The 47258-nt window shown below is 32.5% G+C and carries 30 protein-coding genes and 1 pseudogene; 8 read left to right on the top strand and 23 right to left on the bottom strand.

Annotation, left to right across the window (positions count from 1 at the left end; all coding sequences use genetic code 11):
* Window positions 1–392: LytR/AlgR family response regulator transcription factor (locus B0A64_RS11995; RefSeq protein WP_133083318.1), on the top strand; the 392-nt coding region annotated here is incomplete at its 5' end.
* A gap of 52 nt (window positions 393–444) precedes the next feature.
* Here B0A64_RS11995 and B0A64_RS11990 read toward each other — a convergent pair.
* From B0A64_RS11990 to B0A64_RS11975, 4 genes are all read right to left on the bottom strand, one after another.
* A complete protein-coding gene (locus tag B0A64_RS11990) occupies window positions 445–2523 on the bottom strand; it encodes a tetratricopeptide repeat protein (protein WP_089479758.1) in 2079 nt (692 codons plus the stop codon).
* 558 nt (window positions 2524–3081) lie between these two features.
* Complete coding sequence (locus B0A64_RS11985; protein ID WP_089479757.1) at window positions 3082–4635, bottom strand: cellulase family glycosylhydrolase; 1554 nt, start codon at window positions 4633–4635, stop codon at window positions 3082–3084.
* Window positions 4622–5851 carry an Ig-like domain-containing protein gene (locus tag B0A64_RS11980; protein ID WP_089479756.1) on the bottom strand — a complete coding sequence of 410 codons (1230 nt, stop codon included), beginning with the start codon at window positions 5849–5851 and terminating at the stop codon, window positions 4622–4624. Before B0A64_RS11980 ends, B0A64_RS11985 begins: the two co-directional genes overlap by 14 nt.
* Window positions 5851–8943 carry a hypothetical protein gene (locus B0A64_RS11975; RefSeq protein ID WP_089479755.1) on the bottom strand — a complete coding sequence of 1031 codons (3093 nt, stop codon included), beginning with the start codon at window positions 8941–8943 and terminating at the stop codon, window positions 5851–5853. The genes B0A64_RS11980 and B0A64_RS11975 overlap by 1 nt, the downstream gene beginning before the upstream one ends.
* A 462-nt stretch (window positions 8944–9405) precedes the next feature.
* On the opposite strand from B0A64_RS11975, the gene B0A64_RS11970 reads away from it, so the two are divergent.
* The 3 genes from B0A64_RS11970 to B0A64_RS11960 are packed head-to-tail and all read left to right on the top strand — an operon-like array spanning window position 9406 to window position 13010.
* Window positions 9406–10644 (top strand): MATE family efflux transporter, encoded by a 1239-nt coding sequence (locus B0A64_RS11970; protein WP_317045002.1) that lies wholly within the window; start codon window positions 9406–9408, stop codon window positions 10642–10644.
* A gap of 10 nt (window positions 10645–10654) precedes the next feature.
* The gene (locus B0A64_RS11965; protein WP_089479754.1) at window positions 10655–11821 is read left to right on the top strand and encodes a glycosyltransferase; all 1167 of its coding nucleotides are present in this window, start codon (window positions 10655–10657) and stop codon (window positions 11819–11821) included.
* Between the two features lie 16 nt (window positions 11822–11837).
* A complete protein-coding gene (locus tag B0A64_RS11960; RefSeq protein WP_089479753.1) occupies window positions 11838–13010 on the top strand; it encodes a response regulator in 1173 nt (390 codons plus the stop codon).
* Between the two features lie 234 nt (window positions 13011–13244).
* Here B0A64_RS11960 and B0A64_RS11955 read toward each other — a convergent pair whose 3' ends face one another.
* The 5 genes from B0A64_RS11955 to B0A64_RS11935 form a co-directional block, all read right to left on the bottom strand.
* Window positions 13245–13562 carry a histidine kinase gene (locus B0A64_RS11955; protein WP_089479752.1) on the bottom strand — a complete coding sequence of 106 codons (318 nt, stop codon included), beginning with the start codon at window positions 13560–13562 and terminating at the stop codon, window positions 13245–13247.
* Entirely contained in the window at window positions 13549–14586 is a 1038-nt protein-coding gene (locus tag B0A64_RS11950; RefSeq protein WP_089479751.1) for a sensor histidine kinase, read from the bottom strand. The genes B0A64_RS11955 and B0A64_RS11950 overlap by 14 nt, the downstream gene beginning before the upstream one ends.
* Window positions 14586–15719, bottom strand: coding sequence for an FIST signal transduction protein (locus B0A64_RS11945; RefSeq protein WP_089479750.1), 1134 nt, complete (start codon window positions 15717–15719; stop codon window positions 14586–14588). The genes B0A64_RS11950 and B0A64_RS11945 overlap by 1 nt, the downstream gene beginning before the upstream one ends.
* Before the next feature lie 5 nt (window positions 15720–15724).
* A complete protein-coding gene (locus tag B0A64_RS11940) occupies window positions 15725–18673 on the bottom strand; it encodes a PAS domain S-box protein (protein WP_089479749.1) in 2949 nt (982 codons plus the stop codon).
* Between the two features lie 293 nt (window positions 18674–18966).
* Window positions 18967–19380, bottom strand: a complete 414-nt coding sequence (locus tag B0A64_RS11935) for a response regulator (protein ID WP_078228836.1) — start codon at window positions 19378–19380, stop codon at window positions 18967–18969.
* A 643-nt stretch (window positions 19381–20023) separates the two neighbouring features.
* Between B0A64_RS11935 and B0A64_RS11930 the strand changes: the two genes are divergently transcribed.
* On the top strand, window positions 20024–20263 hold the full coding sequence (locus B0A64_RS11930; RefSeq protein ID WP_035625440.1) for a hypothetical protein: 240 nt from the start codon (window positions 20024–20026) through the stop codon (window positions 20261–20263).
* 417 nt (window positions 20264–20680) lie between these two features.
* Here the strand turns inward: B0A64_RS11930 and B0A64_RS11925 are convergent, their stop codons facing one another.
* From B0A64_RS11925 to B0A64_RS11885, 9 genes and pseudogenes are all read right to left on the bottom strand, one after another.
* Window positions 20681–21895, bottom strand: coding sequence for a sensor histidine kinase (locus B0A64_RS11925; RefSeq protein ID WP_035625441.1), 1215 nt, complete (start codon window positions 21893–21895; stop codon window positions 20681–20683).
* Between the two features lie 284 nt (window positions 21896–22179).
* A complete protein-coding gene (locus tag B0A64_RS11920; protein ID WP_089479748.1) occupies window positions 22180–23010 on the bottom strand; it encodes an endonuclease/exonuclease/phosphatase family protein in 831 nt (276 codons plus the stop codon).
* Between the two features lie 153 nt (window positions 23011–23163).
* Window positions 23164–24681: a SusD/RagB family nutrient-binding outer membrane lipoprotein gene (locus tag B0A64_RS11915; RefSeq protein WP_089479747.1), complete on the bottom strand. Its 1518-nt coding sequence runs from the start codon at window positions 24679–24681 to the stop codon at window positions 23164–23166.
* Between the two features lie 33 nt (window positions 24682–24714).
* The gene (locus B0A64_RS11910) at window positions 24715–26646 is read right to left on the bottom strand and encodes a SusC/RagA family TonB-linked outer membrane protein (protein WP_089479746.1); all 1932 of its coding nucleotides are present in this window, start codon (window positions 26644–26646) and stop codon (window positions 24715–24717) included.
* A 1-nt stretch (window position 26647) separates the two neighbouring features.
* Window positions 26648–26836, bottom strand: a pseudogene (locus B0A64_RS25805) (IS1 family transposase); the annotation flags it as partial.
* Between the two features lie 252 nt (window positions 26837–27088).
* Window positions 27089–30886 carry a T9SS type B sorting domain-containing protein gene (locus B0A64_RS11900; RefSeq protein ID WP_165769802.1) on the bottom strand — a complete coding sequence of 1266 codons (3798 nt, stop codon included), beginning with the start codon at window positions 30884–30886 and terminating at the stop codon, window positions 27089–27091.
* Window positions 30887–31679: 793 nt separating this feature from the next.
* Window positions 31680–32093 carry a hypothetical protein gene (locus B0A64_RS11895; RefSeq protein ID WP_089479744.1) on the bottom strand — a complete coding sequence of 138 codons (414 nt, stop codon included), beginning with the start codon at window positions 32091–32093 and terminating at the stop codon, window positions 31680–31682.
* 2 nt (window positions 32094–32095) lie between these two features.
* Window positions 32096–38848, bottom strand: coding sequence for an RHS repeat-associated core domain-containing protein (locus tag B0A64_RS11890; RefSeq protein WP_089479743.1), 6753 nt, complete (start codon window positions 38846–38848; stop codon window positions 32096–32098).
* Window positions 38849–38851: 3 nt separating this feature from the next.
* Complete coding sequence (locus B0A64_RS11885; RefSeq protein ID WP_089479742.1) at window positions 38852–39307, bottom strand: T9SS type A sorting domain-containing protein; 456 nt, start codon at window positions 39305–39307, stop codon at window positions 38852–38854.
* A 528-nt stretch (window positions 39308–39835) separates the two neighbouring features.
* On the opposite strand from B0A64_RS11885, the gene B0A64_RS11880 reads away from it, so the two are divergent.
* The 3 genes from B0A64_RS11880 to B0A64_RS11870 are packed head-to-tail and all read left to right on the top strand — an operon-like array spanning window position 39836 to window position 42091.
* Window positions 39836–40336 carry a YWFCY domain-containing protein gene (locus B0A64_RS11880; RefSeq protein WP_165769801.1) on the top strand — a complete coding sequence of 167 codons (501 nt, stop codon included), beginning with the start codon at window positions 39836–39838 and terminating at the stop codon, window positions 40334–40336.
* Window positions 40245–41093 carry a type IV secretory system conjugative DNA transfer family protein gene (locus B0A64_RS11875; RefSeq protein WP_089479740.1) on the top strand — a complete coding sequence of 283 codons (849 nt, stop codon included), beginning with the start codon at window positions 40245–40247 and terminating at the stop codon, window positions 41091–41093. Before B0A64_RS11880 ends, B0A64_RS11875 begins: the two co-directional genes overlap by 92 nt.
* A gap of 20 nt (window positions 41094–41113) precedes the next feature.
* Window positions 41114–42091 (top strand): PDDEXK nuclease domain-containing protein, encoded by a 978-nt coding sequence (locus B0A64_RS11870; protein ID WP_089479739.1) that lies wholly within the window; start codon window positions 41114–41116, stop codon window positions 42089–42091.
* 617 nt (window positions 42092–42708) lie between these two features.
* On the opposite strand, the gene B0A64_RS11865 is transcribed toward B0A64_RS11870, so the two are convergent.
* From B0A64_RS11865 to B0A64_RS11845, 5 genes are all read right to left on the bottom strand, one after another.
* Window positions 42709–43182 carry a helix-turn-helix transcriptional regulator gene (locus B0A64_RS11865; protein WP_089479738.1) on the bottom strand — a complete coding sequence of 158 codons (474 nt, stop codon included), beginning with the start codon at window positions 43180–43182 and terminating at the stop codon, window positions 42709–42711.
* A 40-nt stretch (window positions 43183–43222) separates the two neighbouring features.
* Window positions 43223–43696, bottom strand: coding sequence for a hypothetical protein (locus B0A64_RS11860; protein ID WP_089479737.1), 474 nt, complete (start codon window positions 43694–43696; stop codon window positions 43223–43225).
* Window positions 43697–43997: 301 nt separating this feature from the next.
* Window positions 43998–44441, bottom strand: a complete 444-nt coding sequence (locus tag B0A64_RS11855; protein WP_165769800.1) for an SRPBCC family protein — start codon at window positions 44439–44441, stop codon at window positions 43998–44000.
* Window positions 44442–44572: 131 nt separating this feature from the next.
* Window positions 44573–45442: an SDR family oxidoreductase gene (locus B0A64_RS11850; RefSeq protein WP_089479735.1), complete on the bottom strand. Its 870-nt coding sequence runs from the start codon at window positions 45440–45442 to the stop codon at window positions 44573–44575.
* Between the two features lie 77 nt (window positions 45443–45519).
* Window positions 45520–47079: an efflux RND transporter permease subunit gene (locus B0A64_RS11845; RefSeq protein WP_089479734.1), complete on the bottom strand. Its 1560-nt coding sequence runs from the start codon at window positions 47077–47079 to the stop codon at window positions 45520–45522.
* Window positions 47080–47258 lie beyond the last annotated feature (179 nt).

The raw sequence follows: 47258 nt of genomic DNA, 5'->3' as shown, positions 1-47258 counted from the left end.
TTCAAAAAGCGATTCAAAAAGCAAATGCTATTCCATCATCTGCAACAATAATTGCAAATAAAGGCGCAAACGAAGATAATGCAAACGAATTTTACATCAATATTGATCGCCGTCTGATCAAAATTGAATTTGCTTTCGTCAATATTATAGAAGCTAAAGGAGATTATATTCATATCAAAACGGAAAACAAAAACTATGTGGTCCACTCAACCCTTAAAAAAATAGAACACAAATTACCTAAAGATTTGTTTTTGAAAGTGCATCGTTCCTTTATTATCAATACAAAAAAAATTATTGACATTGAAGACAATAGTGTCTTAATTGGCAAAGACGTCATTCCTGTAAGTCGCGCCAATAGACCAGATTTAATGAAACGACTGAACTTATTGTAGCATTTTTATAAAAGAAAATACTACCTCTTTAATACTAAGTTGAAAAAAGCTGTTATTTCTCGTTTTTCTTCACTTTGAATACTGGTTTAGATGTCAACATCCACCTAAGACGCAAACCTACTTCTGTATATTGAAACCCGGCAGCAGTAGCAGACGCAATATTACTTTTAACACCATAAAAATTCGCCAAAAAACGATCTGAAAATTTATAGCCAAATTTAGCTTGCACTCGATAAGTCGATTGCTTGCTATCATTTTCAATGTATTGAAATCCTGTTGCAGCACTTAGTGTGTAAAAGATAGCATTGTTTTCAGCCGATTTTTCATCTTTCAAAAAATCAACAAAAATCTCATAAGCATTAAATTTACTTGGACTAAAATAAATTGTTGGCACTTGTTTTTGAAAGGCAATAAATTGATAATTAAAGCCTGCTTTCAAAATTGGTTTTGATAAAAAATTATAATATAATGAGGTAAATAATAAGTTTCGCTGGTTACTATCACTTTGCGCGCTGTAATAATATTGTGTAAACCATCCTAATTTGAAGTTTGTGCCAATATTATAATTGAAATAAAAATTATTAGCTGTTATCTCTCTACTTACCAGATCAGCATTGAAGTTCTGAATATCTCGCTTATACCCTAATTCTAAATCCTGCAATTTTAAGGGCTTTATTTTGAAAAATACGTCTACTAATAATTGACTATAATTACTAACGAAAGATCTTGCATTACTTGAACCTACTAAAACATTAAAATTTATTTTGGGATGAAATTGCCATTGTGCGCCGACCTTGAAGTCATTAGAGACTGCCGAATTTTTAGTGACTGTATTTTCAGTTTTTCTGTATTGATACATTCCTAAAAAAGCCCATTTTGTCGATATTGGAAAATTCAAAACTGTATTATTAGCGTAGGCTTCATTTTTTCCATTATCAAATGAATAACTTATTATCTCCTCTACACTTGGTGTGAAATTTTCATTTATTTTTTTTAGAAATCCAATAGCATCTTTTTGGTTTTCAAATATTTTCAAGGTAGTATCAACTGCTTCATAAGCTTTTAAAGGTTCGCCATCTGCAAAGTAAGCATTCGATATTCCTAAGTTTCCATCAAATGATTTTGCATCGTTGACCAATATATTTTGGTAGTCAGCAATACTTTCTTTAAAATCACTACGATACATTCCTAAAGTTGCAGAAAGCGCTAATACCCAATTTTCATTGGGATTACTAATTTGGTATTCCTTTATTTTTGCTGCTGCTTCTTTGTACTTTCTATTCCAAATTAGTGCCTGAACATAGCGTTCTTTTGTTTGACTTTGTAATTTTATGTCCTCAATAAATTGGCTATTTTTTAATGCTTTTTTGGCTATAGATAAAGCTTCGCTATCTCTTTCGGCTATATGCGAAACTAATGACAATCCGTTTAAAGAAAACAAGCTATCCTTTTTGGATACTGCTAATTCTTGATATGCCTTGGTTGCATTTTTTTTATCCTTAGTGATTAAATAAATATTAGCTTTATTCATTAATGTTTCCTTGTCTTTCGGAAAATCCTCAAAATTTTCATCTAATAAAGAAAGTGCAGTTTTATAATCTTGTTGTTGTACCAATTGATTGGCGTATCCCATGCGAATGTATTTCTTAGAAACTAAGGCATTTGGATTTTTAACAGAAACTGCCAAAGCTTTATTTACATATATTAAAGCCTCCGTATATTCTTTTAAATTAGACAAAGTATTTGCATAGCCTAGTAAAGCCGGAAAACTTTCGGGATGCTTTGCTATCAGGCCAAAGTAATAAGGTTTTGCATCAGAATAATTTTTATTCCATAACATGCATTCAGCATAATTCAACTGGATTTCAAAATCATCTGGATACTTTTTTAGTAGTTCAGAAAAAATTACTGTGGCTTTTTCAGGACTTGAATTTAAACCGACAGCTCTACCGTAACATAGCTTTGCCGTTTTATTATCTGGATATGTCTTTAAAATTTTGCTGAAAAAATTTTCGGCTTGAGCAAATTCTCCTTTCTCTAAATTGTTAAAACCCTCTTGCATATCTTGCGCTTGGATTGATAATCCAAGGAGAAAGCAAAAAACTAAGACTATTTCCTTTTTAATGTTCATTTTTTAACATCTAATTTGTAATTAACTGCAAGTTAAGCATAAACATTGATTATCCCTCTACAGTAAACTGCCGATCATCGAAAAAATAAAAAAAAATCTTACAAGCAACTTAGATTTGTATCAGAATTAAGAAACAAAAAAAATAAATATTAATTATAAATAACAGATGAAATTTCCTGAGTATGTAATACTATCAAGAAAAGAAAGAATTTTAAAAGCTGTCTGAAAGATGACAAACTAAAACACTATTTTATTTCACTTTTGTCATTGCCATTATCCTGTTTACACCAATATCATGCCACTATTGCAGTTACTTCCAGAATTACAATTCCGTTTACTGTTGGACTTTTGCCTTTTTAAAAATCAATTTTTAAATTGCCAACAAATTCAAAAAAGACCTGCTAAGTACCAAAAACATGATCGCCTTTTTTGCCCCAAAAGCTGTAAGCTTTTATCCAAATTAAAATCAGTAAAGGCAATGTAATTCTAGTAAAGACTATCGTAAAAGTTAATTCAATGGCAAACAAAAAGACGCTTTTTTTTATTTAAAAATTAAAATCAATAATTTATATACAAAAAAGAAGGTTTTTTTTTGCCTTCTGAGTCGATGAATCCAAACTGTTTTTGTTTGTTTTTTATCCATGGCCATTTTCCGGCAACTTTATCTGGAACTGTTGGAAAATCATATAAAGTCCAGGATACAAATGCAAGTTGTTTCTTTTTGAATATAGATTGCATTTTTTTATGATAATCAGCCTGATCTTCTTTTGAATTGCCAAACCAACTCCAAAGTCCTCGATTGGATGAAAGTCCAAATTCTTGCATTACCAAAGGCTTTTTGGCTGCTTTTTCTAAAACAGTAAGTTTGTCTTCAAAAAGTGAAATATCTTGATAATAATGATACGATACAAAATCTACCTTATCTTTTAGTATCTCTCCCGATGCAATATTAGAATATCCAATAGTGACCAAATGATTAGGATCGAATTTCTTGACTGCTGCAATCATTTGTTCCAGCCACGGCTTTACATTTTGTTCTCCACGGGATTCAAAATCTAAATCAGGTTCGTTTTTAATATCCCACGCAATAATATTTTTGCAGTCCTTAAAAGTCGTTACAATTTTCTCTGCATGTCGATGCGTTAAAGTCCAGCTTTCTGGAGAATAATCTCCATAAAAATCGAATAATGTAACAATTACAGCTAGTTTTTTTTCTTCTGCCAAGTCTAAAACTATTTTTAGCTTGTCTAATTTATCTTGCGGAATCTCTGCTTTACCAAATTCTTCATAAGGAACAAAAATCCTAATCGTATTGAGTTTTACTTTTCTAATAATTTCAAAGTCAGCGGATATCGTATCTCTATTAAATTTATTTCCAAACATATCCCAAGCAGAATTTTTAGGATAATAATTAATGCCTTTTATGATATAGGGAACACCATTTTTTAAAATTTCATTTCCTTTTACAGTGTATGTTTTTTTATTTAATTTAATAGCAACCAAACTACTTTCTTTTTGCATCCGAACATAATGTCGAATACGCCAAAACCCATCCTCTAGCAGCATTAAAACCTTATAGTTTGCGGTATCCCGAACAGAAGTTATAAGCTTGTTATCTTGATAAATATTTTGAAATTCAACTACATTTTTATCGGTAAAAACGACTTGTTGGCCGTCTTCGCTATAAAAATCTAAGGATACATGATGTTCTATTGTCGTACTCTGGATTGAAATTTTTTTGGCCCTATTATAGGCTATAATTTGCTCTAATTGATTTCTAGAGCTTTCTGTAAAATAATCGTCAATTCCATCACTGACATTGTTTTTGAGAGCATTATTTTTTATTACATAAGAAAACAAATAATGTTTCTCAATTTTCTGGATAGTTTGATTTTCCATCGGTCTACCTTTATTTTTTAAGGTTTCCCACGTTACTTTTGGTAAATATGTATTTGAGCTCTCTTTTTCTAAATGCAGCATCGAACTTCTATCTGCTCCCGAATTTAAGTAGCCCAAAATTTCACTCATCCCAAATAATACCAAAATATTAATTGCAATAAATGAAACTATTAAAATTGCCCGATAATTATTTTTATTGTTAATTACTTTCATAATTTTTTTCTTCTACTTTTTGAATACTTCCTAAGGTTGAAATTTCAAATGAATATTTTTTTTCTTTATAATATTCAGATGAAATAGTAAAAACAGCATTGCCTTTTACGCTATCTTCTTGCAAAGTTGCTACAAGTTGATTATGATGATACACTTTTAGAGTCACTTTAATTCCGTCTGGAACTAACTGATTCATAAAACTACGCAACGTACCTACTATTATAGTGCGATTATCTTTTGAAAATTCAAATTCAATTTTCGGATTGATCGGTTTGTAGTTGACTGCTATAGAATTACTTTCTGCTATTCCCGCTACATACGCTTTTACAGTATAAACATCTTGGTGATCAGGATGTAAAATTTGAGCGGTTGCAACTCCGTTTATTGTTGTTCCAAATGATTTTAAAACCATATTATTAGCAGTAGTAATCACAAAGGAAACCATAGTTCCGTCGCTTACAACATTACCAAATTTGTCTTTAATAACAGCCGTTTTTAAGGTCGTAATTTGATTTCCATCAGCAAAATGATGATTTCTGGCAAATGAAATTGTGAAATTTGTAGCGATTCCAGGAAAAATTACAGCATCAAATTCTTTAGTAATTGTAGCATTGCATTGAGCAGAGACTGAAACTATTCCAGATTTTGTAGGGGCATCAATTATTTTCCAAGCAATAAGATCTTTCGTTTTTACCGTTTGAGCTCTAATAGCATTTAAAAACTGACTTCTAAAAATTACGGGAGTATTTTCAGGTTTCGGATTATCAAAGCAATCTGTCGGAATCGTAACGTACATTACAAAGTGACCATCTCCTACTAACGTACTTGGTGGACCTAAATAATTTTCGATATCCGTTTTAGTGTCGTTGTTGGGTAAAATTTCAAAGTTTCCCTGTAGTTTATTGTCTCCGTTTACAATCAAAAACCAATCAATACGACCCGATTTTTTAGCATAACTTTTAGGAAGGATAAAAGTTAATTTATCATTTTTTATAGCACCATCTAAAAGTGTTTTTCCTAAAGAATGAATTAAAAATAACTTCGGTTGATCTGACAAATTTACCTTAAAATCTAAAGCTATATTGGCACCCGCGATAAAGGTCTTCTGTTGCGTCATTAGTACAATAGTGCCCGTTTGTTTTTTAGGCAATAAAGTGACTGATACCAATAATATGGTAAACAAAAAAAAACAAAATATATAGATTTTATTCTTCATTATCTAGGATTTCCAATGTAATTATTGATTTCAATTTTAATAAAGGAATATCCTCTATGTCCTTTAACCCTTTGCATTTGGGCACTTTCTTGTTTGTTATTTCTTACTGGAATTACCGCACGAGCAAGAGCTTCTGATTTTAAACCATTTACGAAACAATTTTCTGTAGAAGATTTTATAATAACAGGCTTCAAATCTCTAGGCAAATTATACGTAAAATATTGCTTACGCTGAATTCGAACGCCCTCTTTTATAAACTGATGATCAACATAAACCAATTCTTTTTTGTCATTGTAATACGAAAATAAAAGCTCTGAAATGGTTACTTCTTGAATTCCGTAATTGAATAAAGTCCCTTTGATCTGGTTATTATCTATCACTAAATCTGAAATAGCAACCGAATTATACAAGTCGGTGGTCGCTACATTTCCTGCACTTTGAATATCAAATGTGCTGGGAATATTTTTCAATTCTTTTGGTGTAAATTCATCGGGGTTAAAAGTTGTCGGCTTTACATCAGTTGGCTTTAACCACGCAATATCTTCAAAATTCACCTTAAAACTCGTGACTTCTTTTGGCATCAACTTATGTTTAATATTATACTTCGCGTTGAATACGGCAATCGATTTATCATTTCTGTCATATAAAGTAGCTTTCAAGACCACATCTGCAGGGACATTATCTATATTTTGAACTTCACCAATCACAATATATTGACTGTCAATTTTTACCAAACTTGCCGATATAATTTCTAAATCTGGTTGGCGCAGTACATCTTCATGATAGGTCTGCTGGGTAGTTATCTTTCGTCTCCCTTGCTTGTAATACGAATTAATATTCTCTGAAATAAATTCGTCCGGAGGAATATCGGTATCTTTTTTATCTGGAATGATAAACCATTTCCCGTTTATTTTCTGAACGTCATGTATGTACTTTTTTTCAATTAATTCTAATGGTGTAACCCACTTGGTCGTTGCAATAACTCTAGCTTTGTCTTTACTTTGCTGAACAATTTTAGTTTCGATAGCATCTAACTTGGCGTAAGAATTAAGAACACCATCCGAAACAGAAATTTCCAGCATAAACTGAGCCACCGAGTATTCTTTATTAGGAACAACATAAGAGTGCGCTTTATCATAAAACTTAAAATCTAGAGCATCATAATATGCTTTTACAACATTTTCAGGACTAATCTGTGCAGCATTTTTGATGTAAATGCGATATGCTCCAAAGCTTATAATTAGTAGTAAAATTCCTGTCCAAATGTGTAGAAATTTTATCATCGCTCTTGGAAAATTAGCATAAATAATTCCATATTTATTAAAAGAAGGTTTCTCTAAAGGCTTTATTTTTAAGGCCTGCAACCAAATCATCTGAACATTAAGTATAAAAGCCATAAGAATGGTTAACATTGGAATAATTCCCCACATTAATTTCAAATAGATCGGCACTTCATCTTTTGGAAGAATTTTAGACAAGGGCTGCACATTTAGTTTTTCCCACACCATTATACCATTTTCTAATTGTGATAATCGATGCCAACCGCAGAAATAGAGAATTGGATCGTAAAATTTATCGTTAGAAAAAACATATTTCAAATTATATTTTTCAGGAACCGTTAGAAATTGTTGCAATGAACCAATACCTTCAAGTCCTCGAAATTTGGAGTTTTCCAGCCGTTCTACTGCACGAGAAGTCAATTCTGGTAATCTTCTTGCCGAATGGTAATTTCCATCAACCGTCATTGCCTTTGTTTGTGTCGATAAGTAGGCCATCTGATCACCAAAACCTAATGGCAAAAACCTCCAGTGATCGTGTTGATCCTGATTTAAGAAATTGACAATTGGTAAAAAGTTAATTTTTTGCGGTTGCAATGGTCTAAAATACCCTAACGTCATGGTGAAAACTGCAAAAAACAAAAAGCAACCAGCAAATAATCCGCCTAGGATCCTCCGATAAACACTACCAAATTTTACTTGCAAAGCCGCTCTTAAGTCACCTTCAACTAATCGGTACACAAATTCACCAAAAATGGGCAAACTCATTATAGAAGCCCAAAGTGTAAAGCGATCTAAGGTTAGGATATTAAAAGCATTTTTTCCTAAAATTGATAAGGGAATTGGAGTTGTGCCCCCAGTCCCTAAAACAGTTAGCAAGGTTAAAGATAATCCGAAAAAAATATACCTTTTGCTGTAATATCTATAAAATATATAAGGCAATATAAAAAGTAATATTCCCCAAGGTATTAAGAAGAACATCAAGCCCGAAGAGGTTACTTCTATAAAATTATCGCGACTCCCATGCGGAATAGGAACCTGAGTAATGGGATTGGCTCTAGAATTAATCCAATAAGGCAATATACAAAATACTAGCAGAAAAACGGCGCTACCACAGAAAAGAATAATCCGTTTTAATAATGATAGAAATGTTTTGTAGAATATTTTGAATGTGATTTCCTTGAATGAATTGACATTTTCGCGAGCGGTATCCATTACTATCATCCCGATTAAAGGCGAAACAAAAAATACCATCCCAAATAAAGGTGTAACATGATGCGAACAAACAGTTACGGCCATCAAAGACAAAGATGTGTAGTAATATTTCTTTTTTCCTGTTTTGATAAAAAGATAAATCTCTGGAAGCGCATGCATTAAAACAGAAATTCCAATAATACTCGGTAGCTGTCCAAAAATATGCAATGTTTCGACAAAAGAAGAAGAAGCAACCGCCAGAATAGCAGAATAGCCTGCAACTGTTCGATTTCCTGTTATTAAAAGTGAAAATCTAAAAGTTCCTGTAATGAATAAAATAATCCCAACGATGGCCACAGTAAACATACCAAATTTCAAACCTCCAATTAAAGAAAGTAACCCAATGGTTTGGTGCACTAATGGAGGATAACTCATCACATTAAAACCCGTATACCAACTATAATTCCAAGGTTCAAACCAACTGTGGGCATAATGATTTCCGAAAAACATGTGAATTAGAGCATCGTAAGTACTTTCTAAAGTAAAAAAAATAGCGCTGCCATGGAAAGTCAATCCAAAAAGTAAGGCTACTATCAAATATTTATTAGAAGTCTCTTTCAATCACTCTTGTTTTAGATTATTGTTTTTGTAAATATAGCGATATCCTTCTATAGACGAAAACAATATAACTGTACAAAATGTCCTTTCATCGAAAGAAACACTACCAAACATCTAAAATATCGAAAAAAGTCATACAAGAGCACTAATTTTACATCATAATAATAATCTAAAAATAATGACTACCACAATGATGAAATGAGACTATTTGTAGTGATGTTATTTTATAAAAAACCATTGTGTGTTTAAATCTTTTGTCGAAGATCTGTTTAAAAGTACTGTTTAATTTCGAAAATTACAATTCATAATAAATATGTTGGTTTAGTTAATTGTTGCCAAAAAGGAATTTATCTGATAGATTCCTTTTTATTTTTGTTAAACTTTTCTTATTTTTATTATATTTGTTTGTAAGAATCAGCTTTTTAAAATTTTATTTTACTATTTATTTAATACCACACACTTGAATTGAATATTAAAAATACTTATAAAAAGATCACTGCGGAGAATTTTTTTATGCTTACAATTTTATTTGTAAATACAGGCAATTATTTGTACAATCTGCTCTTAGGAAGGATACTTGGTCCTTCTGCGTTTGCTGACGCTGCGATCTTAATAACTTTGCTTTTAGTATTGTCTTTTGTTGGAATGACATTTCAGGTTACTGCGGCTAAATATGCCGTTTTGCTAGAAGGAACGCAATTGCATATTTTTTTAAAATTTATTTTTAAGTATGCACTCCTCTTCGGTGTAATACTGGGATTTACAGTAGTAGTATTCAGTCATCAATTGCAAGAAATTTTTAAAACCAAAACGTCACTAATGTTTGTTTGGTTTGGTTTGGGACTTCCAATGTATTTTATAATGAGCATTAATAGAGGTTTATATCAGGGAAAAAATGATCTGAGAAATTTGTCAAAAACCTACTATTTTGAAATGTTATGTCGTTTGATTTTGACACTTTTGTTACTCTACCTTTTACCTCAAATTCAATCTTCTATTATTATCGCACTAGGAATTTTAATTTCATTTGCCTTTGGTTTGATTCCTTTTCAAAAAATAATTAACAGTAAAAACAAACAGACTCTAAGTGACAATTTAGATACAAAATCCATTATAACATTTTTCGCTCTAACAGCCTTCTATGAATTAACGCAAATCATCATTAACAATAGTGATATTATATTGGTTAAACATTATTTTGATAATGAAAGAGCGGGCTTATATGCTTGTTTAGCATTAATAGGTCGGGTAGTATATTTTGTCGCTTGGATGTTTGTAATGCTTCTTTTGCCTAAAGTAATACAGTTAAAAAAACAAGGAGCAGAAACACTTCCGATTCTATTAAAATATGTTTTATATATTGTTTGCTTGTCTACAATAATTGTTTTAAGTGCACTCTTATTTCCTGAAATTGTAGTGCGATTAATGTTTGGCGAGAAATATCTGCCCATTGCTTTCTTGTTGTGGAAATATGCATTGGCAACTTCTATTTTTGCCATTGCAAATATTTTTGCCTACTATTTTCTTTCTATAAATAAGTATGTACCTGTCATAATATCAGCCTTTCTGGGACTTGCACAAATAATACTAATAGTCCTCTATCATAATTCACTCGAACAGGTTGTTGTTATGCAAATCATCGCGATGGTGGTATTATTATTATTTCAATTGTTTTTTTTCTTTTTTAATAACAATAAAAAGTAACATTTTAGATATGAAAGTAGCTGTAGTCACTGCATTTCCCCCAAGTAAAGTTACACTAAATGAATATGGTTATCATTTGGTAAAAAACTTTGTTCAAAACTCAGAAGTAGCCGAATTAATTTTATTATCCGATAAAACATCTGAAGCGAAACAATTAGACTTTGACCAAAAAGAAAAGGTAAAAGTAAAAGAATGTTGGAGATTTAACAGTTACACCACTATTTTTTCTGTTCTTAATGCAGTTCGAGAAGAACAACCAGATGTGATTTTGTTTAATCTTCAGTTTGTAAAATTTGGAGATAAAAAAACACCTTCTGCCTTGGGATTATTGTTACCCATGATTTTGAGATTTTTTGGATACAAAACAGTGGTTTTATTACATAACATTTTAGAGCAAGTTGATCTAGAAAAAGCAGGATTCACAGAGAGTAAATTCATGCAGAAGATCTATAATTTTATTGGAACTAACATTACCAGATGCATTTTGAAAGCCAATAAAGTTGCTGTAACTATTCATAAATATGTGGATGTTTTAAATGCTAAATACCATACCCAAAATGTAATGCTAATTCCACATGGGACATTCGAATCAGTCAAAAATCCTAATTTTGAAATTAAATCTGGCCCTAAACAAATTATGGCTTTTGGGAAATTTGGAACCTACAAAAAAGTCGAAATTTTAATTGATGCAGTCGAAATTGTTAGAAAAACAAATCCAGAAAAATTAGAAGTCGTGATTGCTGGAACAGATAGTCCAAACACACCTGGATATTTAGATGCAGTACAAGAAAAATACAAAAACGTTGAGGGAATAATTTTTACCGGCTATGTTGAAGAAAATAATGTAGAACGAATTTTTACTGATAGTACAATTGTGGTATTCCCTTATACATCTACTACTGGCAGTTCTGGAGTTTTGCATCAAGCAGGAAGCTACGGCAAAGCAGTTATCATGCCTGATTTAGGTGATTTGGCCTTGCTAATTAAAGATGAAGGGTATAAAGGAGAATTTTTTAATCCGGAAAGTGCCGATTCTTTAGCTATAGCGATTGACAAAATTATTTCAAACGATACCTATCGAAAAGAATTAGCAATTGCTAATTTTCAGGCTGCAAGCGCCCTATCAATGGACAAAATTATAATGATGTATATAGAATGTTTTAAATCAATACAATAAACTTAAATGTAATATTATGAAAATACTAATAGTAGATGATCAGCAATTGGTCTTGTTGTCTTTAGAAAAATTGCTAAGTGGTTTAGGATATGAAGTTATAAGTACAGACAATATAATCGATGCCATAGCTAAATATGACAGTGAAAAGCCAAATTTAGTTATTGTTGACATTAATATGTCTAATCTCTCTAATACAGAATCTTTAAATGAGCATCAATCTGGTTTGGAGGTAGTCAAACATATCAAGCAAATCAAAAAAGACAACACTCCTGTAATGGTTTTATCTGGTAATACTGATGAAGAAGTCATTATAAAAGGTTTTGATTTAGGTATTGATGACTACATGAAGAAGCCTTTGAGTTTAAGCGAAATTGGTGCGAGAGTAAAAAGATTAATAGGCTCTACTATTGAAAAAAGTGTTACGGAAAAACCCAATTCGAAAGAGCGATATATCCAAAACAAGTGTATTGGAGTTGTTATTCCGTGTTATAACGAGGAAACTCGTTTGTCTAGTGATGAATTTAAGTCTTTTGTACATAAAAATTTAGGTTACCATTTGTGTTTTGTAAACGATGGAAGTAAAGACAATACACTAGCTGTATTGCATGAATTAACAAAAGGAAAAGAAGAATATATTAGCGTGTATGATTGTGAAAAAAATGGTGGAAAAGCCGAAGCTGTCCGTCTGGGAATGTTACACTTGGCCAAGCAAAATCAATTTGATTACATCGGTTTTTTAGACGCCGATTTATCGACCAATTTCGATGATTTTCAAGATTTGGCAGATACAATTTATAACTCTAAATACAAATTGGTTTTTGGCTCCAGAATTTCAAGAATGGGAGCTGATATTACCAAACAATCCGCAAGAGCTATTATTAGCAAAACTATAAATTATATCATTAGAAAAATTCTTGGAATGGAAATTAACGATACACAATGTGGCGCCAAAATAATGACAAAAGAAATTATAGAAAAAACCTTTAATGAAAAATTCATAACAAAATGGGTTTTTGATGTAGAGATTTTTATGCGGATGAAAAAAATATATGGCTCTACGAAGACTCAAGAGTTAATTTTAGAAAAACCCTTAAACAGATGGATTCACATGGATGGTTCGAAATTGTCATTTAAAGATTCCATAAAAATTATTGGCCAAATTGGCCAAATCGCAATTCATTACAGGTAAAAAACTACCACCAGTAAAGTATAGAGCAAGTTAAAACCATAACTTGCTTTTCGCTTTTTTATTAAATAAGTACTTTTATGACAAACGGTTAAAGATTATTTTGACTCTATTTGTTTTTTAATATCTCTGACATATAATAGGAGAATGTAAAGTATGATAATATATGTTTTAACTACCAACCAATAATAATAATAATAATAATAATAATAATACCATTCGTAAACTAAGCTTTTTTTACAAATCGTTTACAAAGTTTTGCATTAACTGTAAAATACTTTCAAATTTGTCTTCAGACTCAAGTGTGCCATTTAATAAGTGATTTTCGTATTCATGAGTAATATCATAGCTTTTTTCAAGGTCAAAAATAGATATTTTATGCTTTAATTTATGAACACACTCTGCAGCCAGCTTATAATGCTGCTCTTGCATAAATTTATGATAGGAATCTATTTCAAGAGGGAGTTCTTTTTTAATAATTGCAATCATTTTTTGCTTAAATGCATCGTCTTCTCCGCAGAGTTGGTCAATATAATTTAAATTAGGCTGTTCCATAGTTTTTAGGTAAGGTAAAATAAAATGTTGTTCCAATGTTTTCTTTACTTTCAAGCCAGATTGAACCTTTATAATACTCAATAATTTTGTTAACTATAGAAAGCCCTACTCCTGAATTTTGATTGTTGCTTTCTAATTTTGTGAATATTTTAAAAATTTTGTCGTGGTATTTTTCAGCGATTCCGATGCCATTATCTTTGATGTAAAATTCAAAATCTTGCTCTTTTTCTCTACAACCAATTTCAATTTGGCCTTGAGACTTATCATTATAATGGATGCTATTTTCAATTAAATTTTGCATTAATTGTTTGAATCGCCATGTATTTCCTTTTATTTTTGGTAAATCATTGATTATCGAAATTTCAATATTTTTAGGAATATGAATATCCCTCTTTATTTCGTCAATTACCTCATTAAGATCAATTAATCTTTCTTCAGATTCTAACTTGTCTACAGTAGAATAATCTAAAATTCCTTTGATGAGCAAATCCATTTTTTCGACATTAAAAAGTACCTGATTAAGCGAGTTTAAGCAACTTTCACCCATTTCTTTATTATCCTCAATGACCCAATTAATAAGGGTGTCTATATTTCTGAGTGGTGCTTTTAAATCATGAGAAACAACATGAGCATATTCGTTAAGTTCTTTATTATGATTTTCTAAACTCTTTAGTAATTCTTCTCTTTGCTTATTCATAGTCACAATTTCTATAGATTGTTTTTTTAAGAAATCGGATTGATTAAAATCTTTTTCATTACCTAATTTTTCAGCATCCAAATTCATAGAATTCAATATTTCTGTCAAATTTGAATTTATTTCTTTTAAACTATTGGCTTCATCGCGTAGTTTTTTATTGGCTTGGAAAAGTTCATCAGAACTAATTTTCATCGCTCGCTGCAACATGTTCATCTGATCCTCGTGATTATCATAAGATTCATTGACTGCGTGCAAAAAATGCTTTAAATCTTTTAAGTGCTCAGGGTTTATAAATTTAGCAATTTGCCTTTTTAAAAGAGTATTCATTATTCGCTGATTAGGGTTAAAGTCATGGTTTGATTATGTAATTCACAAAAAGTATTCTCGCTAAATGGAGCCATTTCGCCATACGAGTAAAACCCGGTAATTGCTACTTCATTTCCTATTATTTCTTGCACTTGCTCTATTTCCTCTTCAACCCGTTGATTCATAACTAATTTTCTTCCTACGCAACTCACTAGTAAAGCAAGTTGTGGGTGATTTATTCTATTTTGCATTGCTAACATTGCCGCTTGTGAAGCTCCCTCGGCAATAGCATCTACAGAAGCCATCATGAGCTGTACTTTGGCATTTTCAGGCACTTCTCCAGCTAAAATCATCGACTGATCTTCGTTATTGATATTTAAAATGGTACGAACTACAGCTTGTGATTTACCTTCGGGCGTAACATTTAAAGGATATAACAAAGAAGCTTGCGGCAACTCATTAGCTTTGTCTCCTAAGTATTTTTTATACAAATCTAAAGCAGGTTGTCCATCGATTTCATACAATATATTGGCTTCTGATCTGGTAATAATTCTTTCGGGACCAAATGAGCTCCATCCTCCAAAACTGGAAAACGAAATTTCTAAAGTTTCTCCATAAAACCCAATTAAAACGACTTCTCCTTCTTTTGGATTTTCTTTATAAGAAGCCAATGTCTTCTCAAATTTTGCATCGTCTCCACACATTCCTCCTGAGATAGGCACTTTATTTTGAATGCCATTCTCAAGACCCTCAATAAGTGAGCTTCCGTTTACGAAACTACCTTCTGAAAGTACAAATAAATGCTTTAAGTTTTCTTTGGGTATTTGTTGGTAAAGAGATTCCCCTAAAGCATTTGCATCTTTATTATGATTAAAAATATTATCGGTTTTAATTGCAAACGTACTTTTTTCAAATTCTATAGCACTAACAACAATAGAATCATCAAAGACATTTGCATCTAAAATTTCACCCGCTGTAGAGCCAAAAACCAGATGTTCATAAGGAAACTCCTTTCTAATAGCATCAATGACTTCTGGAAGCTCTAATTGCATCCTATTGGCAAAAACAAGTACCAGCGGATTTTTTAATTCTTCCTTATTTGTTAGGTACTGCCAATTTTCATTCTTTTTTTTATAAGCTTGAATTATTTTCATAGTTTCTATTTTGGTAATTTAATAAAGAAGGTTGTACCTTTAGTCAGTTCACTTTCTATCCAAATGTTTCCTTTGTAATTCTCGACTATTTTTTTTACTATAGACAATCCAATACCTGTTGATTTTTTATTAGATGTAAAAGACTGAAATATTTTAAAAATTTTTTCCTGATTCTCTGTAGCAATTCCAGGACCATTATCCTTAATAGCAAAAATATAATGCTTTTTTTCCTCTTCAAAACTTATTTGAATAATTCCGAGAGGCTTATCAATATAATTCACCGCATTGCTGATGATATTTAGAAACAACTGTTGCATTCTAAATCGCTCAGCTTTGATTGTCGGTAGTTCGTTTTTTACTATAACTTCAATATTCTTAGGTATATGAATAATATCAATTATTTTATTGATTTCAACATTCAAATTAATATTCTCAGTAATCATCTCAATATCATCTACTTTAGAATAAGTTAGAATTCCTTCAATCAAATGATCCATTTTCTCCACTTTGCCTTCAATCATATCAAGATATTGACTCGTTTGCGCATTAAACTCTTTTTCATTATCTTCTTTAATCCATGTAACTAAAGAATGTATGCTCTGTAGTGGTGACTTTAAATCATGCGATACAATTTGAGCATAATCATTGAGCTGCTCGTTCTGTTTTTCTAATTTTTTAAGTAATTCTTCTTTTTGCAATTCCAGGCTCTTTTGTCGAGTTATGTCTAAATGTATAACTATCGAACCAATTACTTCACCATTTACATTATAATTTGGAGCGCCGCTAATTAACCAATATCTTGTCTCTCCTTTTTTATTGATAGAAGTAACTTCATACGAATCTGACTTACCTTTAACCCGTTCTTTATTTTTAAAATTTACTAATTTTTTATCCTCAGGATGCAACAAAATTTCAGATGCATTGTTGCCTAACAAATCAATTAAAGAGAAACCACTCATATCACAAAAAGACTGATTGGCTAATTGTATTACGTCATCCATATCTACTTCCAATAAACCCATATTCATATTGGCAATAATATTTCTATATTTTTCTTTTTCTGCTTCTAGACTTTCTTTGTACTTTTTCTTGATGGTAATATCTTCAAAACTCCATAAATGACCATCATTTTTCTTGCCTTTGGCTATCGGAATAAAACTCCTTTCGTAAACGCGTCCATCGGCCAATTCAATTTCTTCAGAAAAGACGTTTTTTTTATTTCTTAAAATTTCTTCTACCCTTTCAATAAATTCATCTGGTCTTTTAAAAAAGTGTTTATTTTCTTCAGTAGCCATTTTAGAATCAAAACCTATCATCTCTTCTGGTTCTCCTTTAAAATCGAATAAATTACAAAACCTTTTATTGGCAATTAGCACCTTTCTATCCTCATCTTCTAGTAAAATGCCTGATTGAAGATTGGTTATTAATGACGTTAAACGATTCTCAGAATCTATAAGCTGTTGATTGAACTCTTTTTCTTGGCTAATGTTTTCTTCGATAGCAAAATATTTAATCACCTCTCCTTGTTTGTTATGAAGCGCCTGTCCTTGTACTCTAACCCAGTATTTCTTTTTATATTTTGTATAATTTAAGACCTCACAAGTAAAAGGAAGTCCTTGTTTTATTTGATTCTTTAAATAAGCAATCGTTTTTGGATTGGTTGCTTCACCTTGTAATAAACGTCCAGGACTCTTACCAATCAATTCTTCCTTGGAGTAGCCAGTCATTGTGGTAAAACTACTATTGGCCCACTCAATTTTACCTTCACTGTCGCAAATAATGACTGCACTAATATTTTTATCTGCTATCGAGGAAAGTAATAAAACTTGTTCTTCTTTTTGTTTATCTTCAGAAATATCCTCAATCATTGCAAAATATTGAATCACCTTTTTGGAGGAATCAAAAATGGGTTGTCCCACTGTTTTAGACCAAAAAGTGCCACCGTTTTTTTTAGCATGCAAAATTTCTACTTCAAAAGTATTTCCCTCGTAAAATGCATTGATCATTCTGTGAATCTCCTCTTTATTCGATAGAGCGTCCGAACCTACTTCAACAGGTGTTTTACCAATGATTTCATCGTTCTCATATCCTGTCAATTTAAGATATGCATCATTACACCAAAATATCTTTCCATCCGGATAAGTGAATACAATGCCGTTTTTATTCGTTTTTGCTACCAAGGACAACTTATTTAGCTCTTCTTGATTTCTTTTTTGTTCTGTAATATCACGTCCATAGATATTTACACAGCCCTCTTGTTGCAGACTTTTACAAACAAAAGAATAGCACTTACCATTATTCTCCGCCTCAAACATCCATCTTTCTTTTCTCTTATCAATTTGATGAATAATAAATTTTAAAAAATCCTCAATTTCATAATCAATTCCCTGAAATATAAGATTTTTTAAATCTTCGGCTGCTGGATTCATTTTTAATAGATGACCCTCAAAATCAATGCGAATTAATGGATCTGGACTTTGAGTAGTAAAAAGAGCAATATCAACAATTTTCTTATTGGCTTCTTTTAATTGATTTTCTTGCTGATGTATTGTATTCAAAGAATTTTGTAATGCTGCATCGTAGTGAGCGAAATCATAAAGAGAGATTTTTTTTTCTTCAAAATAATTCAAGGAAGTATGCGAGAGGCTACCTATAAATAAATAGCCATTTTCATAGTTTTCAAATTGTCCTCGAAGCGAAATTTTATCTTTAACAGATTCTATTATAACTAATTGATTGGTAACTTTATAAAAATTGTCAACATTTAGCTCTTCGATAAATGGATTGGTAATTGTAAATGATCTCAGGAAATATCCTCTGCATTTTAAGTCCGGAAGCACTTTGATTAAACCTTCACCTCGGTCTTGAATAAGTAAGTTGTGGTCTAGTAAAACATAAAAAGGGAAAATCCTATTGAATGTTTCACTATCAAAATGAAATTGAGAATTTTCCATGTTGTTACCTCCTTAGTTTTAAAAATTTCATGAATACGGCATCTGAATACATTCTATTATTTCGAATGTTTTTGATTACGAAAAGTAGATAAGACTACTGCTAAACCCAACTCAAATTCCAGCTATTCAACTCTTTTAGAATTGTAACGTAAAGTACTACTTTTTTTCTTACACTACAAATGTTTTAAATCTCAAGTGGTTTTAAATTTGTTTATGACATAAAAAACAAAAAATATTTTAAAGCTTTAATTCTTATCTCTAGTACTAGATTCAAAAAATAACGCTACTTATTTTTACTGAGAAATTAATTCATTCGTGCTCCAATAATCTAGTATTTTTTTTATCCTATCTACATAATCCTCATATTTCAAAGGCTTTAAAATGTAGCCCGCAATACCTATTTTATAACACTCCATCACGTCTCTATGATTGTTAGAAGTAGTTAAGATAATTGCTGGTATATATTTTAATACATCATCTGCTTTTAAGATAGATAAAAACTCGATACCGTTTAGTTTAGGCATATTAAGGTCTAAAATAATAACATCTGGTATTATTTCTTTCCTTTTTAATACATCAACTGCTTCTTCTCCATTATTTGCTTCAATGATTCGATGATTGAGTTCTAAACTTTTTAGTACTCTATTGAATTTCATTACTTCAATTGCATCATCTTCTATTAATAGTATATTCAACGATTTTGCCATTTTATTAATTTTAAAGTTTGATGCATACTTATTCAACTTCAAAGGTATTTTATTCCTTTTAAAGCAAGAGTCTTTTTTAGTTAATTCATAATAAAGTGTAGACAACTGCAAAAAAAGTGTCGACGATTGGTATTTTATATGTAATTCATTCATAAAAAATATCCGGAAGCCAGTAAAAACGAAATCTAAAAAGGGATCCTAATACTTCAATCTAATTTTTATCGAATAGCCATTGCATCTGATTTTTAAAATTTCTTATATATAAGTAGAACGTCTGTAACTATATAATAAGTAAACTGAATATTAAAAAAAACAAAAAAAAGGACGATTTCCATTTTTAATATTAATTTATCGACACAAAATCATAATCAACTGTAATTCAGGTATAAAGATTGATTATTGATCGACAGCAAACTGCTATTCATCGAAAAAACAAAAAACAATTCTTATAATCGTCTTAGATTTGTGTCAGAATTAAGAAACAAAAAAAATAAAAATTAATAAAATAATTATTTCCAAAAACAATTTAACAATGTCAGCAGTGATTGCAACTTCGATAGATAATCTATTCGATTTAGTAAACACTCAAAATTAAAACTATTTATTAACAAGAAATGAAGTTTCATTCAAATACCACTGAAAAATGAAAACAGCAATTACTTTAGCAAACACAATTCCTATTGGAATCAAATCTGAGCACTATTTAGTATTCTCCATGATTATTATAACTATTGGAAAAAACCTAGAGCCAAAGATCCCTATCGAAGCAAACACTTTGATTATGATTTTTTTAGCCATTTCATTAATCGGAATAACACTTCAAATTGTTAATAACCGTTTAAAAAAGAAAATTTTATTCGATACATTTCAAAAACGGTATTAGTTACCATAAGTTATAGTATCAAGCAAAGAATTTTTTATAAGTTATTTGAAAAATGACAAACTAAAACTAATTTTTGTTTCATTTTTGTCACTGCCATTACCCTGTTTGCGCCAATATTGTTCCACTATTGCAGTTACTTCCAGAATTACATTGCCATTTATTGTTGTACTTTGCGCTTTTAAAAATCAATTTTGAAATTGCCTACACCTTCAAAAAAGACTTGCTAAGTACCAAAAAATATTACCGCCTTTTTTGCCCAAAAAGCTCTGAGCTTTTATCCAAATTAAAATCATTAAAAGGCGATGTAATTCTAGTGAAGTGCTATTTTCTTGCTTCACAAACAAATTTTCGATACTACTTTTATTAAAAGAAAAAGTAAAATGCTTGTTGTAGGCTGATAAAATCTTCCGTCAAAAATTAACAGTTATACTCTTTTGGTAAAACAAAACAAAAGCAAGCACCTTTTTTATTATCTTCTCTATTCTTCAAATAAATAGTACCCACTACTCGATCTACTATGGCTTTTATTGTTGACAAGCCAATACCGGCATTTTTACCATATTTTGAGTTAACTGTTTCAAACAACTCAAATACTTTTAACCAATATTTTTCTGGTATACCTGGCCCATCATCTTCATAAACAAAAGAATAATTAGTTTCATTTTCTGTTAGTGAAATCCAAACATTACATTCTTCTTTGTCGGTATGTTTCGTTGTATTTGATAAAAGATTTTGAATAATTTGAACAAAACCTATTTTTGAATGCCTTATAAAGGTATCGCAATTCCTAAAATTTATATGAGTCGGAATATGTAAAGCACCATTATTAACTATATATTGAATAGTGCTTTCGACATTAAAATCTTCAAAACAAATTTGATCGTTACTAACTTTTGTATATTCTAAGATTCCATTAATTAAGAAATCCATGTATTCATTTCGAGAATAAATTAAATCGATGCAAGCTTCTAATTCTGTGTCTTCAAGGAGTGTTTTATAATCTTCTTTTATAAAAATTAATAATGAATTTATACCTCGTATTGGTACTTTTAAATCATGAGTAAGCCGATAAGCAAATTGGTCCAACTGCACATTTTTTTTAATAATTTCATCATTCAAATCTTCTAAAAATCTATTTTTTTTACGAAGTTCAAATTGCGAAATCACTTGATTGGCCAATGCCTTTAATGATTCTTGTTGGTTCTCTGTAAGACCTTCTCTTGGTTTTGTATCAATAACACAAAGCGTCCCTAAAGAATAACCGTCTTTGGTATTTAACGGAGCGCCTGCATAAAACACTACGTTTGGGTCATTAATTGTTAACGGATTATCATGAAACCTTTCGTCTTTAGTGGCATCCGGAATAATAAATAATTCATCCGGTGTGTTTATTGCATGTGCACAAAAAGCAAAATCCCTTGGAGTTTCGGTTGCATTTAAACCATGATGCGATTTGAACCATTGTCGATTATGATCAACTAAAGTGACCAATGCGATGGGTGTACCACAAATTTGTGCTGCTATTTTGGTTAAGGCATCATACTCATCTTCAGGCAATGTATCTAGTATTTTATAAGCATCTAAGGCTTCGAAACGAAGATGCTCGTTATCAGGTATTTCAGGTTTTTGCATATAACTGAATTTTTATTTTTTTCTATTATAACAAACGTAATTATGTAAGGAAGTTCTATTTCTTTTAACGATAAAAATAACTAATTTTCCTTAATAATATACCTAATTATTTTAAAACTAGCCTACATATAAAATTCAATCTTGTTCAAAGCGAATTTGTTTGTATCAAAATGAGGCTTCATTTTGTTCTTACTATCCCGTTTACCCTAATGCTAATTTAAATATATTAGTTTTTTTCTCACAAATTATCAAAAGGTTTTCTATTTAATCGGATATATATTCCTTCAATAACTCAATTCTACATAAACAGGCAAATGGTCGGATGGATATTTTAAGTCTTTTGAATCACTTAAAACAGCAAATTTTTCTACTTTAAAACCAGTATCTTTAGATATCAAAATATAATCCAGCAATCGTGTTACGGGTTCATTGTGCTTAAAACCGTTAAAAGTTCCAGAAGGACCAAAAGGTAGTGTTTTTGAAACTTCTCTGGTATCTTTCATTTCTTTCTTAAGAAGAAAAATGCCCTCTGATTCAGGCTCTGAATTTAAATCTCCAGTAAAAATGACCGAATAATTTTTATTATTCACTTCTTTAATTTTAGCAAGAATAAGTTTTATACCATTTATTTTTGCCTGTTCACCAACATGATCTAAATGGGTATTGAAAATCCAGAAAAGCTGCTTTGTTTTTAAATCTTTAAACAAAGCATAGGTGCAGACTCTTTTATATGCCGCATCCCAACCCAAAGAAATTTCACCGGGTGTTTCTGAAAGCCAAAATGTGTTATTTAAAAGCATTTTTAAACGCTCTCTATTATAAAAAATAGTAGAGGATTCCCCTTTTCCAACACCTTCTCTTCCTATACCAACAAAACTGTATTGAGCAAGGTTACTTGCAATATCATTTACCTGATTTGGTGCCGCTTCCTGAATTCCAAATACATCGGGCTGATAAAACTGAATTTGGGATGTAAAAAAATCTTTGCGGTGGCTCCAGTCATTATCACCATCAACTGCTAGGTCTACACGAATATTGTAAGTCATTATTTTTAAATTCTGTCCATTGATTTGCATGGCCAAAAGAATCACTATCAAAAATTTTACTCTTCTCATAACTTTATTTTTATTCTGTATTGAATTAATTTATTTTTAAATCTTTAAAATTGATTTCTTATTTTCTATTATTTGCCAATAAAAACGCTGCTCTAATTATAAAGAGCAGCGTTAAAAAAATAAAAAAACAAAACTAATCAATATGACCTTTTGCTAATTTGCTAAAAGCCACATTGTCTTATTAATTTCATCATAACCTCCAAATTGACGGTTTAAGGCCTCCATCAACTTTTGACTGTTATAATTCAATTCCGAAGAAGGATATAAATATCTTATAGGCATACTAGTAGGACTATTAACGTTTAGGTTTGTTGTCGGGTCAATATTAAAATCCGGGTATTTATTTCTTCTGTATTCAAAATACGCAGTTTCTGCATCAACTAAAAAATTGAGCAAATATCGCTGCATCCAAACTTGCTTCAATTGCGTAGCTGCATCTGCCGAAAATGCTGCTTCACCGATAAAATAAGTATCAATATCATTTTGCACAATAGGATTTCCATGTGCAAAAGAAGCATCTGTACTCATAAGATTTTTTAAGGCAGCTTTCACTCCATTTTCATAATAAAGCTGTGCATTTGATGCAGTAATCCAGCCTTTAATACTCGCTTCGGCCAAAATAAGTTCCTGCTCTGCATAGGTAAGCAGCCTTCTTGGATCGCTATTTTGTTTGGTTTGGTATCGCAGGTTTATTTTAGAATATTTGCCACCTGCATAATTAGCGTTCATTAGTCCATAATCTAATGAAGTTTTTACACCAGTATAAGCCATAAAGCTGTTTTGAGCTAATCCTTTTGCAATTTGATCTGCTGAGGGTTCTGCAAAATAAAACAATCTTTTATCGTTTAGTCTTTTTAGATTGTCTACTACAATATCACTTAAAATAGTTCTTCCGGTAAACATATCATTTGTACTGTATAATGGATGAAGGTTTACGGTATTATACTCTAAGCCAAAATAATCAGAATCATCTTGAAGAAGTATATTTTCATTAACTATACTGGCAAATTTCTCTTTAATTTTTAAATCAGCATCACTCTCTTTTGCACTGAGAGTCATTAGAACTTTAAGTTCAAATGCATTGCAGGCTCTTCTCCATCTTTGAGGATTTCCTTTAAAAATGGTTGGATCTCCATCAAAAGTCAAACCTTGTGAGAATTCAAGACGTGCTTGTTCCAATTCACCAAGAATCCCCATAAAAACTTCTTTTTGAGCGTCGTATTTTGGTTTATAATTGCCTTGCAGTCCAAGATTTGCTTCACTGTATGGAATATCTCCCATCTTCATGGTAAGGATATAAAAAGTATACGCTCTTATAAAATGACCTATTCCTTTATATGAGTTTTCTGCCGGGCTGCCTTGAGCAGCAAGTAACATTTTATCAATATCAGGTAAAATGGTCATTTTGTTAAAACTTGAATTGGCTATTAAGTTATATTGAGTTCCTAATTGTCCTTCATTAGCATAACCAACATATTTTGGCAAAGCATTTTCAGAAATATATTCTTTTGAATCAGTGCCTTGATATTTAGCAATACTCAGAATTATATTTGTAGCTAATAGTGAAGCACTTACCCCGGTAGGCGTATTAGGGTTGGTATTGATTTCATCAAAATTACTACAGCCAGAAAACATTAGTATACCTGTAATTGCAACGATTATTTTTTTCATATTAATAATTTTAAATTATTTTTACTTTCAAATTTAGAATTCAAGCTTAATATTGCAACCTACAAAACGCTGTGAAGGATCGCTAAAATTATCAACTCCTCCATCTGGATCAGAATATTTAAAATCTTTTGCCCAAAGGAATAAATTTTGACCTATTGCTGATACTGTAGCATTTTTTGCTTTTATAAAACTATATACTGACTTAGGAACATTATAAGTAAGTGAGACTTCTCTTAATTTCAAAAAAGTAGTGCTGTAAGTATCCGCAGGAGATGGATTACCTCCCCAGGCTGTACCTTTATGAATTCTTTTTACATAGTTCTCATAAGTAACAGGAACATCATTTGAAGCATATTGTCTGGTATCACTGGTAATATTTCCGTAAGCATTATAAGTTACTGCACCTGAAATTACTTTTACTCCATCTCCTACATAATTACTTGTACCGGTAGTAATATCTTTGTAACGAATATCATTTACAGAGTCAGGATGGTTTCCAGACTGCCACATATACATTTCGGTTGTAGTTTGTGCCAAACCTCCTACCCGTCCATCAACAGAAATATTCAAAGTGAAATTTTTATAACAAAGTGAAGATGTCAGCCCCCAAATCCAATCAGGATCACTATATCCATAAACTGACTCATAAGGAGAATAGACCGGTAGCCCATTTTCATAAATAACAGCACCATTTACACTTTTCTGAAAATCATTTAAAACAAAAGCATCAACTCTGTTTCCAACTTTTACCCAGGGTCTGTCTGCCGAAAATTCTTTGTCTAGCTTAGTATAATAGCGTGCATATTTAGACCAGTTTGCCATTACATCCCATTGCCAGTCTGAAGTTTTTATTGGTGTAAAGTTTAGTGTAAGTTCAACTCCTCTTCGGGTAATTTCCTGATCTATATTGATATAATTTGAGCTAAAACCTGATGCACTGCTGACATTGGTAGCGGTTAAAAAGTCGTACATTCTCTTTGAATAATAAGTAAAATCAAATGACAAACGTTTTTTAAACAAATTGGCAGCTGTTCCCATCTCCCATGTACTGGCTGACTCGGGTCTAACTTCGTTTCCACGGATAACATCAGGATAAGATGCCGAGTTTAAACCTCCCCAGGAATTGGTTGTAATATTGTAAACCGAATTAATATCATAAACTCCTGCCGGGGTTTTAGATGAAGTCCAGGAACCGCGAAGTTTCCATAAAGTTAACCAATCAAATTTTGGTAAAACTTCTGAGACTAAAAAACTGCCTGAAACAGATGGATAAAGATAAGAACGTGTAGATTCAGGAAGAGTTGAACTCCAGTCCTTTCGTAAAGTACCTTCAAGAAAAGCCATTCCCTTCCACGATCCGGCAAGTCTTCCATAAAAACTGTTTACCTGTCTTTTATAAACAGAAGAATTCACAACAGCATTAGTAACAGAAGCCTTTAAAGAATAGAACCCAGGAACAGAAAGTCCTCCCTGGCTTCTGGCCTCAATACCTTCGTCCTGTGTATAATAAATAGTTCCTCCAAAAAGACCGTCAATATCAAAATCATTGATCTTTTTATTTCCATTTAAGATAAAATCAGTATTAGAACTATAACCACTTCCTAGGCCTTCATTATAAGATCCTTTTAGAGATTCACCCCAAATCTCAGTCCCGTTAAGAATAACTGTAGAGACACCGGCACCAACCAGAGACCCTTTTGAAACCCTAACTGTCTGTTTGTTATTATAGGTATCAAAACCAGTTCTGACAGTAGCATTAAGCCAGGGCGCTATTTCATAACTTGCCGAAACAAAACCGTTAAAAACATTGCGGTCTAAACTGTGTAATCTTTCAAATCTGTCAAAATAAGGATTATTATTTGTACCGGTATAACTGTTATTTTGCGACTCATTTTTTACAAGCCAGTAATCTTTATATTTTCGTATGTCGTAATCCGGAGATGACCAAACCAGAATATTATACATTGGATCTTATTCCTAATCCTTCTTTTGTGAACAACACTATCTCCTGATTGATATTCCTTTTGTAAGCATTATATCTATAGACAATCTGCTGTCTTTTTTGACAAACACAACATTTATAACGCTGATTTCCGTTAGATTGAAATCCATTTCTTATGCATTTACCATTGCAAAAATTACATTTTATTTTCATGACCTAATTTGAAACACTAAGGTAAGGCAAAAGCATTTTAAGCCTTATTAAAAGATAAAAAACGAAAGAGACGACCTATTGGTCGTCTCTTTCTCTATTCAATAATTAAAATTTTATATTCTTTTTCAGTTAGTTACGTAGTTACATTATAAAAACTCCTAATCTGCAACACTACCAGTACTTTCGACTGGAAATATTTAAAACTATCAAAAAATACAGTTTTGATTTGTACAATTTTAAAGGCGGCAAAAATTACCTTTTTAAAGAAAAATGCCCTTTAAAGATTCGACTGTCTTCGAGTTTAATGACATACCAGTAATCATCCGATGGCAGCTGAGCTCCCAAATAAGTTCCGTCCCATCCCTGGCCTAAAGGAGTAATTTGCTTTAAAAGTTTTCCATACTTATCAAAAATCTGAATTGTAGTACTTGCATTTGAAGCCGCATTGACTCCTTCAATATTCCAGTAATCATGATAACCATCCTGATTGGGTGTGAAAAAATTTGGAATTCCAAAGACCGCGACTTCTTTTTCAATCGTTCCGCAGCCATTTTGATCTTTTACATAAACAGTATGAATTCCTGCAGGAATATTTACAAAACTGCTCTCTTTTTGATAATCACCATTCTTATCGTCCAGTGAATATACATAATCACCACTTCCTGAAACGGAAACAGTAATCGTATTGGACTGATCAACAACAGTTATTATGTTTGACGCAATATCTGATGCTGAGACCTTTATCATGCGTATTCTGGTACAGTGGGTTTGTTTGCTTAGTACCTCAACTGTATAAACACCTGATTTACTTACTACCAAATTATAACTGGTTTCACCCGGTATTTCAGTACCATTAAAAAACCAGGAATAATCATAATCACTCATTGTACTAGAATCCAAAAGGCCTGCATCAATTTCTTTAGTAAAAGTAGGCAGGTTACTGCATACCAATTCCTCTCCTTCCAAATTGATTTTAGGAACTGGATGAACTATAAACGGAATAGTCGTTGTGGCGCTGCAATTGCTATTACTTGGATTTACAACCTCTACTCTTATTGTTTGTGTTGCGGTGATAAAGGGATCAGGAAGCGGGCTCGAAAGTTCTGTGTTATTAGCATCGTAATAATGGACTCTCATTCCTGTTTGTGATGCCAATAGAGTTGATTCAAAAGTAGAGGTATCAAAGGCATACTTTCCGTCTTGTAAAAGTGGATCAGCTTCATCATCACAAACTGTAATGAGATTAGTGTCAATTGCAAATACTTCAGGCAAATCATCTACTACAAAAGTTATGGTAGAACTAAACGAACACGCAGTGGTTGTATTATTAGTTACAACTACATTTACAATTTGAGAAGTTGTCACAAAGGGATTTGGAAGAGGACTCGATAACGCAATATTATTCTGATCGAAATAAGCAACCGTAACATCAGTTAATCCGTTTAATAATTCCGATTCAAAACCTGAAGTGCCAAATGCATAAAATCCATCTTGATTGTCATCACATTGAACCTTTATTAATGATTTTATAACTGGAATAGGCTCAACTTTTAAGGTAATATATCCTCCTAATCCCAAACAATCATTATTCACTCTGCTATCAGCACGAATAAAGATTATTTGCATATATGGCGAGGTTGTATTGCTGTAATTTGAAATATTTGCAATCGCATTTTTTTCTGCTAAGGCATCATTTACATTTTGATAATAGCTAATATCCAATTCTTGTCCTGATGGAAAAAGATTTTTAATTTCAGAAGAAACATCGCTAAAATCAAATGACGTGACACCATCAGAATTTGCTCCTGAAACCGTATTATCACACTGGATAAAAGTCTTTGAATAACTCAAAGGAATTTGAGTAGTCGAAACAATTAAATTCAATTGCGCAATTTGATAACAATTATTACTATTACTGACACGAACATATATTTTATCAGCGCTAACAGTTTCATTAACATAAGCAGTCTGATTTACAATGGCATTAGTATTATTTTGGGCATCTGACGACGTTTTATGAAAACTAATAATTTGATGGTTTGAATTTGTAGTGATTTTACTTATTGATTCTTCCAAATTAAATAAACTAAAACCATCGATATCATCATCACATTGTTTTAGATCAACGCTACTAACAATTACAGGTAAGGCAGATACTTCGATTTTAAATGAAGTAGTAGCAAAACAGACTGGATTGTCTTTATTGCTTACTTTTACAAAAATAGTTTCGGTCGAATTCATATTTTGATATGCTGCCGGCAGAACAATCTCTTGTGATAATGCCTGATCCCTATAATATGAAATCAGAAACTGGAATGGAGATTGTCCCTTTAATATCTCTGAATTTTTAAGGGTCAGATCAAAAATAATTTTGCCGTCATTCTCCGTGCCAAAAGTTTTGTTATCACAAATGTTAAGATTTGATAAATTTGCTGGCAAAGCTATTTCTGGCGTATTAAAAACATAAATTGTAAAACTTGTACTACTTTTGCATTTTGGATTTATTTTATTAAATACCTCTGCAGTAATAACCTCCTGCTGATAAGCTACAGCATTAGTATAAGCATTAGGTGACGCAATTCTCATATTGTTTGAAAAATAATTTATCAAAAACAAACTGGAATCCTGTCCATTTAAAATAGCCCGATTCTGGGCTGTCAGATCAAATTTGTAAAACCCATCATTATTATCATCACAAAGATTAATATCATTGGGTTTTGATACATTGGGAAGAGATGAAATAATGATTTCTTTTGATTTTAGAGTTGTTCCAAGTGCGCTTGTAACGGAAACCTTTACGGTATAATTCCCAGCAGCAGCATAGGTGTGAATTGGACTGATTTGGTTTGAAGTATTGCCGTCACCAAAATCCCAATCTGCAGAAGTAATGATTGGTGATGAATTTAAACTAAACTCGGTTGCAGACCCCAGACATAAGTTTTTCAACGTAAAAGATGGATTGAAAAATGACTGGTTGAAAGCTGGCAAACCAAGCATAGAATTTCTTCTTGATAAATTTACAGTACTGGTTTGTAGATTACATCCCAAACCTAAAATATTAGGATCATTAATAACACCCAGATTGGTACTTTCATAATTTGCAATGTAAATTTTATTATTTGGCCCCAGTTGTAATGCTCCTAAAAAACTTGGAGTATTTGCAATTAACTTTTCAGTTGATTTAATATCAGCTGCATTCAAATCATACTGATAAATTCGACGCATGATTTGCAGAGATACATACAGGACCTCACTATTTGGAGAAAATTCTGTCCCATATGGTTGATTGCCATTATTTACAACCTTAGCATTACTCACTACTCCGGTTGAGCTCTCAAAATCAAAAACCTCAACACTACTTAAAAACTGATGACATAAAACTATTTTTTTTCCATTAGGCGATACTTTCATGTAACCTTGTGTATAATAGGGCTCTCCCTCTACGACAATACCCAAGTTTGAAAGGATTGGAATTGTGTTCAAACCAGATGCTGTTAGCAGGTGAGCATAAAAAGTATTATTTTTCCAGCCATGCGTAATTATCCAGTAATCGACATTATTAGAATGCTTTACAATGGATAACTTCTCGCAGGTAGGTGTGTAAACCCTAACATTTTTGAGGGCAGTAACACCACCTAAGCCCCCATCTAAATTCAAATCAATTTCACTATACATTAAACCATTTACTCTGGCAACGGCATCTGTTGTGAAAACATAAAATAAATTTGAAGAACCCGGCTTTTGAACAATAGTCGCAGATTGTGTACTCGATGCATCACCTTTTAAATCAGTTCCGTTAAGCATCACCTGATGATTTTTATTGTAGATTGTAATTCCATCGGTATAAAACATCAAATCTCCATTGGTATCTGATAGTGTAGCACAACCCTCTAAGGTATTTAATTTCCCATCAAGAAGAGGGGTAACAGAACCATCAGGATGAAATTTGATACCTGCATTTTCTCCAAAGTACCAAACACTTGCTTCTGCTTGTGAAAAACAGAATGTAATGTGAAAATAGAAGAAAAAAAGAATAAAAATATGCTTCATAAAAATCACTTTTTTCATTTGTGAAGAAACTCAGATTAGTCAATCAAATAACGTTTTTTTTTAGTAAGAAAAAACAGATCAACTATTTAAGTTTAGTAGTTGTATTTAAATTTACTTAAAAATTTTACCCTCAAAATCTATATTGTAATATTACGATTCCGTCTCATACGCCAGAATCAAATATAAGAATTTAACTAGTATAGAAATTGAATAACTAACTTACAAGATGATTTAAACATAGCTATCAATGATCAATTCTACTCAATATTCGTCTGGCTTATCAAAGTTGTTAAAACCTAATCCGTTTTGCATGCAACATTTGATAAAAAGATGATACTGTTCTAAAATATTGTTGAGATAATTACACTATCGGATTTTAATCCTTGAGAAAAGATGTTTGATATAGACTTTGATAGCTGCAGTATTAAAACCTCTTTTATCAATGTTTATTACTCTTAGCCTGTTATTATAACTAAATACTTTAATTAGAAGATGTCGCACTCATTCTACAGCTCCTCCCTACTTTAAATTTTTTCCTCCTCATCTATAACTCACTGAAAAATAAAAACTTATAAACTCAAAATGTGATCGTAGCATTATCCACAAACACTACCTAATTTTCATTATCTTCAACATCACTCTAACTAACTGTAAATCTTTATTTAAATACACTTCCTGAAGAATAAAAGATTTCAAATAGTTATTAATTACCTTTGGTATTCATTTTTTGTTAGTTTAAAATTTAAAGAAATAATGTATTCTAAAATGCGACAGGATCTAAAGATTAATTTTACTAAAAACAAATAATATAATCTTTAGATATTTCTGAAGGCAATTTTATATTTTCTTTACAAAAATCATGAACAGTATACAGATTAGTATATTTGTCTTTTAATAAGACTTTCGAATGTTGTATATCGCTTGAATAAAACCAAATATTTTCTTTTTCGTCCTTATATAAAAACCAATATTGATTAGGGCTGAAAGAATTAAATATACTTTGCTGATATATAATCTTATATTTTCTATCGCAGACACCAAATGTTAGACTGCCATTATCATATTTTTTTATACTGATAATGAACGATTTAGAAGTATATATTCCTGATTGCTTCATAAATCCAGCCTTAGGCATAAATCCACCAGCTTCTTTTTGTTTTATACACCCAACTATTATTACAAAAATTATTAATATGTATTTTTTCATATTTATCGTCTAAATCCTCTTCTTCCAATTTGTTTTGTTTCTCCTGTTCTGACATTGCCAGATTGTATTTCTCCTCTTTTCAAACTTATAGTCTGAGACCACTTAATCGATATATAGTAATTTTTTGCTCCAAGCGCCAATAGAGGGTCAGCATATAAATCATCTCCAGAATTTGAATTTTTATCAATTTCATCAAACCATTTTACTGAAAAATTAAAATTATAAGTTTGAGATTTATTGTCATATTTTCCAATCCCTGCATAACTAAAGCGATCTGTTCCATGAAGTAAACCATATCCACTAAAATATCCGTCTTCTATTTCCATTGGAACATTTCCGGAAGTGTAAGTGTAAGATGAGTGATGGCCAATAATCATTGACTGAGCCATTTCATCAGCGGCATCTCTAAGCCTATTATTTATCATCTCGTTTGCTCTCATATAATCTCCCCAATTTCCTTCACTCCTATTCATATAAGTTCCTGATCCATTAAGCCAATGTGAATAAATCTCATATCCTCTCGCATCCCATGGATAAAATTGTACGCTCCAATTTGGCGCTGTTTCGATAAGGCTATCCTCTAACCATAAATTTCCTTTTTGAATAATTCCCCATAAATCACCTGATCCACTATTAGTAGCACTTGCTCCTAATACTGGTTTGTTATTATAGTTTTCAATATAACTATTAGCTTTACCTGTCGCATATCCAGAAGCAACACTAGAAGCAGTACCAGTAAATGCAGTCATCCAAGTGTTAAGATTCCACTTAAAAGGGTTTGCCTCGCCACTTGCAGCTCCACCCTGAATATAAGCCGAAAATACAAATCCTGCTAAAAATTGCCAAAACTCACCGGTCTGATCTGTATATTTTAGCGGATTATTTAATACATAACTATAACGATTATAGTTTTGGGTATTAAATGGATCCTGAATATTGTTATCAGGCTGTAAAAACCTGCGAAGCTTAGGATCATATAAACGACCATTCATATTTATAAGACCTACACTCTGGAGGTGTTCATGTCCTGTATAACCTCTATCTAAAAAAGTTAAATCTTCTACTGCACCAATTCCAGGTACATTAATTTTTAGAATATTTCCCCAAGCATCATACAGACGTTGTTCAAGTACTGTTCCACTAGAATTTGTTATGGCTACAATACTTCCTAGATTATCGCGTTGTAAATATAAATAATTTTGTGTAAACCCGTCGCTTTTAACTACCGCCGGAGCAGAATAGCCATCTCCACCAACATATGTAACAAAATCATAAGTTCCAGTTGCTCTATTTTCTTTAATTTCTATAGTGCCATCAGCAGAATAATACTTACGTAATGGCCTTAATAATTTATCCGATTGAATACCACCATAATACATGGTACTTCTTTTATTGTCATCATTGTAAGAAAAATTTAATATTTCAATACCTTCTTCTTCTATCCTTACAGGACTTTTAAATGTATTATAGGTGATGGTTAACTCTTTTTGTGCAGCTACGGCACTAGTTTTAGAAATTTGTACATCATCAAAGCTAGCAGAACCAATCGTGGTTGGTGTTCCAATAGCATTCAAGCGTATTTGTAATTGTTTTATATTTTTAGGAACAAGTACGGTTTTTTCTATATATATCCATTCAGCTTTTGTTTCGGTACTAACAGCATCACTGGTAAATGGGAAAGGATCATCTTTTTCATATTCCAACAAAGTTATCTGCGCTTTGGGATTATTTGTATTAACCCATCCAGAGAATGTGTATTCTGTATCGACTGCATTATCGATTTTAATTATCTTATCAGCTGTTGCATTATTTTCGTAATCATTCGCAGATATCGCTAAGTTTAACGCTTTTTCACCGCTGTGACTAAATGGTGTGTAAGTAAATTGATTGTCATAATCTTCTGACCAGCCTCTCTGGGTTTCCATTTCTTCAAGAAATATTCTTCCTCTATTTTCGTAATATGTTTTAGCTTCAGGTTCAAGTGTTACAGAACTATTCTGATACGGTTTGTCATGTATATTATAATTATAAGTTCCTAAACTATTTTGTGTAATTCTTCCTTTGTCGTCATACACTTGTGTCTCCTGTATACCTTGATCATTAGTAAATTTCGTTAAACGATCTTTATTATCATATTCAAAACTTTCATCCCATTCAAACCAATTATTATATCGACTTTTTAAATTTTCCTTTGTACTATCATAACTGTACTTTAAAGTTAAAATATTTGCTGAATATGTTGTCTCTTCATATTTAAGTTGCGATGCAAGTCCCTTCTCATAATTATTAGTTACGGTAGTAGGTCCGCTTTGCGCGCTAAGAAGTTGTCCTCTACTGTTAACTTCATTTGTCTGCCAAACAACATTATTGGTTATGCTGTCTAATATTTGATAATGAACACCATATCGATAAATATTACGTACAGTGTTACTGCTTTTTGCATTTCCAATTTTTGCTGTTGATTTTTCAAATTCCAGTCTTCCTAAGGCATCATATTTATAGCTCTTTATAAATTTTGCATATTGAGTAGTTTCAGTTTTTGTGCTGATTCTTTTTGATGAGTCATATTTATAATCTGTTATAATATTTGTCCCATTTGCAATATCTTTAAATTCCGTTTTAATCAATAATTTATCAGAATCGTAGCTATAGATTGTTTTTGAATTCGTAATGCCATTCCCACCATATATTGTTTTAGTCTCTAACTTACCAAGAGGGGTTAAATTATAATTAGTTATCCCATTAGGATTTTCTTCTTTTATTAAATCCCCAAAATCATTGTAAGTATATCTAAAAACATCCGCAGAAGGATCCTTAAGTAGGGCTTTTCTGCCCCAGCCATCTTGCAATATTGTCGTTTCTACACCTGCGTAATTAATCTTGCTTAAATTACCATTAGGATAATACGTGTAGTTAACAATGTTTGAAGGTGCATCAGACATCGAAACAACCTTGCCAAGAGCATTTTTAGTATACGTTTCATTTTTAGTACCATCTGTAATGGTTGAAGTGAGTCCGGGAAGATTTGATATATCAGTTGTTTTTCCCTTAAAATCAATTGTTTTTGCTAATCTTCCATATTCATCATACTGTGACTCATTCCACTCTGTAGGAGTTGTGTCAATCCCAATATAGGGCTCACTTACTTTATAAGTTCGGTCATGGATATCATAGAGATACGAAATATAAGTGTATGTTCCCATTATATTTCTGACTCCTGTCCTTATTTTTCTGCCAAGTTCATCAAAATTTTCAATTTCTACACTTTCATCACTACCAATTTTTCTAAGGATAGTGCGTCCCCTGGAATTTACATAATGATAAGAGGTTACGTATCCCAGATAATCCGTTTCTTTTGTTTTTTTAAACCATGAATCATATTCGTAGACAGTAGTTTGAAGAAAAGGATTGGTCTTTGATTTTAATGTTCCATTTGGGTTATAATCAAATGTCGTGACTAATTTCTCAACATCCGTGCTTTTTTTCAAATACCTGCCAGTTGGGTCATATTCTAAACTTGTTTCTCTTGCATCATTGCCAGCAGTAAGTGTTTTTTTTGTAATATTTCCAAAAGAATCATAAAAAATGTCCTGAACAATATAATTTGTAAATGCTTCACCTTTCTTCTTTACTTGCGAGAGTAAATCATCTTCATTATAATAATACAATTCATCACTGTTCATTACTTCCGACCCTAGTGTTGCTTTCACTGTTTTACGATTTGGTCTATCCACTACGTAGTGTGATGCAGGAATATCATAATAAGTAAGATCAACTACGTTAGTCTGGATAGCTGACTGTCCTTCCTTGGCAATTGTTGTAACTTTTAAGGGGCTATTATTATCATTGTATTCTGTTTTTATTTCCTTACTTGTACCTGTGAGTCCACTAAATTCCTCAGAGGAGATCATCTTTAATTTGTAAATTTTATTGCTCAGTAGAGCATCCTGGGGTAGGTTGTATTTGTTTACAGATTTTGATATGTAGGAGGATGGAACAATGCTATCTGGAGAAAGTACTCCAAGTGCAGAAAAGCTTTCACTACTAACCCCTCTTCTGCTAATATCAAATTTTGAAACATTTGATATTATTGATGATGCCGACGCATCATCATACCAATTAGTCTGCATTGTACCTCTAAAACCTAAAAAACCTAGTCCTTCAACATTAGACACCGCACCATAATATTGAAATAGTTTCTTTTTATAACTTGTTAAGCTTTTTTTCTCAAGCATGCTTACCACCAGAAAATTAGGATCATTTAGGATATCAACATTAGGATAATTCTCTGTATAGGGACTATTGAAATAAACGGAATATTGTTCCTGTTGTGAGGTAATATCCAAAGGCTTATAAGTAATGGTCTCTGCTACGCCATTACCTGTAGTAATTTTATTGAGCAAAACATCAAACTTATTAAACCTCGTATATAAACTATATATTTTGTTATCTGATATTAAAGAATATTTAGGGCTCTTATTAGAATCATCCAAACTTGCAAATATGGGTATTGGAAATCTCTTAACAATATTGTCAGCAAAATAAGAATTAACAGTAGCAACAAATTTAATTGCAGTTCCTGTATATAACATATTTTGAGCAATCTGAAATCTTGTCATTTGTGGCATCCCCTTAGGTCTGGGGTTTGGAGTTCCTGTATCATCTCTTTCAACCGTAAAATTTTGCTGATTTAAAATATCCGTTTTTCCATCACCATTAATATCAAAGGCTACAAATGTATTTTCATTTAGACTGGTTACCCAATCATTATTATTAACAGTAACATCATCATAATGTTTGATTTGTGATTGGTTGTATTTTATCCCTATAGTACCAACAATTTTGTTAAAGCTTACTCCTGTTGAAATGTAAAAATTCCAACTGTCTTGATCTACAGCAGTTGGAATAACAAAATCAGCTTTTCCATCACCATTGTAATCTCCCATCAAAATAGTCTTGTTAAGAACAATACTTGAATCGTTAATAGGACTTTGAAGTAACTGAACAAATTTATTATTGTCATCCAAAGAGTAAATTTTAATTGTTCCAATTCCAAAAACGTAGATATCGGATTTTCCATCGCCATTAAAATCTGCTACTACAATTCTATCATCACTGGTAATTGAAATACTGCCAGACTCCGAAGCAAAATAGGTTGATATCCTTTTATCGAAATTCATAAACAACGTATTTCCTCCCTTATAAGTACGTTCAACAGTTGTACATCCTGAAGTCCAAGGATATGTAAAGGATCTTTCAACTACCACAATATCCGTTAAGCCATCACCATTAAAATCACCATTTATAATAGATTTAGGAATGTCATTTTCATAATGATAAGAGATTAATCCTGTTCCAGGTTCAATTGGCGCGGTTAATTTAGAAGTATTTGGTATTCGGTCGGGATTCTCGCCATTACATTCATTTTGGTAGTCCAAAATGAATCTGGGGAAAGTGTATGTTTTTTGATCCTGTTGGACAATTTTATATCCATTAAAAGCATAAGTAGTAAAAACGCCCCCTTGAATTGTTGCCCATCCCTGTTTTGTTTGCAACTTAAAGCCTTCTGCACTATCACCCTCTAAAATTGTCATGGGAAATATCTGTTCAAAAGCGCCAACAGTATGCTCAATACCAGAATTAACAATTTGCAATGATCCGGCAATATTGTTGTATAGCCAATATTTTTTCCTTGCATCTGCTGTTGTTATCGGGTACAGTATCACATCTGTATTTCCATCACCATTAAAATCACCGGATATATTTCCAGTTGTTTGAAAATCTATACCAGAAAGATTTAAGGTGGCTGGTGTAAGATTTACAAGATTGGTATTTACTAGCTCGCCATAGGTAAAAACAGTTGGATTATAACTGCCCAAGTTATCACCGCTATTTTCTGTTATCTTAAATAATCTCTGATAGTCTTTATAAGTTTCATCATAGGAAAGAGCATACCTTCTGTAACCAACATTATTTGTAAAAACTGCAATTTCACTTAAAATTTTATTTTTTAAAATACTTTCTCCTCCTATATAACTCTGTTCAGGTCTTTTTCTTACTGTATAACCAAATTGGATTTCATTAACAGGATTTGTATTTAATACAGTTCCATATAAAATAGATGAAATATTTAAATCATTATTTGCAGCTACATATTGGTAATTAACACTTACTCCTTTTGAATTTTGCCAAGTTGTTATCCCCCATGTTGTAATTGATCTGGAATCTGTAGAGTTTCCGTAAAAAGAAATTGATCCATCAGGATATTGAACTTTGAAATATTGTGGTCCGTAATTTGACCCATTTGGATGAACTCCATAAGAAGTTATTTTAAGATTAGAAAAATTCTCTGTTTCATACTGTGCCCCATCACCACCATAAACTCCAGCTTTAAGAATTAGACGTTGCCCATCCAGAGCAAATCTATCTAAAGAATCAAAGTCTACGGGATCACTTACGCCATCATGAAATTTAGAAGAAGCGATACGCGTAATTCCTGAAACTCCATTTATTTCCCATCCATAGCCAGCAACTCCATTGCCTCCCTGACTGTTATAGGTAAGACTTATTTTCGGCTCAACACCATTTATACCTTGTGGTACAGCAATTGGGACTGTATAATTGGCAGCTCCCGATAAAGAAACAGATAACTGACCATCTGTAATTCCCACTTCAGCTGAAGAACCTGTTGTATTTTGAGCTTCAACAAATAAACTTAGAGTAAAAAAAATAAGTAAAAAGTAAAATTGTTTCATATACTATTTTTTAATGATTTTAATAGATTTTTGATCGCCATTGCTGTAATAAAGCAATACTGCGTATATACCTGCTGAATAATTTTGAAAAGGAATATTTTGGCTATTGTTGTTTAAAGTGGTTTGATAAGTTTTTAAAAGCTGTCCCGAGACAGAGAAAACCTGTATTGTACTTACGTATTTCTCATTAGTAAATTCCCATTTAATATATAGCTCTTCCTTTACAGGGTTGGGATAATAGGAAATTACGTCTTCCTGCGAAAATTTTAGTAAATCTTCTTCTGTTAGCTCCTCTATTTCTTTAGGAGCTTCTTCTTTTCCACTAGTTGATGGACAATTTACACATAGTGATCTTTTCTTTTGATTCCCAGCGAGGTCATACTCAAATAGAATCTTGGTGCTTTGTGCCTTAGCCATACAAGAAATAATCAAGGCTAGGAGTACTATTTTTTTTCTCATTTTATGTCAGAATTAATTTGTTCAAATAAATAAATTAATTCTGTAAGATTTTTACGGTTTATCACATTGTTTCTGTAGTTTCAGCTTTTTAATTTATGAATATAAATCAGGAAATACACAATACATTAAAAATGAAATAGATACAAATAATAATCAAGAATTAAAGAATGCAAAACTTACAAAAACAGGTATATATACGTAATGTTTTATTAATAGTTCGATCAATCATTTTTCATCTAAATTATCCTGTTTCTTATCTTGTTTTCAATTAAAGACTGACTTTTTAATTTATAATATTATTTTTTTGTAAATCATGTATACAATGGTTCGAGAATTGTTCCGTTAGGGCTACTGAGCAAGACGATGCTTGAAATTGCTTTTTTGAAATGCTTTCAAGTGGATATAAAATTCAGGGCTAGTATGCTTGTATAAACCTGAGATGCACACCATATTTTGCAGTGAATAATGAATTAAACTAGTATTAAATTTAATCTTTTAAAAATTTAATACTAGTTTAAAATCATGGCCATGCAGACGGGAGAAAATGAACAGGGGCTAAGAAAGATTTTAGATATGACTCGGCTGATCAGTATAGTTGTATTGATAGTCCATTTTTATTATCAGTGTTACCAGGCTTTTAAGCAATGGTCTTTTGTCCATCCCATTGGTGATGCCGTTTTAAATAATATCTATCAAACCGGATTACTGAGAAATTTCCATAACGCCAAATTATTTGCCCTGGGTTTCCTGCTTATATCCCTTCTTGGCGCAAAAGGGCGCAAAGACGAAAAACTGAATTATAAGACTTCGCTCGCTTACATCATTTCCGGCTTGCTGCTGTACTTTATAGGTTACTTTTTCTTCTGTCTGGAAATACAGACAGCTTTGCTTTGTATGCTCTATATTAGTATCACTTCCTGCCTATCTGAACGATGTCATGGAGCAGCTCGAAGGTCAGATAGCCTCTGCAAAAGTAGCAATGGCAAGGCTGTCATCGCCACAATTATACTTTGTGCTCTCCGGAAATGACTTTACTCTGGATATCAATAATCCACAGGAACCTAAAATTGTATGCATGGGCAACAACCCTCAGAAAATACAGATTTACGGTGCCGTATTGTCTCTTTATGTCAATAGGCTTGTAAAGCTGGTCAATAAAAAAGGCAAGATGAAATCCAGTCTCATTTTTGATGAATTCCCTACAATTTATCTCAATAATATGGACAGTTTAATTGCTACTGCAAGAAGTAATAAAGTAGCAACTTGTCTGGGTATACAGGACTTTAGCCAATTGCGTAAAGATTATGGCCGGGAACAGGCCGATGTGATTATGAATATTACCGGAAATATTATCAGTGGACAAGTAACAGGAGACACTTCCAAACAACTCTCGGAACGCTTTGGTAAAATAATGCAGGACAGGGAAAGCCTCTCCATCAATAGCGCGGATACTTCCATAAGTCGTTCAAAACAGCTTGAATCGGCTATTCCTCCCTCTAAAATCTCCGGTCTTAGTTCGGGTGAATTTGTTGGCATGGTAGCAGATAATCCTGATTGCAGGATTGAGCTCAAAACCTTCCATTGCGAAATTATAAATGATCATCAGGCCCTTAAAAAAGAGGAAGAAAACTATAAAGATATACCTGCTGTACGCAAGCTTGATAGTACTATTATTCAGCGCAATTACCTGCAAATCAAACAGGACATACAGGATATCATCCACTCTGAAATGGAACGCCTTCTCAATGACCCTAAGCTGGCCTATCTGGTAGTAAAGAAAAAATAAAAACTTAAAGTACTATTCAAATGAAATTAGATGAACAATTCAGCGACGTTATACATTTAATTAAACAATCCAGATCAAAGGCTTTTGCAGCTGTTAATACGGAAATGATCAACCTGTATTGGAACATTGGACAATATATTTATAACCGGCTTGAAAGTGAAGAATGGGGACAGTCTGTTGTAAAGGAATTAGCCAGGTATTTACAACGAAATGAACCGGATATAAAAGGTTTTTCAGATAAAAACTTATGGAGAATGAAGCAGTTTTATCAGACATATCAAGAGTTTCCAAAACTCTCAGCACTGCTGAGAGAAAGTAGCTGGACAAATAACCTTATTGTTTTAAGTCGAGCAAAAACAATAGAGGAAAAGGAATTTTATCTACGGCTCTCAAGCAGAGAGAAATTCAGTTCCAGGGAACTGGAAAGACAAATCAATAGCGGTGTTTTTGAGAGAACTATTGCTGGAAATAGAAAACTCTCATCAGTGATGAGAGAGTTGCACCCTAATATTACAGACACATTCAAAGATAGTTATATATTTGATTTCCTGAATCTATCGGAATATTTTAACCAGAGTGACCTGCAGAAAGCTTTGGTTCTACAAATGAAAAACTTTATCCTGGAACTGGGTAAAGTTTTTTTATTTATCGGCCAGCAATACAGGCTTCAGGTCGGTCACAGTGATTTCTATATTGACCTGTTATTCTATCACAGGGGCTTACAATGTCTTGTTGCTTTTGAATTAAAATCTGACAAATTTAAGCCTGATCATTTAGGACAGCTGAATTTCTATCTTGAAGCCTTGGGCAGGGATGTTAAAAAGCCCCATGAGAACCCCAGCATCGGAATTTTATTGTGTAAGAATCAGGATCATGCTGTAGTAGAATATGCCTTAAGCCGAAATCTATCACCAACAATGGTTGCCGAATATAAAATCCAGCTTCCTGATAAGCAATTGCTTCAGAAAAACTATATGAATTGTCTAAAAAACAAATAAGCATTACGCCTGTTTTGAATTAATCAGTAGCAGGGATTATTTTTATTTATAGAATTTTCAGAACCAAGATTTACCTGCCTTATAGCTGAGCGTTTACAGAATTTCAAAAAGTGACGGAACTCCCGAATTGTCCCCAAGATATATAGTAACCAGTATATAGCATTTTTCTGGATAATATGTCATTGTCTCAAATAAACTTTCCAGTGAAAGCAAGTCTTTACTTGCTCCTAAAAGAGGAAATGCTATAGAGGTAATTCCACGCTATTGATAGGTTTGCATGAACTTTACAAGACCAGATTCAGCATAATATTCCTCACTGGGCTTTTACCAGTCATATTTGGTAGGGAAATTTAGTATCCGTCGATTTTCTGACTTATAGTCCGGGCTTGATATGGGAAACAGCATCCATACAGGGCACGTAATATGATCAACGATGGCTCCTATCAAAAAACCTGAATCCAAACTTTACCAAACCGCTGCTATCCTGCCTATAGTTATCTCCTGAGGGGATACATTTATTTTCAATAATTAGAAATATCAACAATAGAAATCTTTTAAACTATAAGAAACCATCATATCTACTTCAACGCAGTTTTTCATAAAAAATACAAAACCTTTCAGTCTCTCTCCAGCAAATAGCGATAATCATACTTCTGATAGCTCTCCCAATTGATTTTTTTTCCATTGAGTTCCATTAGCTCATTTTTTATCACCACACCGTGCCAAAGCTCCGGTCTTGTATGTGTAAATACGCTAATTTTCAAGATCAGATTAGCATTTAATCTCTTCTTACCAGTGAGATATTGGTCAAGAGTACTGCATTTCATTTCAAAATGACTGGCAAGTGCCTTTTGGGTAAGGTTAAGTACTTCCAGATACATCTTAACGAAATCAATAACTTTCAAAACTTCTGTATCACTACTTTTGTTCCCCACATACTGCTCCAGTACATATCCAATAAAAGGAAATTTATTTTTTATAATCTGTGCTTTGGATTCTTTGCAGCAAGAGTTCGTTTCATTATTCTTTAAAACCGTTTTGCTCTCATCATTACAAATCGGAATAATTATGATTGGTTTATCTTTCTTCATATTCTTAAATCTTTAAAAATTAACTGATTCGCAAAAATGGTCAGCAAAATGCTTTTCCAATTTGGACCATATGCTTAGCGGTATATTTATGGGCACACTTTAATGCATTTAAAGTAAATAATAATGCCGTCAGGCTTGAACGAAATTTAAATTGATACTCACAGCTGATTTGAGTTGTATCTACTTTGTCTAAATTTTTGCAGAAGTTGTATTGGTACTCAATCTCAAATAAGCCTGGATAATTCATCAGATTGAGTTGATCTATAACTGCTGAAAAAGATGTTCCGGGAACATAACTAGCCAGCGTATGGCGCGCCGTATCTCCCTTTATGAAATAAATAAAATGGTCAGATCCAGGTCGGGCATTTTCTGAAATTCCGGGATTATAAGTATAAATTGGTACACTGGGCATATTCTTGAAAAAAACAATATGATCCATTTTGAATACAAGAGTAAAAACCTCTGAAACGGGTCTGTTAATTACAATATCTGATTTTATTATTTTAATATTCATATCTATTCTTTAAAGTGATATTTTAGGCAGAACTGTTTTTTTTAAACAACTACTGCTGAAGAAAATCCATAGTAAGTGCTATATATAATTTTCAGATTAATTTCAATATGGAAAAACAGCAAAATGGATTCATAACAATTATGTATATCAGCCCGAAACTTTGTCTCATGATTGATAAATAATCTTAATCCCCAAGTCAGAAAAGACTTGGGGAAAACTTAACATCAACTGATAACTAAAAAATCAAGGAAAAATGAAATCCGTTATTTATAGCGGATTCCAAGTTAAGCTATTTAAGGTATTATTCTTTAGATTCAGCTTTTACCTTTAGGTTCTTAAGCCATGTCTGAGTTGACTTTTCCAGCCCTCCTTGAAATTCGGATGGAAAAAGCTCCACTAGCCAGCCTTCCATACTTTCCTCTACCTTTACAGTTGTCTGCTTACCATTAGGTTCAAAATACCAGTTATGGATAGCAAATGCACCAAAAGCATCGCCAGACCAGCCTATTTTTTTGCCGGGGATCACAGTGTGAACCGTAGAATGAATAGTCAGCCCATCACTTTTCCAGTCAAAACTGTTTTCTGTTGCAAATTCTCCGTTTAAATAGATATCCTCAATATTCTTGTTCCATTCTGACCAATGGTCTACATCACTCATGATCTGATAAACCTTTTCAGAAGAAGCATTTATAGTAATTTCCTGATAAGTGACCACAGGAGCATTTGTATGTATAGTTTGCGTCAATCTATAACTACTGGAGAGTTCTACGCATAAAATGATTAGAATCCCCAATAAGATTATTGTCACTACACTTAAAAAGAAAGTTTTCATCGGTATACTTTTTTATCTAAATTCATTTTTTAATTTGTTTGTTGTCAATTAAAGAACATCTTATAATCTATCACAAATTTTTCATAACTAGTTGCTGGCTTTCCAGTAATAACAGTAATGGTATCGTAAACATCAGCAGCTTCTACACGACAGTAATGAACAAAATTCTCAATAAGGAGTACAGTTTGCCATTCCGGAAATCCGGCAACTGTAAGGGCACCGCGCATCTGTTCGGGGCTGAGATTTATATAACTAATTTCTTTTCCCAATACCCGGGTGAGCACCTCCGCCATTTGGTAATGGCTCAGGGCTTCACCTCCGGTAATATTGTAGGTTTTATTTTCATGTCCTGGTTCGGTGAGTACTCTTAGGGCAATTTCTGCTATATCCCTTATATCTACCACACTCACAGCAGCGTCCCCTATGACCCCAAAGAATCTTCCTTCATATTTTATAAAATGATCAAAGAAAATAAGTCCCTGCATAAACATATTACATCGAAGAAAGGTGTAGTCCAGTCCAAGCTCTACGATCCTGTACTCTACAAGGGCATGAAAACGCAAAGAATGTACCGTAGAAGCGCTGTCAGCAGCCAGCTGAGATACTTTTACAATATGCCTGACACCTGCCCTATGAGCCGCATCAACAAAGTTCAACTGTAATTCTTCTGAATACTCCTCGGAGTCAGTAAATAAAAAAGCCTTTTCGATCCCCTTCAATGCTTCCATTAGACTGGCAGTATCCGATAAATCTCCCACGGCTACCTCAGCCTGCGGAAGCTCTCTCATCAAATCACCCTGGTCTTTTGTGCGAACCAGTGCCCTGAAAGAGATATCCGAGTTTATTAATTTCTTAATCAATTGTGTACCTACACTTCCTGTAGCTCCTGTAATTAAAAGTTTTGTCTGTTTCATAAATCTATCTTTATACTTCAAATTTCAATCTAAATAGCTATAGATAATTGTAAGAAAACGAAAAAGCTATCTTACTGTTATTCGCTCTTATTGGTCTGCATTTGTGTCTCTGGTTTTACAGTAGGAGGAATTAATTTATATACAACTGGTGTCACTATTCTCGATAATAGTGTTGAACTGATAAGTCCTCCGATAATGACAATGGCCAATGGCGAGATCAAAGGACTGCTTGATAAGGCAATAGGAATAAGACCTCCAATAGCCGTAAGAGATGTAAGGACAATAGGAAGAAAGCGCACTTCTCCTGCTTCACGGATCGCATTTTCAATGTCCATGCCCTTCTCACGTAAATTATTGGTATAATCCACCAATAGTATCGTATTTTTAACTTCGATACCTGCCAGGGCTATAATACCTATAACTGCTATGAAAGATAAAGGGTAACCTGTCATCCATAATGCCATCACTGCCCCTATCACTCCTAAAGGAATCACCGATAGGACAATTGCCGTGCTTTTTAATGTTCCGAACTCCAGTACAAGTACAGCTATGAACAGAAATAGCGTAGCGATCAGAATATTTAAGAATCCATCGAAAGAATTTTCCCTGGTCTCAATTTCTCCTCCCATCGAATACTTATATCCATCAGGAAGTTTAAAATGGTTCATTTTGGAAATAACATCCGTTAAAACCCTGTCGGCAAGAAAACCTTGCTCTACAAACGCTTTTACAGAAACTGTCCTTATTTTCTCTTGGTGACTAATGCTAACAGGAGAAATTTGAGGTTTAATTTCAACCACTTCATTAAGCGGTATAGCTTCGCCCCTTGTATTGAAAACATACACTCCCTCAAGCACATCCAGTTTAGATCTCCCTTCCTTATTTCTGGTAACCAATACATTATACTCACTCTCATTTTTATCAGGATATTCCCCAAGATCAAAACCTGTCACCGCTAAACGTATTGTCTTATCAATTTCTATCGGGGTAACTCCCAAAAGCAATGCTTTTTCTTTGTTGATTACTGCTTTAAAATCCGATTTTTCATAGCTCATTGGATTAGTAACATACATAGTGCCTTTTGTATTTTTAAGCATTACCTCAGTTCGGTGCGCCAGTATTTTGAGTGAATCCAGATTATCACCAAATAATTTTACCTCGATTGGAGCTGTAATAGGCGGTCCTTGCTCAAAATTTTTTACTTCTATTTTTGCTCCCGGATAAGTGTTGAATTTAATCCTGAGCTCCTCCATAATCTCAAGCTTTTCTTTTACCGATACATTTTCCTGAAGCTGGACAAATACCTGCCCATAATCTTGGCGCAGATTCTCCGGGATCTCATTATAATAGATCTGAGGGTTACCTTTACCTGCATTGGCCGATGTAAATCTGACTTTGTTTATCTTAATCAGCACTGCCTCTACATCCGACACTACTTTATTGGTATACATAAAAGAAGATTGCGGCGGAGTAGTAATGTTTATAAGAAACTGTGGTTTTTCCGACGAAGGAAATAAAGTAAATCCTATAACACCAAACAAAAACAGAGAACCTATAAACAATACTGCGGTAATTGAAAGCGATAATATAGGTCTTTGTAGGGCAGTTATTATTAGCCTTGTTTCTTTGTGCAGCATTCAAAAGTGTAGCAGCCCCTTCTCCACCTCAACCACAAGCAATCCCTCCTCCCGTTGGTGGCCCCATAGACAGTGAAATTTCGATACTGTTTACAAGTGGAGTTGCACTGGGTATGTATCTTTTCTTAAAGAAGTCAAAACATATAACCAAATCTTTAAGAGAAACGCACCATCAGAAC

Origin of the sequence: Flavobacterium araucananum, assembly GCF_002222055.1 — a bacterium.
GTDB classification, from domain to species: domain Bacteria; phylum Bacteroidota; class Bacteroidia; order Flavobacteriales; family Flavobacteriaceae; genus Flavobacterium; species Flavobacterium araucananum.
The sequence above is the reverse complement of the archived record's forward strand: the minus strand, read 5'-3'. Positions and strand labels throughout refer to the sequence as shown.

Excerpts from the sequence above, each read along its gene's own strand:
- B0A64_RS11900 (WP_165769802.1), bottom strand. The coding sequence starts at position 30,886 with ATGAAGCATATTTTTATTCTTTTTTTCTTCTATTTTCACATTACATTC.
- B0A64_RS11850 (WP_089479735.1), bottom strand. The coding sequence starts at position 45,442 with ATGAAACAGACAAAACTTTTAATTACAGGAGCTACAGGAAGTGTAGGT.
- B0A64_RS11875 (WP_089479740.1), top strand. The coding sequence starts at position 40,245 with ATGGAGCAGCTCGAAGGTCAGATAGCCTCTGCAAAAGTAGCAATGGCA.
- B0A64_RS11950 (WP_089479751.1), bottom strand. The coding sequence starts at position 14,586 with ATGAATACTCTTTTAAAAAGGCAAATTGCTAAATTTATAAACCCTGAG.
- B0A64_RS11870 (WP_089479739.1), top strand. The coding sequence starts at position 41,114 with ATGAAATTAGATGAACAATTCAGCGACGTTATACATTTAATTAAACAA.
- B0A64_RS11935 (WP_078228836.1), bottom strand. The coding sequence starts at position 19,380 with ATGGCAAAATCGTTGAATATACTATTAATAGAAGATGATGCAATTGAA.
- B0A64_RS11965 (WP_089479754.1), top strand. The coding sequence starts at position 10,655 with ATGAAAGTAGCTGTAGTCACTGCATTTCCCCCAAGTAAAGTTACACTA.
- B0A64_RS11895 (WP_089479744.1), bottom strand. The coding sequence starts at position 32,093 with ATGAAAAAATACATATTAATAATTTTTGTAATAATAGTTGGGTGTATA.
- B0A64_RS11865 (WP_089479738.1), bottom strand. The coding sequence starts at position 43,182 with ATGAAGAAAGATAAACCAATCATAATTATTCCGATTTGTAATGATGAG.
- B0A64_RS11860 (WP_089479737.1), bottom strand. The coding sequence starts at position 43,696 with ATGAATATTAAAATAATAAAATCAGATATTGTAATTAACAGACCCGTT.
- B0A64_RS11880 (WP_165769801.1), top strand. The coding sequence starts at position 39,836 with ATGCAGACGGGAGAAAATGAACAGGGGCTAAGAAAGATTTTAGATATG.
- B0A64_RS11985 (WP_089479757.1), bottom strand. The coding sequence starts at position 4,635 with ATGAAAGTAATTAACAATAAAAATAATTATCGGGCAATTTTAATAGTT.
- B0A64_RS11930 (WP_035625440.1), top strand. The coding sequence starts at position 20,024 with ATGAAAACAGCAATTACTTTAGCAAACACAATTCCTATTGGAATCAAA.
- B0A64_RS11890 (WP_089479743.1), bottom strand. The coding sequence starts at position 38,848 with ATGAAACAATTTTACTTTTTACTTATTTTTTTTACTCTAAGTTTATTT.
- B0A64_RS11845 (WP_089479734.1), bottom strand. The coding sequence starts at position 47,079 with ATGCTGCACAAAGAAACAAGGCTAATAATAACTGCCCTACAAAGACCT.
- B0A64_RS11925 (WP_035625441.1), bottom strand. The coding sequence starts at position 21,895 with ATGCAAAAACCTGAAATACCTGATAACGAGCATCTTCGTTTCGAAGCC.
- B0A64_RS11920 (WP_089479748.1), bottom strand. The coding sequence starts at position 23,010 with ATGAGAAGAGTAAAATTTTTGATAGTGATTCTTTTGGCCATGCAAATC.
- B0A64_RS11980 (WP_089479756.1), bottom strand. The coding sequence starts at position 5,851 with ATGAAGAATAAAATCTATATATTTTGTTTTTTTTTGTTTACCATATTA.
- B0A64_RS11910 (WP_089479746.1), bottom strand. The coding sequence starts at position 26,646 with ATGTATAATATTCTGGTTTGGTCATCTCCGGATTACGACATACGAAAA.
- B0A64_RS11955 (WP_089479752.1), bottom strand. The coding sequence starts at position 13,562 with ATGGAACAGCCTAATTTAAATTATATTGACCAACTCTGCGGAGAAGAC.
- B0A64_RS11940 (WP_089479749.1), bottom strand. The coding sequence starts at position 18,673 with ATGGAAAATTCTCAATTTCATTTTGATAGTGAAACATTCAATAGGATT.
- B0A64_RS11945 (WP_089479750.1), bottom strand. The coding sequence starts at position 15,719 with ATGAAAATAATTCAAGCTTATAAAAAAAAGAATGAAAATTGGCAGTAC.
- B0A64_RS11990 (WP_089479758.1), bottom strand. The coding sequence starts at position 2,523 with ATGAACATTAAAAAGGAAATAGTCTTAGTTTTTTGCTTTCTCCTTGGA.
- B0A64_RS11960 (WP_089479753.1), top strand. The coding sequence starts at position 11,838 with ATGAAAATACTAATAGTAGATGATCAGCAATTGGTCTTGTTGTCTTTA.
- B0A64_RS11885 (WP_089479742.1), bottom strand. The coding sequence starts at position 39,307 with ATGAGAAAAAAAATAGTACTCCTAGCCTTGATTATTTCTTGTATGGCT.
- B0A64_RS11915 (WP_089479747.1), bottom strand. The coding sequence starts at position 24,681 with ATGAAAAAAATAATCGTTGCAATTACAGGTATACTAATGTTTTCTGGC.